Raw genomic sequence first — 57,671 nt, forward strand, 5'->3', positions numbered from 1 at the left:
TCCCTATCCGGGGTCAGGTATCTCGGGGGAACTTCATGGCCTATCTGCGCTGGCGCCGGTTCACGGAACTGATATCCCTGGACCGTCCGTGGCTGGGCGAGCTGTTCATGCGTAAGCGGAACAAGCCGATCGTCGCCGCGCCGGTCGAGAAGTGGGACGCCGAGTATCAGGACGGCGTCTATGACCGTCTGAACCGCTCGGACCAGCGTCACCATCACCGCCTGCTGGCCGCCGTGATCGCCGACCGCTGGCCCAATCCGCGCGTGCTGGAGATCGGGGCGGGCGAGGGGGTGTTCTACGAGGCGCTGCGCGCCCACCGGCCGGCGCGCTATGTCGGCGTCGACTTCTCCAAGCCCGCCATCGATCGCGGCGAGACCCGCTTGGCGCCCGAGATCGCCATCGGCGAGGTCAAGATGCTGCTGGGCGACGGCCGCACCTTCGAGACTGACGAGACCTTCGACGTCGTGGTGTTTTCCGAGTGCATCGAGCACCTGGGCGAGGTCGAGGACCTGGTGGCCCACTACGCTCCCAACCTGAAGCCCGGTGGCGCGGTCGGCCTGACCATGTGGCTGGCGCTCAAGCCCCTGCGGCTGTGGCATCGCCTGAAAGCCATGGGCGAGGTGCTGGACGAGGCGGTGATCAACACCCCGTGGGGCGGCGGCTGGCTGATCGCTCTGGTGCGTCCCAAGGCCGACTGACCGGCTGGATTATCCAATTTCCGATTTTGGCTAGACCAATTTTCGGCGCGCGCTATATCCGGGAGCAAGAGACTTCTGGGAGGAAGCACGATGCTGGCGATCCTGGCTTTTGTGGCGGGCGTTGCGTCCGAGCCGCTGACGCTTCCGACCGCGATCGACCTGGCCAAGGCCGCGATCGACGCCTGCGCCGCCAAGGGCGCGCACGTCTCGGCCGCCGTGGTCGACGCCAAGGGCAACCCGCTGGTCGTCCTGCGCGATGAGCAAAGCCCCAAACCGCCGATCGCCGCGCCGCGCAAAGCCAACGCCGCAGTCGTCTTCGACCAGCCCGGTAGCATCATGGAGCCGCGGGAGAAGACCGACCCCGAGTTCGCCGCCAAGATCAAGGCTGAACCGGACCGCCTGAACCCGCACGCTGGCTCGCTGCCGCTGCATGTGGGGACCATGGTCGTCGGTGGCCTGGCGATCGCCGACACCACGCACGAAGGCGCCGATGCTTGCGCCCGCGCGGCCCTGGCCAAGTTCCCGCAATTCCACTGATCAGCAGAGCGTTCCCGATGATGAAGACCCTGGTCCTCGCTTCCGTCCTCGCCTTGTCGATGGGGGCGGCGCAAGCGCAAGAACACGGCCCCGCCACGCCGCTGGCCAAGCCCGACGCCGAGGGCCAGAAGCCCCGCGCGGCCGTCACCCTGGCTCCTTATCGCTTCAACGATATCCTGTGGGAAAACGACCGCACGGCTCACCGGATCTACAGCCGCGACCTGGAGAAGGCCGAGCCGCCGTCGACCTCGGGCATCGACGCCTGGGGCAAGAGCGAGCGCTGGCCCTATATGGACCGCCAGCTGCGCACCGGCGACCAGCACGCCAACCATGGCGAGGGCCTGGACTTCTACGACGTCGGCACCGGCCGTGGCGCGGGCGGGTTGGGGATCTGGCAGGACAACAAGCTGTGGACCTCGCGCAACTGGGCCAATTGGAAGGTGATCAAGAACGGGCCCGACGTGGCCTCGTTCAGCGTCGACTACGCCCCGTGGCCAGTCGATGTGGATCGCAAGGTCTGGGAGACGCGGACCTTCACCCTGCCGATGGGCACCAACTTCACGCGGATGGTCTCGACCATCAGCTCCGACAAGCCCGGCCCGCTGGTGGTCGGCATCGGCATCACCAAGCGCAAGCGCGCCAGCGGTACGGGCGTGTTCAAGAAGGACCTGGCCCCGGGCCGCGTGACGTTCTGGGAGCCGGCCGATCCGGAAAAGGGCTCGATGGCCATCGCCCTGATGGTGGACCCCGCCTCGGTCGTCGAGGTGCGCCAGGACTTCGACAACTACCTCGTCCTGATCAAGGTCGAGGCCGGCAAGCCGTTCGTCTACTACATGGGCGCGGCCTGGGATAAGGGCCTGGACTTCCATACGGCGGCCGAGTGGGACGCCTATGTCACGGCCCAGAAGCCGGACTTTGATCCCAAGCACTAGTCCAGACAAAATCCGCCCCGAGGCTGGGAGGGAAAGCCTCGGGGCGGTTCGTGGTCGTCCGCCTTGGGGGAGGGCGCGGACGACCTAGCTACGGCTGTTGGGGATCAGCCGTGCAGCTTGAGGGCCGTTTCGGCGATCTTGCGACCTTGGTAACGGGCGCCGACCAGCTCGTTCTCGCTGGGCTGACGCGAGCCGTCGCCGCCGGCGATGGTGGTGGCGCCGTAGGGGCTGCCGCCGGTGATTTCATCCAGCGTCATCTGACCGGCGTGGCCGTAGTCCATACCGACGATCACCATGCCAAAGTGCAGCAGGTTGGTGATGATCGAGAACAGCGTGGTCTCCTGGCCGCCGTGCTGGGTGGCGGTCGAAGTGAAAGCCCCGCCGACCTTGCCGTGCAGCGCGCCGCGAGCCCACAGGCCGCCGGCCTGGTCGAGGAACGCGGCCATCTGCGAGCTCATGCGGCCAAAGCGCGTGCCCGTGCCGACGATGATGGCGTCGTAGTCGGCGAGATCCGCGATGGCGGCCACCGGGGCGTCCTGGTCGAGCTTGAAGTGGGCGTTCTTGGCGACGTCTAGCGGCGCGGTTTCCGGCACGCGCTTGATGTCGACCTGGGCGCCGGCTTCGCGGGCTCCTTCGGCCACGGCCTTGGCCATGGTCTCGATATGGCCGTACGACGAGTAGTAGAGGACGAGAACCTTGGCCATGGCGGCCTCCATGAGGAATGTCGATTGGGGTAAGTCGGCGCGAGGATTTCAGTTTCCTCGCGCCGTTTCTTGAAGGAACCGGTGACGCTTAGGCCGCGTCGACCAGCACCAGTTCGGCGTCTTCCAGGGCCGTGATGATGATCACGTCCTCGTTCTTGATGCCGGCGCCGTCACGGGCGTTCAGCTTGACGCCGTTGACTTCGACGACCCCGACGGCCGGGACCAGGTAACCGCTACGACCCTTGCCCAGGGCGTAGGTGGTGCTCTCGCCAGCCTTCAGCGTCGCGCCCAGAACGCGGGCGTCGGTGCGGATCGGCAAGGCGTCGGTGTCATCGGCGAAGCCCGAAGCCAGGGTCACGAACTTGCCCGAGCGGTCGCCCTTGGGGAACGGCTTGGCGCCCCACGAGGGAGCCGCGCCGAAGGTCTTGGGTTCGATCCAGATCTGGAAGATCCGGGTCGTTTCCGGCTCGAGGTTGTACTCCGAGTGACGGATGCCGGTGCCCGCGCTCATCACCTGGACGTCGCCGGCCTCGGTGCGGCCCTTGTTGCCCAGGTTGTCCTGGTGGGTGATCGCGCCGTCGCGGACATAGGTGATGATTTCCATGTCGCTGTGCGGGTGCGGCGGGAAGCCGGTGTTCGGAGCGATTTCGTCGTCGTTCCAGACCCGCAGCGCGCCCCAGTTCATGTTGCTGGGATCGTAGTAGCTGGCGAACGAGAAGTGGTGCTTAGCATTCAGCCAACCGTGGTCGGCGCCGCCAAGATTATCGAACGGCTTATGGACGATCATGGCTCTAAACCTTTCTGTACCCTCTGGAGTGCGCCGCGTCGGCGCGTCCTGTTGAGGAGAAGATAGGCTTCTGCGCAGGATCCGAAATGGAAACTGTTGAAACTCATTGTTTCCAAAACTAAGCTATCGCGATGTCCAAGCTTCCCGACCTCGAAGGCCTCGCCGTATTCGCCAAGGTGGTGGAGCTGCGCTCGTTCGCCGCCGCCGCCGATGACCTGGCCATGTCCAAGGCCACGGTCTCCAAGGCCGTCACCCGGCTGGAAGAACGCCTGGGCGCGCGCCTCTTTAACCGCACCTCGCGGCGCCTCGCCCTGACCGACGCCGGCCAGTCCTTGGTCGAGCGCGCGACCCGCGTCCTGGCTGAAGCCCAGCAGGCCGAGGAGGAGGCCTCCAACCAGTCCTCGGCCCCGCGTGGGCTGGTGCGGATGGCCGTGCCAATGTCGCTGGGCATCACCAGCCTGGCGCCGGTGCTGCCGGGCTTCTTTGAGCAGTATCCGGACGTCTCGATCGACCTGCACCTGTCGGACGCCACCATCGACCTGGTCGGCATGGGCTTCGATCTGGCCCTGCGGGTCGCGTCCTTGCCGGACAGCTCACTGGTCGCCCGCCGCCTGCGGGCGGTGAAGCGCCATGTCGTGGCCTCGCCGGCCTATTGGGACCAGCATGGCCGTCCGAGCCACCCGGCCAGCCTGGCCGAGCATCGCGGCCTGACCTACGGCCACCAGTCCGCGCCCGAGACCTGGCGTTTCCAGAAGGGCGGCGAGGAGGCTTCGGTGCGGCCCCGGTCGGTGATCCGCGCCAACAACGGCGACGTGCTGGTGCCGTCGCTGATCGCCGGCGTCGGCGTGGCGGTGCTGCCGGACTTCATCGTCGGCGCGGCCGTCGCCGATGGCCGCCTGGAGGAGGTGCTGGTCGACTGGGTCGCCGCGCCGATCGCCCTGCACCTGGTCATGCCACCCGGCGGACCCCGGCCGACGCGGGTCGAGGCCCTGGCCAACTATCTGGCCAAGGCGCTGGGGCGCTGACTACTTCACGCGCTTGAAGGTCAGGCTCTGGTCCGGCGGGCCGGGCACGCCGTCGACATCCTGCTCGACCTTCAGCGTGTCGATGTCCGCCAGCCAGACCTTCATCGACTGCTTGCGGCCGGTCTTGTTGCTGGTGACGGCGCTGATGCCGCGCGGGCCGTCGCGATGGACGCTGATCATCACGATCTGGGTGTTGACCACGGCCTTGGTCGGCGTGCCGTCCAGCGGGGCGTCGGCGAACTGGATGGCGGCCAGGCCCTCGGCGTCTTCCTCGATCAGGGTCCAGGCCAGGCTCTTGCCGTCGTCCTTGGTGACGTCGACCTCGGCGGCCAGCGGCGCTGGGCCGGTCAGGGCCTCGTTGAAGGTCGAGGCCTTGAGGTCGATCGTCCAGCGGCCGGCCGCGCCCAAGGGGCCGTTCTGGGCCAGGGCCGGGGTCGCCATCAGAGCAGCGACAACAAAGAAGGGAAGGGCGGTGCGGGTCATGAAGCGCCTCCGTACGGGACCGCCATCAGACGCCCGCCAAGCCTTGGCCGTCTAGAAGCTTTCTTACAGGCTTTCCACCTGGGCCGGCGTAAAGGCTCCGACCTGCATCGGCGTCATGGCCGCCAGGTTGGTGGTCGACAGATAGTCCAGCTGGTTGATCGTCAGGCCGGGGATCTGGGCCGGTAGGATGTAGCCGATCTGGGTCGTGGTCAGGCCCGCGATCACCGAGGTCGACAGCGAGCCCAGCTGGGTGGCGGTCAGGCCCTGGACCTGGGTGGCGTTGAACTGGCCGAAAGCGGCCGAGGACAGGCTGCGCAGCTGGAAGGCCGAGAAGCCCTTCATCGCCGAGGGCGACAACGCGCCGATCTGCTCGAACGCCATGGCCCCCAGGTTCGTCACCGAGAACGCCACGATCTGCGACGCGGTGAGGGCCGAGACCTGGGTCGTGGTGAACTCGCCGATGTCGGTCGTCGAAAGGGCGCCCAGCTGGGTCGGGCTGAGGCCGGCCACCTGGCTGCTGCTCAGCGCCTGGAAGGCCGTGACGTCCATCCCGGCGATGCGGCTGGCCGCCAGGCCGCCGATCTGGGTCCCCGACAGCGCATAGACCTGCGAGGTCGAGAACTCGGCGTAGTCGGCGTCGGTCAGTCCGCCCATCTGGGTGGCGCTCAGCCCGGCCAACTGGGTCGAGGTCAGGGCCGAGACCTGGTCCTGGCTCAGGCTGTTGAAGTTGCTCGTCGACAGCGCCCCCATCTGGGTGGCGGTCAGGGTGGCGATCTGGCCCGTGGCGAACTTGCCGAAGTCGTACTCCGACATGCCGGCGATCTGGGTGGTCGTGATCGCGGCCTGCTGGCTGGCGGTCAGGGCCTGGACTTGGTCGTTGTCCAGGCTGTTGAAGCTGGTCGTGCTCAGGGCCGCGAACTGGGTGGGGCTGAGGGCCGCTACCTGGGTGTGTGTGAAGCGCAGGAAGTCGTCATGCGACAGCGCGGCGATCTGGGTCGTGGTCACGCTGGCCAGCTGGGTAGCGCTGAAGCTCTGGACCCGATCCCAGCTGATGGCGCTGAAAGCCGTCGTCGACAGGCCGGCGATCTGGCTGGGGCGCAGTTGCTGGATCTGCTCGGCGGTGAACTCGCCCATGTCGGCGGCCGTCAGGGCGCCCACCTGGGTGGCCGTCAGGGCCGACAGCTGGGTCCCGGTCAGCGCCTGCACCTGATCCCAGCCCAGGCTGTTGAAGCTGGACGTGCTCAGCGCCGCCAGCTGCGAGGTGGTCAGTACCCTCATCTGGGTAGGCGAGAGGGCCGACAGGCCGGTCTGGCCTAGCCCGCTGATCTGGGTGGGGCTGAGGCCGCTGAGCTGCGTCGAGGCCAGGTTCTGGATCTGCACGTCGCGGAAGGCGTTCAGCTGCGTCGGCGTCAGGGCCGCCATCTGCGTGGTCTTCAGCAGCGCGATCTGCGAGGTCGCCAGCTCGGCGATCTTGGTCTCGGACAGGCCGCTGATCTGGGTCGTGCTCAGCGCCGCGACTTGCGTGGTGTTCAGGGCCTCGATCTGGCCCTGGCGCAGGGTGTTCAACTGGTCGTTGGTCAGGGCGGCCACCTGGGTCGCCGCGAACAGCTTCACCTGGTCGGGCGTGAACAGGCCCAGCGTCGTTTCCGACAGGCTGCGGATCCGCGTGGTGTTCAGCGACGCCACCTGGGTGGCGGTCAGGCCTTCGACCTGGAACTGGCTGAGGCTGTTCAGCAGGTCGGTGGTCAGGGCGGCGAACTGGCTGGCGGCGAAGCCGCTGACCTGGTCCGCCGAGAACTCGGCCAGATCGCTGTCGCTCAGCTGGCTGATCTGGGTGGTGGTGATCGCCGCCAGCTGGGTCTGGTCCAGGCGGCCGATCTGGAACGCCGACAGTCCGCCAAAGCCCTCGGCGCTGAGCCCGGCCAGTTGGGTGGCGCTGAAGCTCTCGACCAGGCCGTCGGAGAAGGCGGAGGTCTGCGTCCCGCTCAGCCCGCCCAGGCGCGTCGGCGTCAGCAGGTTGAGCTTGGTGTCCAGATTGGCGATCTGGGTTGGCGAAAGCGCCTGCAGCTGGGTCGCCGTCATGCCGCTGACCTGGGTGGCGTTCAGCGAGGCGATACGCGTGCCTTCGAACGACTGGACCAGATCGCTGGAAAGCCCTGACAGCTGGGTCGAGGTCAGGGCCTCGAATTGTTCGCGCGACAGCTCGCCCAGGTCGGTGGCGTCGAACGCGGCCAGCTGGGTGGCGGTCAGCTTCGACGTCTGCGTCAGGTTCAGGTTCGAGACCTGCACCGCGTCCAGATTCTTGAAATGGGTGGCGTCCAGTCCGCCGACCTGGGTGGCGGTCAGCACCTGCAGCCGCTCGGTGTCCAGCTTGGCCAACTGGGTCGAGGTCAGGGCGTTCAGCTGGTTGCCGCTGAAGGCCGCCAGCTGCTCGGCGTCGAAGATCAGGGTCTGTGAGAAGGCGGGGATCTGGGTGGCCGTCAGGCCCTTCACCGCCGTGTTCGAGATCGCCGAGACCTGGGTGGCGCTCAGCGCGCCGACCGAGTCCTGGGACAGAGCGCCGACCTGGGTTCCGCTCAGCGTCTCCAGCTTGGTGGCCGACAGGCTTTGGACAGTCGTGACCGACAGCGCGGCCATCTGGGCGGCGGAGAGGTACGAAATCGGCACTGGATTCGTTGCCCCACAAGGTCGCGACGCGAATCGATCGCGTTAACCATACGGGAAAGCCGCCAGCACGACCATGCGGCGAACTGGCTGCTTTCTAGCTCGCGCGCATGGTCCAGAGATCGAGGTCCGCCTCGCGGCCGATCAGGGCCAGGCCCGAGGCGATGGACTCGAACTCGCCGCCGCTCTCGATCTTCTCGGCGCCGAAGCGACGCAGGAAGATTTCGCGCACGGCCGGCACGAACGAGCTGCCACCGGTCAGGAAGACGCGGTCGACGCCGGCCTCGGTCAGGTTGGCGCGTTCCAGCGCCTGGCCCACGGCCGTCTCGATGGCGGTCAGTTCCGGGGAGATCCAGCCTTCGAAGTCCGTGCGCTGGACGTGCTTCTCGATCTCCACCGAACCGGCGGCGAAGTGGAAGGTCGCTTCCGTCTGGGCCGACAGCGCCTCCTTCAGCGCCGAGACCGACTTGTAGAGGGCGTAGCCGTGGTTGCCGTCCAGCACCTCGATCAGGGCGGCGATCTTCTCGGGCTCCAGGGCCGTGCGCTCCAGGGCGCGGATGTCGCGCATGTCCTTGGATGCGCGCAGCAGGGCCAACTGGTCCCAGCGGGCGAAGGCGGCGTAGTAGCGCTGTGGGATCGGCAAGGCGTTGGAGAACGACTTGTACTCCGAACCCTTACCCAGCTCGGGCGAGACCAGCTGGTCGATGATCCGATAATCGAAGGCGTCGCCAGCGATGCCGACGCCCGAGCGCGACAGCGGCGTCGAGCGCAGCGTGCCGTCGGCGTCACGCTCGAACCGCACCAGCGAGAAGTCGGACGTACCGCCGCCGAAGTCGGCGACCAGCACGGTGGCGTCCTGCTTCAGCTGTCGCGCGAAGAAGAACGCCGCGCCGACCGGCTCGTAGGCGTAGCGGATGTCTTCGAAGCCCAGGCGCTTGAAGGCCTCTTCATAGCGGGTCAGGGCCAGGGCCTCGTTCGGCGAACTGCCGGCGAAGGTCACCGGGCGGCCAACGATGATACGCGGGGGCAGGGCGTCCAGCTGGGCGCCGGCGTGCTCCTTCAGGCGCAGCAGGAAGGCGGCCAGCAGGTCCTCGAACAGGTAGCGCTTGTTCAGGATCCGCGTCTCGGTGAAGGCCTGCGAGGCGGCGAAGGTCTTGAACGACTGGATGAACCGCGTTTCCAGCGGATCTTCCAGATAGGACTCGATGGCCCAGGGGCCGGCTTCGACCACGCGCTCGTTGGCCGCGCCGCCGACGCCTTGGACGCTGTGGAAGCTCAGCGCCGAGCGGAAAGCGAACAGGTCGCGGTTGTCGATCGAAAAGCGGACCAGGCGCGCATTGTCGTCGCCGTGCGTCAGCGAGACGACGGTATTGGTGGTGCCGAAGTCGACGCCAATGGTCGGCGCGAGCGGTGCCGTCATGGGATGGCTCGATATGGTCGGAACGGGGAGGGGCGTGCGTCGTAGCGCCTCCCCGAAGAAGGTCAAGCGTGATGACCCGTTTAAGCGCTCATTTACGGTCGGCGCCCGATGGTCAGGCCAATTGAACGGTGCTGTCGATTCGGCTGACACCGGTGTCGCCGGAAGCGCGAAAACTCATGGGACGCCGTGTTGTGGCGTCCAGTGTATTTGGGGGAACGCTGTGAAGCTCGACGATCTGAAGGTCTCTTCGAAGGTTCTGCTGCCGGCCCTGGTGCTGGCCGTCGCCACCGTGGCCTGCGCCGGCCTGGGCGTATGGCAGCAGAAGCGCGCCGACGCGGCGACTGAAGTGCTGGTCAAGCACCGCTCGCCGGCCGAGGTGCAGTCGGCCCGTTTCCTGCGCCGGATCAGCATGATGGGCTACGCGGCCCACCGTACGGCGACCTATGAAGGTCTCTCTGAGCAGGCCGCCTCCGCTTCCAAGGAGCTGGACAAGGTCTATGCCGAGGGCGCGGAAAGCCTCGACAAGATCACCGCCGCCGATCCCAAGACCGCCGACTATACGGCCGGCATGAAGACCAAGCTGGACGCGGCCTATGCCGACGCCCGCTCGGCCGCCGACCTGGCTTTGAAGAACGACGACGCCGGCGCGGTCAGCGGCCTGGCCAAGGTCGATCCGGCCATCGACGCCATGGCCAAGGAAGGCAAGGCCTGGGGCGACGTCTACAACAAGGAGACGGCGGCCATGGTCGCCAGCGCCAGCAAGTCGGCCGCCGCCGGCTCGTGGCTGACCCTGCTGTTTGGCCTGGGCGCGGCCGCCTGCGGCATGGGCTTCGCGCTCTATATCGGCTCGGTGAAGATCTCGCGCCCGGTGCGCTCGCTGTCGCGCAGCATGACCGACCTGGCCGCCGGCCAGCTGAACGTCGAGGTGGTCGGCGCCGGTCGCAAGGACGAGGTCGGGCTGATGGCCCGCGCCGTCCAGGTGTTCAAGGACAATGCCGTGGCCCTGCGCTCGTCGGAAGCCGAGCAGGCCCGGATCTCGGCCGCCAGCGAAAGCGAGCGGACCCGCAACGAGCAGGTCTCGTCGGCCGCCGCCCGCGAACAGGCCTTCGTCATGGACAGCCTGGCCTCCGCCTTGTCGCGCCTGTCGAACGGCGACCTGACCGTGCGCATCAACGACGCCTTCCCGGCGGGCTACGAAGCCATCCGCAACGATTTCAACGGCGCCATCGTCCAGCTGGACGAGGCCATGAGCGGCATCGTCGGCGTGGTCGGCGCGGTCGGCTCCAGCGCCGACGAGATCGCCGCCGCCGCCGACAACACCGCCCGCCGCAGCGAGCAGCAGGCCGCCAGCCTGGAAGAGACCGCCGCGGCCCTCGACGAGATCACCGCCACCGTCCGTCGCGCCTCGCAGGGCGCCGGCGAGGCCAGCCGCGTGGTCACCTCGACCCGTTCGGACGCCGAGAAGTCCGGCAATGTCGTGCGCGGCGCCGTGGCGGCCATGACCGGCATCGAGCAGTCCTCGGCCAAGATCGGCAACATCGTCGGCGTGATCGACGAGATCGCCTTCCAGACCAACCTGCTGGCCCTGAACGCGGGCGTCGAAGCCGCGCGCGCCGGCGAAAGCGGCAAGGGCTTCGCGGTCGTCGCCCAGGAAGTGCGGGCCCTGGCCCAACGCTCGGCCGAGGCGGCCAAGGAGATCAAGGGCCTGATCAGCGCCTCGACGGCCCAGGTCGACGAAGGCGTGCGCCTGGTCGGCCAGACCGGCGAGGCCCTGGACGGCATCGTGCTGAAGGTCGGCGAGATCGACGCCCTGGTGTCGGAACTGGCCGGCTCGGCCCAAGAACAGGCCCGCGGCCTCAACGAGGTCAACACCGCCGTCAACCAAATGGACCAGGGCGTGCAGCAGAACGCCGCCATGGTCGAGCAGGCTACCGCTGTCAGCCACTCGCTGAAGAACGACATCGGCGGGCTGGTGCAGATGGTCGGCCGCTTCAAGGTCAGCCAGGCGGCCCAGCGCCCGCAGGTCGCCTCGCGTCCGGGCTATCGCCGCGCGAGCTGATTGACTTCCTCGGCCTGCTCCGGTCGAAGAGGCCGGAGCAAGTAGCGGGAAGACCTTGGAAAATTTCGACGTCCTGGTGATCGGCGCGGGCGCGGCCGGCATGATGTGCGCCATCGAGGCCGGCAAGCGCGGGCGCTCGGTGCTGGTGATCGACCACGCCAAGGCCCCCGGCGAGAAGATCCGCATCAGCGGCGGCGGCCGGTGCAACTTCACCAACACCGGCGCGTCGATCCATAACTTCCTGTCGGCCAACCCGAAGTTCGCCCTGTCGGCCTTGCGCCGCTATCGGCCCAAGGACTTCATCGCCCTGGTTGAGCGGTACGGCATCGCCTACCACGAAAAGACCCTGGGGCAGCTCTTCTGCGACGGCTCGGCCATGCAGATCATCACCATGCTGCTGACCGAGATGAAGGCCGCCGGCGTCCAGCTGCGGCTGGAGACCGGTGTCGAGAAGGTCGCCAAGGCCGAGGCTGGCTTCGAGGTCTCGCTGTCGTCCGGCAAGGTCCAATGCGCCTCGCTGGTCGTGGCCAGCGGCGGCAAGTCGATCCCGAAGATGGGCGCGACGGGCCTGGGCTACGACATCGCCAAGCAGTTCGGGCTGAACATCATCGAGACCCGTCCGGCCCTGGTGCCGCTGACCTTCGAGGCCGGCATGCTGGCGCGGCTCATCCCGCTGTCGGGCGTGGCGCTGGACGCCGTTGTCGCCCACGGCAAGACCAAGTTCCGCGAAGGCATGCTGTTCACCCACCGGGGTCTCTCGGGCCCCTCGATCCTGCAGATCTCGTCCTACTGGCGCGAGGGCGACGAGATCCGGGTCGACATGGCGCCCGGCGTCGACGCCCTGGCGGCGCTAAAAGCCGCCCGCACGGCCACCCCGCGCCAGGCGGTGGCGACGGTGCTGTCGACCCTGATCCCCAAGCGTGTCGCGCAGCTGATCGCGGACGAGGTCGCGCCGGGCAAGGGCAACATCGCCGACTGCTCGGACAAGGTGCTGGTTCCGCTGGCCGCGGCGGTCAACGCCTGGACCTTCAAGCCCGTGGGCTCGGAAGGCTATCGTACGGCCGAAGTGACGCTGGGCGGGGTCGACACCGACGAACTGGACTCGCGCACCCTGGAGGCCAAGGCCGTGCCGGGGCTCTTCTTCATCGGCGAGGTGGTCGACGTCACCGGCTGGCTGGGCGGTTATAACTTCCAGTGGGCCTGGGCGTCCGGCTGGTCGGCGGGGCAAGAGGCCTAAGAAAAAAGCCCCTCCGGTGAGGGAGGGGCTCTTCGTCTAACTATTTCTTCTTGAACGGCTTACCGGCCGGCTTGCCGCCGGGCTTGGCGTCGAAGCTCTTGGCCTTGAAGGGCTTGGGGCCCTTGAACGGCTTGCCGGGACCGGCGTCGTCGCGCTTGCCGGCATAGGGCTTCGAATACGGCTTGGGGCCAGCGGCGTTGTCGGCGAAGGCCTTCTTGAAAGGCTTCTTCGGACCGTCGCCGTCCGCACGCGGGGCGCGCGGCTTGAACTCGCGCGGGGCGTCGGCGCCGGCTTCGTGGCGCGGCTTGAAGGCGCGCTTGGGGGCACCTTCCGAGTCCTGCGGCGAGTACGGACGCGGGGCCTCATCACGCGGCTTGAAGTCACGCGGCGCATCGTTGTCACGCGGCGCGCGGCGCGGCTTGTAGTCGGCCTTGGGCTCTTCGCCACGGCCGTACGGCTTGGCGTTGCTGACACCGTCGTCGCCATAGCTGGACGGACGCGGCGTGTGATCGCGCGAGCCCGGCGCGTTGGCGCGGGGGCTGTAGGGACGATCTTCACGCGGCGGGCGCGGCTTGAACTCGCGCGGGCCATCGTTGTCGCCGCGCGGCGGACGCGGGGTGAATTCACGACGCGGACCGGCTTCACGGGCGGCCGGGGCCGCCGTCGGGGTAATCGTGACGTCTTCGCGCACCGTCTGCTGGACCGCAGCGCCGAACTTCACGGCCGCTTCGGCCGAGATCTCGAACTTGGTGTCGTAGTCGAAGATCCGGATCGACCCGATGTCCTTCTTGGTGATGTGGCCCAGACGGCAGATCAGCGGGATCAGCCACTTGGGGTCGGCGTTGTTGCGGCGGCCGGTGTTGAGGCGGAACCACTCCGAACCGTCCATGCTGACGCGTTCCGGGCGATCACCGAAGTCGCGCTCGCCGCCAAACTCTCGAGGTTCACGCGGCTCGCGGCTGCGCGGACCCGGATCAGCGCCGTGGCGCGGGTCGTCATAGATCTCTTCCGGAGCGGGCAGCTTGGCGCGGCGGGCGCGGATCAGGGCCGAGGCCAGCTCTTCCGGCGTGCGCTTTTCCAGCATGGCGGCGACCAGGCCGGCGTCATCCTCGTTGGCGGCTTCGGAGAAGATCGGATCGTCCAGCAGGCGCTCGGTGTCCTTGACGCGGATCTCGTCGGCCGTCGGGGCGCCGCCCCACTGGCCTTCGACGCCGGCGGCCATCAGCAGTTGCTCGGCCTTGCGACGGCGGGTGTAGGGGACGACCAGGGCGCTGACGCCCTTCTTGCCCGCGCGGCCGGTGCGGCCCGAACGGTGAAGAAGCGTCGCCTTGTTGACCGGCAGTTCGGCGTGGATGACCAGGCCGAGGTCCGGCAGGTCGAGACCGCGCGCGGCGACGTCGGTGGCGACGCAGACGCGGGCGTGGCCGTCGCGCAGGGCTTGCAGGGCGTCGGCGCGTTCGCGCTGGCTCAGCTCACCTGACAGGCCGACGACGTCGAAGCCGCGCTCGCGCAGCTTGGAGTGCAGCGAGCGGACGCTCTCACGGGTGTTGGCGAACACCAGCGCGCCGGGGCTTTCGAAATAGCGCAGCAGGTTGACGACCGCGTGCTCGACCTCGTTCGGCGCGACGCGGACGGCGCGGTATTCGATGTCGCGGTGCGGCTCGTTGCGGCCGATCGTATCGATGCGGATGGCGTCGTTCTGATAGCTCTTGGCCAGCTGCACGATCTCGCGCGCCAGGGTGGCCGAGAACAGCAGGGTGCGGCGCTCGGCCGGGGCAGCGTCGAGGATGAATTCCAGGTCCTCGCGGAAGCCCATGTCGAGCATCTCGTCGGCCTCGTCGAGGACGGCGACCTTCAGCTCCGACAGGTCCAGGTGACCGCGCTCGATGTGGTCGCGCAGGCGGCCCGGAGTGCCGACGACGATATGGGCGCCGTAGTTCAGGGCGCGCTGCTCGCGGCGAGCGTCCATGCCGCCGACGCAGTTGACCACCACGGCTTTCGCCTCGGCGTACAGCCAAGTCAGCTCACGATTGACCTGGATGGCCAGTTCGCGGGTCGGGGCGATGACCAGGCACAGCGGCGCGGCGGCGCGGCCGAAGATCTCTTCTTCGCCCAGCAGGGTGGGGGCGGCGGCCAGGCCGAAAGCGACGGTCTTGCCCGAGCCGGTCTGGGCGCTGACCAGCAGGTCGCGGCCTTCGGCGTCGGCTTCCAGCACGGCGGCCTGGACGGGGGTGGGCTCGAGATAACCTTGAGCGGCAAGAGCCCGCTCAAGAGCGGGGTGGGAGGCGGGGAAGGGCATTTCGGTCCAGTTCATTTGCGGCCGCGCACACAAAAACGCGCGGCTCGCGCCAATGACCAAATCGGGCCCCTGAAGCCTGTAACGCTTCCCTCGGACCGCTTATTGGTCGAATTCCAACGAAAATAGCCCCCTCCGCGACGGAAGGGGGCTCACGAGAAGCCTTATGCGCTTGTTGCAGTGCAAAAGGCAAGCGCAATGACGGATTTGTTTCAGTTCACGGTCGCCAGCGCCTGGTCGATCGCCTGGACGATCCGCTCCGGGGTCTCCGCGCCCACCACGGCGACCTTGCCGGCGAAGATGGCGAACGGCACGCCGGTCACGCCGCCCTGGACGGCCATGGCGTGTTCGCGGGCCACGGCCTCCTTGTCGGCGCCTTCGGAGAGCAGTTGCAGCACCACCGTCCGCTCCATGCCCGCCGCCTCGGCGATGTCGGCCAGCACGATCGGGTCGCCGATGTCGAGGCCCTGCTCGAAATAGGCCTTGAACAGGGCTTCGACGACCTGGTCCTGCACGCCGGCCGTCAGGGCCCAGCGGATCAGGCGATGGGCGGCGTTGGTGTTGGGCGACAGGGCGATGGCTTCGAAGTTGAAGGCGATGCCTTCCTCGGCGCCGCCCTCGACCAGGGCCGCATGCACGGCCTTCAGCTTGTCGGGGTCCTTGAACTTGTTGGCCATGTAGGCCTTGCGGTCGACGCCTTCCTCAGGAAGCGTCGGGTCCAGCTGATAGGGCCGCCAGATCAGCTGAGCCTCGATATCGGGACGCAGGGCCACGGCCGACTTCAGGCGTCGCCAGCCCAGATAGCACCAGGGGCAGACCACGTCGGCGACGACGTCGATGAGCAGTTGCTGGGCCATGGCGCACTCCTACGAACGATGTCCGCTACAGGACGTGTTCCATATAGGGGCTGCCGTTACGGCGCCCAAGCCGTAAGCTTAACCGGCGTCGCGCTTCAGGGCGCTGGCCGCCGCGCGTTCCAGGGCCTTGACCGCGCCTTCGCCGCGCTGGACCTCGGCCACGCCGATGTCGAACTCGCAGACGAACGGCGGGCGGTCCTCGCCGGCGTCGAAGGCGGTGCAGCCGATGACGGCGGCGATCCGTTCGGCGGCGGCGCGGGCGGCGTTCTGGTTGGTCGCCGGCAGGGCCAGGGCGAAGACCTCGGTGGCCAGGCGGGCCGGGGTGTCCTCGACGCGTACCAGACGGCCGACCATCGAGCCGATCTGCGGGATGGCGCGGTCCAGCCAGCCGTTCTGGCGAGCCCAGACGGTGTCGGGCTTGTCGGCCACGCGCAGTACGCAGATCGACAGCGGCCGGGCGCGATCGGCGGCGGCCTTGGCCAGGCGCGCCAGGTGGGCGGCGAACAGGTCGCGGGTGAAGAGGCCGGTGGCGGCGTCCATCAGGCCCGAGCTGCGGGCCTTTTCCAGCGCGCCGCGGATCGACTCGCCACGGCGGAAGCTGCGGGCCAGCTCCATGACGCGCATGGCGGTCTCGGTCTCGGGCGTCTCGGGCGAGGCCACGTCGGACACGCCGCGATGGAACGCCTCGGACATGGTCACATAGCTCTCGGCCTTCAGGTACAGCAGGGCCGGGATGTGGAAGAGGCGGGTGTTGCGGCGCATGCCGGCCGCGATCGACAGGGCTTCCTGCTGGCTGTCGCCGGCCCACAGGACGACCGAGTCGAAGGCCCGCTCATGCAGGTAATCGAAGGCCGTATAGGCGGTGAAGGCGCCGACCACTTCCGCGCCACTGCTCTGCAGGGCGTTGGCCAGGGCCAGGAACTGCGGGGCCGGCTCGCCGACGGCCAGGATGCGGAAGGGAACTTCCGAGTTCTCGGGCAGGTCCAGGCGACGGCCGCGCTCGCCGAAGGTCTCGAGGCGCAGCTCGAACTCTTCCTCGGCGATGGCGGTGCGCACCAGGCTTTCCAGGCGCAGGGCGGCCTGGGACGGGTGCAGCGGCGGCGACAGGGTCAGGTCGAAGGCCTGGTTGCGATAGTCGCCGTCCGGATCGCCGATGGCGATGACCGGCAGGCGGCGCGGGGCGACGGCGGCCTTGAGCCGGCGGGCCAGGGTCTGGGTCTCGGGACCGGCGCTGGCCAGGTCGACGATGACGGCTTCGATCGGCAGGTCGCCCAACGCGGCCAGGGCGGCATAGGGACCGCGAGCGGTGATCGTGCGCCAGCCCAGCCGGTCCAGCCCTTCGGCCAGCGGTCCGGCGCGAACATCGTCGCGCGCCACGATCAGGATCCGGGCGTCAACCGCCAAACCAGCCTCCGGCCAAACGCTCGCATGCCCGGTCACCACACGACCGCCGAGATTCGACGCTGCAACATAGCAGAGGCTTTGTGCGGTCAAAGGTACGGAACGCCGCAGGCGGGGGATGAATCCGTAAGGGCTTGCCTGACCGAACGTCAGGGTCGTTCTAGTGCTCGCAACCGGCCGCGTTCGAAGTGCCGAAAGGGAGAAGATCATGGGCCAGGGGCCGCTTTCGGGGCTGAAGATCGTCGAGTTCGCCGGCATCGGTCCGGGACCGTTCTGCGGCATGCTGCTGTCGGACCTGGGCGCGGACGTCGTGCGGATCGACCGCAAGGGGCAGGGCAGGGGCTCGCCGGCCGACGTCACGGCCCGGGGCCGGCGCTCGGTGGCGCTGGACCTGAAGCACCCCGAGGCGATCGAGACCTGCCTGAAGCTGCTGGAACAGGCCGACGGCCTGATCGAGGGCTTCCGGCCGGGGGTCATGGAGCGGCTGGGCCTGGGGCCGGACGTCGCCTTGGCCCGCAATCCCAAGCTGGTCTACGGCCGCATGACCGGCTGGGGGCAGACGGGGCCCTACGCCAAGGCCGCCGGCCACGACATGAACTACATCGCCATCACCGGAGCGCTGGACGCCATCGGCACCTCGGACAAGCCGGTGCCGCCGCTGAACCTGGTCGGGGATTTCGGGGGCGGGGCGCTCTATCTGGCGTTCGGTCTGCTGGCCGGGGTGATCCATGCGCGGTCGTGCGGCCAGGGCCAGGTGATCGACTGCGCCATGAGCGACGGCGCGGCCTCGCTGATGGCCATGTTCTACGGCTTCAAGGCCGGCGGCATGTGGAACGAGGGGCGGCGAACCAACCTGCTGGATGGCGGGGCGCACTTCTACGACACCTACGAGTGCGCCGACGGCAAGTGGATCTCGATCGGCTCGATCGAGCCGCAGTTCTACCTGCTGCTGCTGGAGAAGACCGGGATTACCGACCCGCAGTTCCAGCACCAGATGAGCCGCGAGGAGTGGCCGGAGCTGCGCCAGAAGCTGGCGGCCGTGATCAAACAGAAGAACCGCGACGACTGGTGCGCGATCATGGACGCCACCGACGTCTGCTTCGCCCCGGTCCTCTCCATGGACGAGGCGCCCCGGCACGCCCACAACGCCGCCCGCGAGACCTTCGTCGAGGTGGCCGGGGTCATGCAGCCCGCGCCCGCGCCGCGGTTTTCGGCCACGCCGGGCGTCATCCAGGGGCCGCCGCCCAAGATCGGCGCGAACAACGACGACGCCCTGGCCGACTGGGGTTTCTCGGCCGAGGCGATCGCCGGCTTGAAAGAAAATGGCGCCCTCTGAGACCTGACGGGTTCGTTCAGATTGGGTTCAGGCGGCGGGTCATAACTTGCGGGTGTCGACCGGTCGCTGCGCCATCCGTCCCTCGATGTGGCGATCGGTTCACAGGACTATCCTGCGGAGACGCGTCGCTTTTCCCAAGCGGCGCGTCTTTGACTCTGGGACCTCGCATCGCCATGGTCCGCCGGATGCAAGACCCGCAGCATCATATTCGCTGGCGCGACCTCGACCTCGATCCGATCCATTGGGCCCGCGAAATCCTGCGTGTGCTGGGGCTGGCTTTGTCGCGCCTGTGGGGCCGCGATGTCATGCTGTACGTGGGCGGCGTCTCGTTTTTCGCCCTGCTGGCGGTGTTCCCGGGCCTGGCGATTCTGATCGGCCTCTACAGCTTCTTCCTGACGCCCGTCAGCGCCGCGCATCAGGCCAACCGATTGGCCGAACTGATTCCTTCCGGCGCGCGCTCGATGTTCCAGGACGAGTTCTCACGCCTGGCCCATGCGCCCGGCCAGACCATTTCCCTGCAGAGCGCCGTCGTGCTGATCGTCGGCGCCTATGCCGCCCATCGCGGCTTCAAGGCGCTGCTGGCGGGGCTGTCGTTCATCCACGACGAAGAAGACCAGCGCGGCTTTGTCGGCTTCAACCTGATGGCGCTGTTCGTGCTGATCGCGGCGTTTGGCCTGCTGTTCGTGATGTCGGGCATTTTTCTGACGTTGCGCCTGTTAGGCACGGCCCTGGACCTGCGGCCGCTGGCCGGCGTGTCGTGGATCCAGTCGGAATGGACCTGGGCCAGCTTCGGCATCGTGGTCGGCATGAGCCTGGTCTATCGCTACGCCATGTCGCGCGAGGCGGTCGGCTGGCGGGCCTCGATCTCGGGCGGCGTCGCGGCGGCGGCCCTGTGCGTGTTCATGTCCTGGGCCAGCGCCTTCTATGTCGAGAAGATCGTCCACCTGGGCGCGACCTATGGCTCGATCTCGGCCGTGATCATCTTTCTGATCTGGCTGTCGTGGAGCGTGAACGCGATCTTCTTCGGCGGCGCCCTGGCGACCGAGGTCGAGATCGCCTTGGATGAGCGGCCGCGAGCCCTGTTGGAAGGTCCGCGGGCGATCCCGCTTAAGGCGCCTTCCGAATACGAAAACGGATGACGCCGCCGTCCTGGTCGGCGACGTCCAGGACCTGAGCGCCGATCTGACCGGCGAAGTGGGGCACGTCGATCCGGGCCATCGGGTCGGTGGCCAGCAGAACCAGCTCGGCGCCCGGCGCGGCGGCCTCGTGGGCCTTGCGCAGCTTCAGGGTCGGGACAGGGCAGTGATGGCCGCGCGCGTCGACCAGAATGGGCTCAGACATCGAACACGCCTTCGGCCTCGGCGGCCGGCAGGATGCGATACTGGCCCGGTTCCAGGTCGGCGGGCAGGACAAGGCCGCCGATCCGCTCGCGGTGCAGCGTGACCACGTGATTGCCGACGGCGGCGAACATGCGGCGCACCTGATGATAACGGCCTTCGGTGATCGTCAGCCGTGCGGTCTTGGGGTCGACGACGTCAAGCTTGGCCGGCAGCAGCGGCTTTTCTTCACCGTCCAGCATCAGCGTCCCGGCGGCGAAGATGTCGCCTTCCGTACTAGCCAGCGGCCGATCAAGCGTCGCCAGGTAGGTCTTCGGCACATGGCGCTTGGGCGAGATCACCCGGTGCAGGAAGTCGCCGTCGTCGGTGATCAGGATCAGGCCGCTGGTGTCCTTGTCGAGCCGGCCGACCGTGGACAGCCCCGGATCCCGGATCTGCCAGCGACGGGGCAGCAGGTCATAGATCTTCTGGCCGTCTTCCTTGTGCGAGCAGGTCACGCCCAGCGGCTTGTGCATCAGCAGCACCAGCGGCGCCGGCGGATCGACCGCGACGCCGCGAATGGTCATGCGCTCGGGCAGGGTGGCGTCGACCGCGATGCGGGCGCCGGCGTCCTTCAGGACCTTGCCGTCCAGGACGACCTTGCCGGCGGCGACCAGGGCCTGGACGTCCTTGCGGCTGCCATAGCCCAGATTGGCCAGCAGCCGGTCCAGCCGAGCCATGAGGGCCTTGGCCATTACTTGCGGGCCTCGAAGACCTTGTACCCGCCGCCTTCTCCGACCAGGCGGACCTTGGCGAAGCTCTCGCCCAGGATCGCTTCGTACGGCAGGTGGCGATTGGCGACGATCCACAGGGTCCCGCCCTTGCGCAACGCGGCCGCGGCCGAGGTGATGAAGGCCTGGCCCAGCGTCTTGTCCTCGCCGCCGCCCTCGTGGAACGGCGGGTTGCTGACGATGAAGTCCAGGTCCTTCAGCTCGATCTGGCGCACGTCGCCCCAGACGAACTCGGCGCGCGGATCGGTGACATTGCGCTTGGAGACCTCGACGGCCCGATGGTCCAGCTCGACCAGGGTCAGCTTGGTCACTTTGGGCGAGGCCAGGACGTTCAAGGCCAGGATGCCGATACCCGACCCGAAGTCGGCGCCGACGCCGGCGAATGGCGGCAGGACCTGCAGCAGGGCGTTGGTGCCGGCGTCCAGGCGATCCCAGCTGAACACGCCGGGCTGGGTCCAGAGGCCGTCATCGCTGATCCGGCGCGGCGCGCCCGAGGCCAGCGCTTCCTTCAGGCCGGTAATCTCGGCCGGCCGGACGACGAGACAGATGCGGTTATGACGCCGGGCGCTCTCGCCGACCTCGCAGCCCAGGGCCTGGAGTTCCTTCTTCAACCGCAGACCGCCACGATCCTTCGGCGCGAAGGCCGTCAGGCGGCCGCCGGGCGCCAGAACTCTCAACGCTTGGGCGAGGACAAATCGTCGCTCCACCGCGCCGGCCGGGGCGCGAACGGTCACGGCGGTAAAGGATTCGTCCGCGATCGAGGCCAGATCCGTCGATCCGACGATGAACGGCGACAGCTGAACGGCGTCCGGCGCGGACGGCGCCAGGTCGTGATCGGCCTGGCCATAGAGCGCGGTGGAGATCGCCGACATGCTTGTCCTGAAAGGGTTTTTTGAGATTCAGAGGTCTGGCGGGCAGGGTGGGATTCGAACCCACGGTAGACTTTCACCTACGGCGGTTTTCAAGACCGCTGCCTTAAACCACTCGGCCACCTGCCCGGAGCAGGCGGCTATATCAGCGCGATCCGCCCTTAACCAGACTTCAAAACAAACGAGTGACGATGTGAGCTCGGAAGGGGTGTGGACCCGTCTGGACACTTGAGCGGAATGAACCAGCGTATCCAACAGGCTTGGCGGACCTTGCGCACTCTCGGCCTCATGGCCGTGGCGGCGGCGAGCCTGGCGGCCTGCGCGACGCCCAAGTACGAGACCGGCAAGTCCGGTTTCACGGCCACGGCCCGCAACGACACCACGCGAGGCTCGGCGCCGCGCGCGGGCTCGACGGTGGGCAAGGACGGCAAGGCGCTGCGGGGCACCGAGAAGCCCTATCAGATCAATGGCATCTGGTACTATCCGAAGGCCGATCCGGACTACAACGTCGTGGGCGTCGGCTCGTGGTACGGCGATCAGTTCCACAACCGCCGCACCGCCAACGGCGAACTCTTCGACATGAACATCCCGTCGGCGGCTCACAAGACGCTGCCGCTGCCCAGCCTGGTCGAGGTGACCAACCTGGATACCGGCCAGAAGATGATCGTGCGGGTCAACGACCGCGGGCCGTTCGTCGGTGATCGTGTCATCGACCTGTCCAAGGCCGCCGCCCAGCAGCTGGGCTACTATCGCCAGGGCGTGGCCCGCGTGCGGGTGAAATATGTCGGCCCGGCGTCCAAGAGCGTGTTCGATCCGCAGCGTCAGTACGCCCGCGCTTCGACCCCGCCGCCGGCGCCGGTGCGAACCGGTCCGCGCAGCTTCGACGACATCAAAGAGCCGCCGCAGCGCGTCCAGGTCCTGCCGTCACGCGCCGAGCCGGACTGGGCCCAGACCAGCGCGCCGATCATGCAGTCGGCCCCGCAGATCAATCCGCCCGATCGCGTCTATGCCGCGGCCAAGTCGGCCTATCGTGTGCAGGCCGGCTCGTTCTCCAGCCGCGAGAACGCCGAAAAGGCCGTGCGCCAGCTCTCGGGGACCGGACAGGCCGCGATCGACACCATCGAGCGCGCCAACGGCACGCTCTATCGCGTCACCGTGACCGCCGGCCAGGACGAGGGCTCAGCCTGGAGCCTGCGCGATCGCGTGGAGTCGCTGGGCTATCAGGGCGCGACCGTTCTTCGGCCCTAGACACAGCTCGGAAACCGGTCGAATGAGGCCGGGTGACCCAGGGTTCTTTCATCAGTTTCGAAGGCGGGGAGGGGGCTGGAAAGTCCACCCAGATCCGCCGCCTGGCCGAGCGGCTGCAAGCGGCCGGCCATGACGTCGTCGTCACTCGCGAACCGGGCGGCAGCCCCGGCGCCGAGGCCATTCGCGAGCTGCTGGTCAACGGCGCGGCCGACCGCTGGTCGCCGGTCACCGAGACTCTTCTGATGTACGCCGCTCGCCGCGACCACGTGGAGCGGGTGATCCGCCCGGCGCTGGCGCAGGGCAAGGTCGTGCTGTGCGACCGCTTCGCCGATTCCACCCGGGCCTACCAAGGCGCGGGCGGCGACGCGCCGGCCAGCCTGATTGCCTCGCTGGAAGAGCATGTGCTGAACGGCACGATCCCGGTGCTGACCCTGATCCTGGATCTGCCGGCCGAGGTCGGCCTGCAACGCGCCGAGGCGCGGGGCGGCGCCGCTCGCTTCGAGTCCAAGGGCATCGAGTTTCACCAGCGCCTGCGCGCCGGCTATCTGGAGATCGCTCGCCAGGAGCCTGAGCGCTGCGTCGTCGTCAACGCCGACGCCACGCTTGACGATGTCACCGCCGCCATCGCCGAGGCGGTCGCCCAGCGACTGGATCTTTAGGCGATGCCGGCCCATCCGCGCGACGTCTACCAGCTGGACGGCCAGTCCGCCGCCGAGGCCGCGTTCCTCGACGCCCTGGAACGCGGCCGACTGCACCATGCCTGGCTGCTGACCGGTCCCGAGGGCGTGGGCAAGGCGACCCTGGCCTACCGCATGGCGCGGCGCCTGCTGGGCGCGCGGCCCGAGCCCGGCCTGGGCCTGCTGGGCGCGGCGCCGTCCGACGTGGTCAGCCGCCAGGTCGCCGCTCGCTCGCATCCCGACCTGATGGTGCTGGAGCGCCTGACCGACGACGGCAAGGCTCGCAAGTCGATCCCGGTCGACGAGGCGCGGCAACTGCCGGAGTTCTTCTCCACGACGCCGGCCATCTCGCCGTATCGCGTGGCGATCATCGACGCCGCCGACGACCTGAACGTCAACGCCGCCAACGCCGTGCTGAAGACGCTGGAGGAGCCGCCGGCGCGCGGGGTGATCCTGTTGATCAGCCATGCGCCGGGCAAGCTGCTGCCGACCATTCGCTCGCGCTGTCGTCGCCTGGCCGTGCCGGCTCCAGGCGTTCCGGCCGCCGCCGAGATGGTCGAACGCATGGCCGACGTCTCCGGCCGCGACGCCGAACGTCTGGCCCGCATGGCCCACGGCGCGCCGGGCAAGGCGCTGCAACTGGCCGCCGCCAAGGCCATCGAGATGGACGACGCGGCCAACGACATCCTGCGCACCTTGCCCAAGATCGACGAAGGCGCGCTGCTGGCCATGGCCGACACCTTCCGAGGCGCGGAGGGCATGGCGCGCTTCGAGCTCCTGATGGATCGCCTGGCCGATCAGGTGCGGATCTTCGCCACCCAGGTGGCCGCCGACGGCAAGCAATCGCCAGGCCTGGACCGCTGGGCGGCGGCCTGGGAGCGTCTGTCCAACGTCTCCGGCGAGGTCGAGGCGGTGAACCTGGATCGCGCCGACGCCTTCTGGAGCGTCATCTCGGACTTGCGCGCGGCGGCCAAGACGGCGATTTGAGCGGCATGCTCATCGACAGCCACGTGAATCTGCACGCGCCCCAGTTCGCCGAGGACAAGGACGCCGTCATCGCCCGCGCCCGAGAGGCCGGCATCGCCCTGATGGTCACCATCTGTGACAAGGTCTCGTCCTTCGAGGCCGTGCACGCCATCGCCATGGCCGAGCCGGACATCTGGTGCACGGTCGGCACCCATCCGCACGAGTCCAAGGAAGACCCGGACCTGACCGCCGCGCGCCTGGTCGAGCTGGCCCAGCGCCCGCGCGTCATCGGCATCGGCGAGTGCGGCCTGGATTTCCACTACGATCTGTCGCCGCGCGATGTGCAGGCCAAGGTGTTCCGCCAGCACTGTGTCGCCGCGCGCGAGAGCGGCCTGCCGCTGGTGCTGCATACCCGCGAGGCCGACGAGGTCATGGGCCAGATCCTCGAGGAGGAGCACGCGGCCGGGGCCTTCAAGATCCTAATGCACTGCTACACCAGCGGCGCCGAGCTGGCCGCGCGGGCCGCCGCCTTGGGCGCCTGGTTCTCGGTGTCGGGCATCGCGACCTTCAAGCAGGCCGAGGATGTGCGGGCGGTGATCCGCGACATGCCGGCCGACCGGATTATCGTCGAGACCGACTGCCCGTACCTGGCCCCGGTGCCGATGCGCGGTCGCCGCAACGAGCCGTCATATCTGCCCCATATCTACGACAAGCTGGCCGAGATTCGCGGCTGGAGCCGGGCCGACACCGAACAGCGGACCGAGGACGCCTTCTTCAACCTGTTCGACCGGATCCCTCGTCCATGACCGGACCGCTGGAGTTCACGATCCTGGGCTCCGGCTCGTCCGGCGGCGTCCCGCGCGCCGACGGCAATTGGGGCGATTGTGATCCGGCGGAGCCCAAGAACCACCGCTCGCGCTGCTCGATGCTCGTCCGGCGGCTGGGGCAGGGGCCCCAGCACGAGACCACGGTCGTCGTCGACACCTCGCCGGATCTACGCCTGCAGACCGCCCACGCTGGCGTGAAGCGGGTCGACGCGGCGCTGTTCACCCACGATCACGCCGACCAAGCTCACGGCATCGACGACCTGCGGCCGTTCTTTCTCAATCAGCGCCAGCGCATCCCGACCTGGATGGACCAGGCCACGCACGACGGCCTGCTGACCCGTTTCGAGTACATCTTCAAGACGCGCGGCGGCTATCCGGCGATCCTGGAACCGCGCCTCATTCCGCCACTGGGCGAGGACTTCGCCATCGATGGGCCCAGCGGGTCGATCCCGGTCCATACCTTCGACGTCGACCATGGCGAGATCCGCGCCGTTGGCTATCGTTTCGGCGGCGTGGCCTATACGCCGGACGTGCGGGCGATCCCCGACGGCAGTTGGGCGGATCTGGCAGACCTCGACGTCTGGATCGTCGACGCCCTGCGCTGGACGCCGCATCCGACCCACGCCCACGTGGAATTGGCCCTGGAATGGATCGCCAAGGCCAAGCCCAAGCGCGCCATCCTGACCAACCTGCACATCGACCTGGACTACAACGCCCTGACGGCCAGACTACCGCCCGGCGTCGAGGCGGCCTATGATGGTCTGCGCTTTACGCTTTAGGTCGAGTGAGCGACGGAAAGTCGCCGGCCGATCGTCATGACAAGGAGCCTGCAGGAGAGGCGAATGTTCGCCTTGATCGCAAGTTCGCCCAAGTTTGTCTAAAACCTGGCTGTACGTAACAGCGCTGAAATAAGCTCGTCCAACAACACCGTCATAGGGACGCGGTAGAGTCACTTTCCCGTGCGTCACTGACAGACCTCACATGGCTGAAACCGTCACCATTTCCCGAGAAGTCTTCCAGCGCCTGCGATCGCGGCTGCCCGCCGTGACGCGCGAGCACCTGTTCGACTGCTACGCGATCAGCGAGACGACCTGGACCAAGCTGCGCGACGGCAAGCCGGTGAAGCGCTCCACGCTGGACCGGATCATGATCAAGCTGGCCAAGCTGGACGCCCGCGTCGCCGCTTAAGCCAGGGTTGGCCATAGCCAACCCTAATTCTTAGCTTCGGAGCGCTTCTGGGCGAAACCGCTCACACTTTCGCCGGCGCGCTCCGCCCGATCTTTATGCCGCCCTTATGTGGCGGCTCAGCTTCGACATAGAGCCCTTACGCTCCAAAATGGTCTGTGGCCTCCAACACCAAAGGAGGCCGTTATGGCTGATCTTCTCTACGGGGCGCTGGCCTTGGGCCTGTTCGCCCTGTTCGGCGCATTCGTCGCCGCGCTGAGGCGCGTGTGACCATGCTCGTGAACCTGCTGTGGGCGGCCGGGGCCATCGTGGTCGCCGGCTACATGGTCGCCGCGATGATGCGACCCGACAAGTTCTGACGGATTTCCTCAAATGAACTGGCAAGGATGGGCGGAGATCGCCCTGACCCTGAGCCTGGCGGTCACCATCGGTTGGCCGCTGGGCGTTTTCATGTCGCGCGTCTGGAATGGCGAGCGGACGTTCCTCGACCCGGTGATGCGTCCCGTCGAGGCCCTTTTCTACACCGCCTGCGGCGTTGATCCGAAGAAGAGCCAGAGCTGGCACGTCTATGCCCTGGCGCTGCTGGCCTTTAACCTGGTCGGCTTCATCATCACCTACGCCGTCCTGCGCCTGCAGGGCGTGCTGCCGATGAACCCGCAGGGCTTCCCCGGCCTGTCGGGGCATCTGTCGTTCAACACGGCGATCAGCTTCGTCACCAATACCAACTGGCAGAGCTATGCGGGCGAGACGACCATGTCGACGCTCAGCCAGATGGTCGTGCTGACCGTGCAGAACTTCGTCTCGGCCGCCACTGGCGCGACCGTGGCCGCGGCCCTGGCGCGCGCCTTCCTGGCCAATCGCGGCGAGGGCGTCGGCAACTTCTGGGCCGACCTGATCCGCACCACGCTCTATGTGCTGCTGCCGCTGTCCTTCGTGGTGGCCGTGCTGCTGGTTGCCTTGGGCCTGCCCCAGACCCTGGCCGCCGGCGTCACCGCCCACACCCTGGAAGGCGCCGATCAGAAGATCTCGCTCTACGCCGTGGCCTCTCAGGAAGCCATCAAGATGCTGGGCATCAACGGCGGCGGTATCTTCAACGCCAACTCGGCGCACCCGTTCGAGAACCCCACGCCGCTGACCAACCTGATCACGGCCGTCTCGATCAACGTGCTGGGCTGGGCCGCCTTCTTCGCCTTCGGCCGCATGGTCATGGCCAAGAAGGACGTCCGCGCCCTCGTGATCGCCGCCTTCGTGCTGCTTTTCGCCGGCGCGGCGGGCATCTACGCCACCGAGACGCAACCTTCGCCGGCCCAAGTCGCCGCCAAGGTCGACACGACGGTCAACATGGAAGGCAAGGAGGTCCGCTTCGGCGCGCCCGCCACCGCCGCCTGGGCCGCCATGACCACCGGCGCCTCGAACGGCTCGGTCAACGGCATGCACTCCAGCCTGATGCCCCTGGGCGGCGGCATCGCGATGTTCCTGATGCAACTGGGCGAGATCCTGCCGGGCGGTATCGGGTCGGGCATCGCCATTATGGTCGTCATGGCTCTGCTGTCGGTGTTCGTCGCCGGCCTGATGGTCGGCCGCACGCCCGAGTACCTGGGCAAGAAGATCGAGGCCCGCGAGATCCAGTTCTCGATCCTGGCCGTGATCGTCATCCCGCTGTCGATGCTGGGTTTCTCGGCGCTGGCCGCCGTGCTGCCCGAGGCGCTGAAGGGCCTGATGCACGCCGGGCCGCACGGGCTGTCGGAGATCCTCTACGCCTACGTCTCCGGCACGGCCAACAACGGCTCGGCCTTCGCCGGCCTGACCGCCAACGCGCCGTGGTGGAACGTCACCCTGGCGCTGGCCATGGCCATGGGCCGCTTCCTGCCGATCGTGGCCGTCCTGGCCATCGCCGGCGCCCTGGCCGCCAAGCCCAAGCTGGCTCCCACCGCCGGCACGCTGCCGACCGATGGCGGCCTGTTCGTCGGCCTCCTGGTCGGGGTGATCCTGATCCTGGGCGGCCTGCAATTCTTCCCCGCGATGGCGCTGGGACCGATCGTCGAGCACTTCCAGGTGCTCGGCGCGGTCGCGGCCCTTCGCTGAACGGTGACATCATGAGCGCCATCAATATCCGCGCCGGCGGTCTTTCCGGCCCTGTCCTGGCCCGCGCGGCCAAGGACAGCTTCCTCAAGCTCGATCCGCGCAAGCTGACGGGCAATCCGGTGATCTTCGCCACCTGGATCGTGGCCCTGCTGTCGACCGTCTCGGCGGTCGCGGCGGTGGCCAACCACCAGGCGGCGGGCTTCGCCATCCAGGTGTCGATCTGGCTGTGGGCCACGGTGCTGTTCGCCAACCTGGCCGAAAGCGTGGCCGAAGGGCGCGGCAAGGCGGCGGCCGACAGCCTGCGCGCCACCCGCGTGACCACCAAGGCCAAGCTGATCGTCGACGACAAGACCGGGACCTATGTCCCGACTCCGGCCCACAAGCTGGGTGTCGGCGAGGTGATCCTGGTCGAGGCCGGCGATGTGATCCCGACCGATGGCGAGATCATCGAGGGCATGGCCAGTGTCAACGAGGCGGCCATCACCGGCGAAAGCGCGCCGGTGATCCGCGAGAGCGGCGGCGACCGCTCGGCCGTCACCGGCGGCACCACGATCGTCTCCGACTGGCTGAAGATCCGCGTCACGGCCGAGGCGGGCAACACCTTCCTCGATCGCATGATCGCCATGGTCGAAGGCGCGGACCGTCGCAAGACGCCGAACGAGATCGCCCTGGCCGTGCTGCTGGCCGGCCTGACCCTGATCTTCCTGATCGCGGTCGTGACCCTGCTGGGCCTGGGCAAGTTCTCGGGCGTGGTGCTGGATCCGCTGGTGCTGGGCGCGCTGTTCATCACGCTCATTCCGACGACCATCGGCGGCCTCCTGTCGGCCGTCGGCATCGCCGGCATGGACCGCCTGCTGAAGGTCAACGTCCTGGCCACCTCGGGCCGCGCCGTGGAAGCGGCCGGCGACGTCGACACCCTGCTGCTGGACAAGACCGGCACCATCACCTTCGGCAACCGCATGGCCACCGAAGTGATCCCGGCCCCCGGCGTGCGTCCGGAAGCGGCGATGCGCGCGGCCCTGATGGCCTCGCTGGCCGACGAGACCCCGGAAGGTCGCTCGATCATCGAGCTGGCTCGCAATCAGGGCCTGATCGTCGAGGCTCCGGCCGGCGCCACGGCGATCCCGTTCACCGCCCAAACCCGTCAGTCGGGCCTGGACCACGACAGTCGCTCTTGGCGCAAGGGCGCGGTGGACGCCGTCTATCGCTCGCTGGCGCTGGAGCCCAAGAGCGTCGCGGTCGAGCTGACCGGCGCCGTGGATCGTATCGCCCGCTCGGGCGGCACGCCGCTGGCGGTCAGCGAGGACGGCGTTCTGGTGGGCGTCATCCACCTGAAGGACGTGGTCAAGCCGGGCGTCAAGGAACGCTTCGCCGACCTGCGCCGCATGGGCCTGCGCACGGTGATGATCACCGGCGACAACCCGGTGACCGCCGCCGCCATCGCCTCCGAGGCTGGCGTCGACGACTTCCTGGCCGAAGCGACTCCCGAGGACAAGCTGCGCTTGATCCGGGAAGAGCAGGGCAAGGGCCGCCTGGTGGCCATGTGCGGCGACGGCGCCAATGACGCGCCCGCGCTGGCTCAGGCCGACGTCGGCGTCGCCATGCAGACCGGCGCTCAGGCGGCCCGCGAGGCCGGCAACATGGTCGACCTGGACAGCGACCCGACCAAGGTCATCGAGATCGTCGAGGTCGGCAAGCAGATGCTGATCACCCGCGGCGCCCTGACGACCTTCTCGATCGCCAACGACGTGGCCAAGTACTTCGCCATCATCCCGGCGATGTTCGTGGTCTCGTTGCCGGCCCTGGGCGCGCTGAACGTCATGCACCTGCACAGCCCGCAGAGCGCGATCCTGTCGGCGGTGATCTTCAACGCCCTGGTGATCGTGGCCCTGATCCCGCTGGCCCTGAAGGGCGTGAAGTACCGCGCCATCGGCGCCGGCAAGCTCCTGTCGCGCAACCTGACGCTCTACGGCATCGGCGGCCTGCTGGCGCCGTTCGTGGGCATCAAGCTGATCGACATGATCGTCTCGGCCCTGGGGCTGGCCTGATGCTCCGCCCGATCGCCAGGGACTTCCTCTTCGGCGCCGTGGCGATCGGGCTCGTCTTCCTGGCGGCCTATTCCGCCGAACTCTTCCTCTGAAAGACCTCCAATGACTTCCCGCATTTTCGCCGCTGTCTCGGTTCTGGCTCTGTCGGCTGGCATCGCCCAGGCCCAAGAAGGGCCGAAGCTGAGCTACAATCTCGGTGTGGCCTCGGACTACGTGTTCCGTGGCGTGTCCCAGACCCAGGAGGACCCGCAGCTGTTCGGCGGCGTCGACCTTACTGCCGGCAAGTTCTACGCCGGGACCTGGGCCTCGAATGTCGATTTCGGCGACAAGACCGACGCCGAGGTCGACCTCTATGCCGGCTACAAGCCCACCGTCGGCGCCGTCTCGCTGGATCTTGGCGTGATCTATTACGGCTATCTCGGCGCGCCCAAGGGCGCCGACTACGGCAATGTCGAGTTCAAGGCCGCCGGTTCGGTGCCGGCCGGCAAGGGCGCCCTGGGCGCGGCGGTGTTCTACAGCCCCGACAGCTTCGGCGCCGCCGATGAAGCCGTCTACTACGAGCTGAACGGCAGCTATCCGATCGTCGACAAGTTGTCAGTCTCGGCCGCCGTTGGCCGCCAGACCTATGAAGGCTCGGGCGACTACACGACCTGGAACGTCGGCGCGGCCTACGCCCTGACCGACAAGCTGTCGCTCGACCTGCGCTATCACGACACCGACGAACATGGCTTCGGCAAGACTTACGGCGCACGCGCCGTGGCGTCGCTGAAGGCCGTGTTCTAAGAAAGGAGCACAAAGCCATGCTTTCGCATCTTCGTCCCGCTCTGGTCTCGATGGGCCTCTTCACCGCGCTGCTGGGCGTGGCCTATCCGCTGGCCGTCACCGGCGTCGCCCAGGCGGCGTTCCCGGCCCAGGCCGGCGGCAGCCTGGTCCGCGACGACAGCGGTAAGGTCGTCGGCTCGGCCCTGATCGGCCAGGTCTTCGCCAAGCCGGAATATTTCCACGGCCGTCCGTCGGCCGCCGGTAACGGCTATGACGCCGGCGCGTCCAGCGGCTCGAACATGGGTCCGCTGAACGAGAAGCTGATCGAGCGCGAGAAGACCGACGCCGCCAGCCTGCGGGCCGAGAACCCCGGCGCGGCCATCCCGGCCGACGCCGTGACCACCTCGGGCTCGGGCCTGGATCCGGACATCTCGCCGGCCAACGCCCGCTTCCAGGCGCCGCGCATCGCCAAGGCGCGCGCCGTGCCCGAGAAGGCCGTGCTGGCCACCATCGACCAGCATGTCGACCAGCCGCTGCTGGGCTTCATCGGCCAGCCGCGCGTCAATGTGCTGGCGCTGAACCGGGCGCTGGACGCTCGTTTCCCGAAAGGCGGATAGTTGCCGGCCGACGAACCGAAAAGGCCCGACCCAGAGGCGCTCCTGGCCGCCGCCAACAAGGCGCGCCGGGGGCGCCTCAAGGTGTTTCTGGGCATGGCCCCAGGCGTGGGCAAGACCTACGAGATGCTGCGCGCCGCGCGCCGTCGCAAGGCCGAGGGCGTCGACGTCCTGATCGGCGTCGTCGAGACCCACGGCCGCCGCGAGACCGAGAGCCTGCTGCGTGGCATGGAGGTCCTGCCGCGCAAGCCGATCGAGCATCGCGGCCGTGTCCAGATGGAGTTCGACATCGACGCGGCGCTCGAGCGCAAGCCCAAGATCCTGCTGGTCGATGAGTACGCCCACTCCAACGCCATCGGCTCGCGTCATCCCAAGCGTTGGCAGGATGTCGAGGAACTGCTGGCCGCCGGCGTCGACGTCTGGACCACCCTGAACGTCCAGCACCTGGAGAGCCTGGTCGACGTCATCCAGCGCATCACCGGCGTGCGCCAGCGCGAGACCGTGCCCGACAGCGCCCTGTCGCGCGCCGACGCCATCGAGCTGGTCGACATCACGCCCGAAGAGCTGCGCGAGCGGATGGCGGCCGGCAAGGTCTATGTGCCCGAGACCGCGCGGCTGGCCTCGGAGAACTTCTTCAAGGTCGAGAACCTGACGGCCCTGCGCGAGCTGGCCTTGCGTCGCGCGGCCCAGACCGTCGACGACCAGCTGGTCGCCGCCATGCGCGAGAAAGGCGTCGAGGGGCCCTGGGCGGCGGGCGAGCGGATCCTGGTGCTGGTCAGCGGCGACGCCATGGCCGGGGCCCTGGTCCGCGCCGGTCGGCGGCTGTCGGACATGATGATGGACGCACCCTGGATCGTCGCCCACGTCGAGCGCACCGACCGGCCAGCGGCCGGGGAGGGCAGCGCGGCCCGCCTGCGCGAGGCCTATCGCCTGGCTGAACAGCTGGGCGGCACGACCGTCGCCCTGACCGGCGGCGACATCGTCGCGACCGTGATGGCCTATGCCCGGCGCGGCAACGTCACCCAGATCGTCATCGGCAAGTCGGTCGAGAGCCGCTGGCGTGAGATCCTCGGCCGTTCGCTGGCCGCCGCCCTGCTGCGCGAGGCGCGAGGCGTGGCCGTGCACGTGGTCACCGAAGCCGCCCCTGAGCGCGAGCCCAAGCCGGTGCGGCCGCTCAGCCTGGGACGCTGGCAGGGCTACGCCGTCGGCGCGCTGTTTGTCGCCGCCGCGACCCTGGCCGCCTGGGGCCTGGACGTCGCCTTCGACCGCGTCGATCTGGGGATGATCTTCTTGGCCGCCGTGCTGGCCGCCGGGGTGCTGCATGGCCTGAGGCCGGCCCTGGCGGCGGCGACCGTGGCGTTCTTCGTCTACAACTACCTGTTCCTGGCGCCGCGCTACAGTCTGGCGATCGGCGCGCCGACGGACTTCATCACGCTGGTGGTGTTCTGGGCCGTGGCCTTGGCGTCCGGCGGCCTGGCCGGCCGGGTTCGCGACCAGGCCCTGGGCTCGCAGCGCCGCGCCGCCGCCGTCGCCACCTTGCTGGCCGCCAGTCGGACCTTGTCGGCCGCGACCGGCCGCGATGCCGTCGCCCGAGCGCTCGCCGAGCAGGTCGCGGCTGCAGCCGGTGGACGATCGCTGGTCCTGCTGCCGCAGGGCGAGGAGATCGCGCCCGTCGCCGGTTCACCCAGCCTGGAACCGCTGGACGCCGCCCAGATGGCCGCCGCGCGCTGGGCCTGGGAGAAGGGCGAGGCGGCCGGCTTCGGCACCGGCACGCTTCCCCAGGCCAGGTGGACCTTCTGGCCGCTGGAAGGCGTGCGCGCTCGCACCGGCGTGGCCGGGGTCGAGGCCGGCGCCGCGCCGCCTGGCTCCGACCATGAACGCCTGGTCCTGGCCTTGCTGGAGCAGGGCGCCGTGGCCCTGGAGCGTTCGCAGCTGGCCACCGAGGCGCTGGAGACCGAGACCCTGCGCCGCGCCGATCGCTTCCGTTCGGCCCTGATGAACTCCGTCAGCCATGACCTGCGCACGCCGCTGTCGACGGTGCTGGGCGCCTCGACCACGCTGCTGGACTACGGCGACAAGATGCAGAAGGCCGTGCGCCTAGACCTGCTGCTCAGCATCCGCGAAGAGGCTGAACGCCTCAGTCGTTACGTCGCCAACCTGCTGGACATGACCCGGCTGGAAGGCGGCGGCCTGAAGCTGCGCAGCGACTGGACCGACGTCCGCGACGTGCTGAACGCCGCCGCCGAGCGGGTCACCCGCCGCCTGGGCGAGCGGACGCTGACACGCGACTATCCGGCGACCCTGACCCTGGTCCAGGCGGACGCCAGCCTTCTCGAGCAAGTCGTTGTGAACATTCTGGAAAACGCCATCACCTACAGCGGCGACGGCAGCCGGATCGAGCTGGCGGTCTATGAGGATCGCGGCAATGTCGTGATCAGCGTCGAGGACGAGGGCAGGGGCGTTCCGCCGGCCGAGCTGGAGCGGATCTTCGACAAGTTCCGCCGCATGGAAGAACCCAGCGATCGCCACCAGGGCGCGGGCTTAGGCCTGGCCATCGCCAAGGGTTTTGTCGACGCCATGGGCGGCCGCATCGCCGCCGTCAGCCCGATCCATGACGGGCGCGGCACCCGCATGCTGATCAGCCTGCCCAAGGCGATCGCCACGCCGCGGGATCTGCTATGAGCGCTTCCATGAGCGCCGGACGCCACCGCATCCTCGTCATCGACGACGAGCCGCAGATCCATCGTTTCCTGGGCCCGGCCCTGGACGCCGCCGGCTACGAGCCGTTGCGCGCCGACAGCGGCCAGGAGGGCCTGCGCGGCATCGCCCTGTGGTCGCCCGACGCCGTGGTGCTGGACCTGGGTTTGCCCGACATGGACGGCAAGGACGTGCTGGAGAAGGCGCGCGCCTTCTATGACGGCCCCATCCTGATCCTGTCGGCCCGCGATCGCGAGATCGAGAAGATCCAGGCGCTGGATCGCGGGGCCAACGACTATGTCGAAAAGCCTTTCGGCGTCGGCGAGTTGCTGGCCCGCCTTCGCGCCGCCCTGCGCCAGACCGGACGCGCCCAGGCGCCCAGCGGTCCCATCCGCGCCGGCGAGGTCGAGATCGACCTGGAAAAGCGCCGCGTCACCCGCGCCGGCGAGGCGGTGAAGCTGTCGCCGCGTGAATACGATGTCCTGACCCGCCTGGCCCTGGGCCACGGCAAGGTGCTGACGCACAAGGAGCTGCTGACGGCGGTCTGGGGTCCGGCGCACGCCCAGGACACCCAGTACCTGCGGGTCTTCATCGGCCAGCTGCGCCAGAAGCTGGAGGCCGATCCGGCCACGCCCAGGATGCTGCAGACCGAGCCTGGCATCGGCTATCGCTTTGTCGGCGACGACGAGGCTTAAGGCGTCCAGCCCAGGCGTCGGCTGACGACCGTCGCGGCGTCGGCGACCTGGCGTCCGGCGGCGTCCATCTGCTCGGCGGACATGTACTGCTGAGCGCTGGACAGACTGAGCGCGGCGATCACCTCGCCGCTGGCGTCGCGGACGGGCGCGGCCACGCAACAGATGCGTTCGCCGTCCTCGCCGATGTGGCGGGCGAAGCCTTCGGCGATCAGGGCGTCCTGGCTCTCGGCCGGGAAACTGGCGCGCCAAATGGCCGACGACGCGTCCATCAGCAAAGCTCGCCCCAGAGCCGTGGCGTCGACGCGGTTGCGGTCGCCCAGCTGGTGACGAACGGCCAGAAGCCGGCGGCTGGGCGCGCGGCCGACATAGACGATGTGGTCGCCGTCGCGGATGGCGAGATTCGTCGCGTCACCGGTCTCGAGACTCAATGCGTCCAGCGTCGGCTGAGCGATGGCGATCAGGTCGGCGCTCTCGTGCGCCATGGCGCCCAGGGTGAGGATGCGAGGGCCGAGCTGGTATCCCTTGCGCGGATCGTGCCGAAGCAGGCCGCGATCAACCAGCGCCGAGGCCAGGCGGTAGGCGGTGCTGCGGGTCAGGCCGAGGCGCGTGGTGATGTCGACCAGGCTGATCGGACCCGTGCTGACGGCGTCCAGGATATCCAGCGCCCGCATCAGCGAGCGGCTGACATCCGTGCGTTCCCCCAAGGGAAGCGACGGAGAGAGCGGGATCGACGGTGACAGGGTCATCTTGATGATCTTGCGCGGACGGACGCTCGCCTTCCCGGGCTGGGGAGGGCGAGCGTCCTTACCCACTAGAACTTGGCGCGCACCCCGAAGAAGAAGCGCGAACCGAAGGTCTCGTTGCCGATCCGGCGGACGGCGTTGTTGTTCTCGATCCGGACCTCGTCGGTCAGGTTCACGCCTTCGACGAAGAAGGTGATGTGCTCATTGAGGTTGTAGCTGGCCGAGGCGTCCAGCGAGCCATAGGCCTCGTTGAACTCCGGCAGGCTGCCGCGGCCGACGGCCGTGATCAGCCACGCGTCACGCCAGTTGTACGAGGCGCGGGCGCTGAACTTCTCGTTCTCGTAGTAGAGCGAGACGTTGTAGCTCTTCCGCGACAGGCCCGGGAACGGCAGGATCTCGCCGGTCAGCAGGTTGGTGCCCTTGAAGCCCTCGTCCTTCTGGTAGGTGTAGTTGGCCAGGACCCCGAAGCCCTTGAACGGCGCCGGCAGGAAGTCGAACGAATACTGGCCGCCGATTTCCAGGCCGTTGATGTTGACCTGGTCCGTGCCGTTGACCGGACGGGTGATGTTGTAGGTCGTGCCGTCGATGGTTTCCGGCGCGGCCTGGTTGATGATGAACGACGAGATCTCCTTCCGGAAATAGGTCGCCGAGATGAAGCTGTCGCGGCTGAAGTACCACTCCAGGCCCGCGTCATAGGCGGTGGCTTCGAACGGCTGCAGGTCCGGGTTGCCGCGCGACCCGGTCAGGCCGACGACGTCGATGCTGCGGCGCAGGGCCAGTTGGCTGGGCGCGGCGCGGGCCATCACCTTGCTGGCGGCGGCGCGGCCGATCAGCGTGTTGGGGATGAACTCGAAGCGCAGGTTCAGCGACGGCAGGGTCTTGGTGTAGCCGCCCTCCTGCGAGCCCTTGACGAAGTTGACCGGAGCGCCGCCGCCGGGACCGGTGGTGCGGTTGTAGCCGGTCGAGACCGTCTTGGTGTCGACCACGCGCACGCCCAGGGTGCCGCTGATCGGCACCGGCAGGCTGCTGAAGTCGAAGGCGGCCTGGACATAGGCGCTCTTGGTCTTTTCCTCGACCGACCAGGTGTCGAGGAAGGCCTGGAAGCTGCCCGGGCCACCGGCCTTCTCGGCGGTGTTCGGGTTCGGATTGACGCCATAGACGTCGTTCTGCAGGCCGGCCGCCGCCAGGGTGGCGTTGTAGGTGGCCAGGGTGTTGTCGTTCCAGTAGCGGACGCCGCCGTCGTAACCCAGGTCGCCGGTCTTGAAGAACGGGATGCTGTTGGTCACCGAGTTGGTGTTGACGATGCCTTCAATGGTCGCGCACGAGGTCGCCACCGCGACGGCCGCGGCGCTGCTGGTGTCGGCGCGGCAGTTCAGGCGGGTGGTGCGCTGGTACAGGATCTGGTCGGTCTTGAACTGACGGGCCTGCACGCCGCCCTTGATCTGGGTCAGCCACGAGTCCGTCGGCTTGTAGGTGACGTTGAACTGCTCGGCGGTCTCTTCGGAGGTGTTGTTACGCGGGTTGAACACCGCGTCCAGGCGGTTGACGCCCTGGCCCGTCGTGACGTCCAGGCCCGGGAACGAGAAGTTCGGGGCGCGCTGGCTGCCGGTGTAGTCGATGATCGCGCGCGGCACGCCAAAGACGGTGGCGGTCGAGTTGATCTCGTTGTTCTGGACCTCGGCGTTGGAGTAGTCGAGGCGGGCGTCGAACACCCAGTTGTCCAGCTTCCACTCACCGCCCAGGGCCGTGGTGTACTGGGTGCGCGTCAGGTCGCCCAGGATGTTGCGATAGGCCAGGTCCATCGGGAAGGCGGCGCTGCTGGTCAGCTCGATGTGGTTGACCGTGTTGTCGCTGCCCAGAGTCGTCTTGCTGTAGTCGATCAGGCCGCCCGAGGCGCCCAGCTGCAAGAGCGTGCTGTTCACCTTTTCGGTGGCCGTGGCGTAGGTGCCGTCCAGATAGGCCTTGAAGTTGTCGTTCGGACGCCATTCCAGGACACCGTTCAGCGCTTTGCGCTTGGTGACGCGGCGGTCGATGATCAGGCGCGGGATTTCCGGCACCCAGTCCAGCGTGCCGTCGTTGTTGATATCGGTGCTGCGCCCGGGCGTCGCGCCCGTGCCAGTGGCCGTGGCCGCGCGGCGAATCCAGCCCGTGGTGCGGGCGTTGTTGCTGTTGAGGTGACGGTTCTCCCAGGTGCCCGACAGCAGGACGCCCAGGGTGTCATTCAGGAAGGTCTTGGCGCCGATCAGCGCGAACTTCGGATCGTATTCCTTGGCCAGGTTCGAATAGACGCCCTGGACCGAGCCGGCGATGAAGGGCTCCTTGCTGTCGAACGGACGGCGGGTGATCACCCGCACGGTGCCGCCGATGCCGCCTTCGGCCATGTCGGCGGTCGGCGACTTGACGACGTCCAGGCGCGAGACGAACTCGACGGGGATGTCGCGGAAGTCGACGGCGCGGTCGCTGCCGCCCACGGTCAGGGACAGGGCCGACGAGCCGTTGATCTCGACGCGGTTCAGGCCCGGATCGGCGCCGCGGATGCTGACGCCGCGGCCTTCGCCGTCCTGGCGGCTGATCTGCACGCCGGTGACCCGTTGCAGGGCTTCGGACAGGTTCTTGTCGGGGAAGTCGCCGATGTCCTCGGCCGAGATGGTATCGACCACCTGCAGCGAGTTGCGCTTGACGTCCATGGCGCTGCGCAGGCTGGCGCGGATGCCGGTGACGACGATCTCGTCGACGACGTCGGAAGATGGGGCGGGGGCAGGGGCTGTTTGGGCGGCGGCAGCGCCGGCGACCGAGGACAGCAGGACAGTCGCGACCGCAAGGCGCGAGGCGCCCGACCGCCATTGCGTACGCAGAGACGTCTTCATGGTTTTCCTCTCCATTGTGCGAACCCACCGTTGCTCAGCACCCCTGAGGTCGGCAGTCTCATATTTTGGTATTCGATCCCGAATATGGGGAAGATACCGTCATTTCTCTGTTCGTGTCGAGAGGGGCGCAGTGTTTCAGCGCCGAAACCGGGTCGGCGGCCGGGGCTGCATGAACCATGCGGAGACCCGTGGAACCGGGCCGCAGTTCAAATAGAAATTTCCCCATGGCCCCCTACGATGCCCAAGCTGTGCTGAGTTTTAAGGACGCCATCGATGTCGGCTGGAAATCTCGCGGAACCGAATCTGCAACGCCGTCGACTGATGTTTTCGGCGGCGGCCCTGGCGCTGATTCCAGGTCTTCCCGCGATGGCGGCTACCGACGAGGCGGCGCGACTCACCACGATTTTCGATGCGCTGCATGTCGAGGGCCTGGCGCGGTCGCCGGAGCGGATCGTCAGCCTGGGCCTGGATCGCCAGCCGCAGTACGCCGGCGCCAAGTCGCAGCTGTCGGACCGCTCTTTGGCCGCCGCAGATCGGGCGCGGGCCGATCTGGCGAATGACGTACGGCGGCTGAAGTCGATCGATCGCGCCAAGCTCTCGGGTGCGGCCCGTAATGCCTACGACACCGTGCTGTTCGACCGGGAGGTCTCGCTGGAGGGCGCCAAGCGCTTTGCCTATGGCGCGGTCGGTGATCCCAACCCGTACGTGATCTCGCAGAATGCCGGCGTCTATCGCGGCGTGCCCGAGGGCTTGAGCAACGCCCAGATCGAGACGGCCGACGACGCCGAGGCGTGGCTGTCGCGCCTGAACGCCTTCGGGACGGCGCTGGACCAGGACACCGAACGTTTCCGCTATGACGCGGGCCTGGGCGTGCTGCCGCCCGACTTCCTGTTCGACAAGACCATCGCCAGCTTGGGGGCGCTTGCCGCCGAGAACCCGGACACCTCACCGCTGGCGGCCGGCCTGGCCAAGAAGACCGCAGACAAGGGTTTGAGCGGCGACTGGAGCACCCGCGCCAAGGCGGTGCTGGCCCAGACCGTTCAGCCCGCCCTCAATCGCCAGCTCGAGGCGCTGAAAGCCGCTCGCCCCAACGCCGTGCACGAGGCCGGTGTCCGCCGCCTGCCGGACGGCGGCGCCTATTACGACTGGGCGATCCTCTCCAACACCACGGCGCGGATCACCGCCGACGAGGTCCACCGCCTGGGCCTGGCCCAGATGGAGGAAGCCACCGCCCGCGCCGACGAACTACTGAAAAGCCAGGGCCTGACCCAAGGCGCAGTCGGCGCCCGCATCGGCGCCCTGAACGTCGATCCGCGCTTCCTCTATCCGGAAACGGACGAGGGTAGGGCGCGGCTGATGGAGCGGGTGAAGAGCCTGATCGCGGCGATGGACGCCCAGATGCCCCGGATGTTCGGCCGTTTCCCCAAGCGGGCCGTGCAGGTGCGAGCCACGCCCGCCGCGCAGGAGGCCGGCGCGCCGGGCGCCTACTACTCGGCCGGATCGGCTGATGGCGCGCGGCCCGGCTACTACAACATCAACATGCGGCTGGTCGGCGCCAGTCCCGACTGGCAGCTGCCGACTATCACCTTCCACGAGGCCAATCCGGGCCACCATCACCAGATCTCGATCGCGCGGGAGTCCGCCGGCGACGTCCATCCGATCCTGCGCGACATGGGCTTCACGGCCTATAGCGAGGGCTGGGCGCTCTATGCCGAGCAGCTGGGCGACGAGCTGGGCCTCTATGCCAACGATCCGTTCGGCAAGGTCGGCTACTATCGCTCGATGATGTTCCGCGCCGCTCGCCTGGTGGTCGACAGCGGCATCCACGCCAAGGGCTGGTCGCGCGAGCAGGCCATCGCCTATCTGGTCGACAATGTCGGCATGAGCCAGCGCGGCATGACCAGCGAGGTCGATCGTTATTGCAGCTGGCCGGGTCAGGCCTGCGCCTACAAGATCGGCCACGCCAAGTGGACCACCTTGCGCGAACGCACCCGCAAGGCGCTGGGCGACCGCTTCGATATCAAGGCTTTCCACGACGCGACCCTGGCCGCCGGCGCCATGCCGCTGGACGTGCTGGACCGGTTCGTCGCCGATTGGGCCAAGGCTCAGAAGGCTTAGCGCCCCCGGCGGCGGGGCGCCCGCAGGATCAGGCCGGGCAGATCGTCGCCGAACAACGGCTTGATGTTCATCATCTCGACGGCGTCGATCTTGGGCCGCTGACGCAGGTCGCGCGCCCACTGGGCGGCCTCGCGCCAGTCGTGGTGATAGGTCGACAGCCGGTAGTCGAAGTCGCCGATGACCCGCTGAGCGCCGGCGACGCACGCATCGGCGATCAGGTCGTTCTCGAAGGCCTCGATGTCGGCAGGCGTGGCGTCGACCAGGCGCACCCAGGTCGTCGACTGCTGGTCCACGCCGCGCGCGACAGGGTCATGCAGGGTGACCAGTTGGGCGATGCCCAGCGAGCGCAGGATCGACAGGCGCTGGGACATCACGAAGCGGCTGATGTTCAGATCACGCATGATCTGCTCGATCGAGCCCTTGGTGGCGAGGGCGGCCTGGTAGAGCTCGCGCATATGCGGCTGGGACGAGCGCTCGAGGGCGTCGACCTGATTGCTCTTCACGGGTTTTGCTAGCGCCATCGTGTTCGTCGCGGCGTCCATCCGCGCTCCCTGATGAGCGCAAATTTAGCCGTGATGGGGCGGCATTTTAATTCGTATGCACCGCTGCTTGGCTTCTGGATGAATAGTCTATCCAGGCGCGACGATTGATGTGCTTAAGCCTGCCGGATGGCGTGCAGGGCCAGGCGCAGGCGCTCGAGGTTGCGGTCCAGCGTCGCCGGATCCGATCCGAAACCCAGGCGGATGTGACCGGCGAGGCCGAAGAACTCACCCGGCGCGACCAGCAGGCCGTGACGGATCCACAGTTGCTTGGCCAGCGCCAGGGTGTCGTCGACGCCCACGACCTTGGGAAAGGCCATGCAGCCGAACTCGGGCAGTTCGCCCTCCAGCAAACCCTCGGCGACCATCGTCCGCAGGTGGCGCTCGGCGATGGGCCGGGTCGCGGCCAGGACGCGTTTCCAGTGCAGGTCGAAGACGTCGGGCGCCTCCAGCACGTGGGCCGCCACGGTGTGGGCCAGCTTGGACACGCCGATGTCGCCCTCGGGCGAGCGGGCCCGGATGCGGGCGATCAGGTCGGGCGCGGCGCAGATCCAGCCGAACTTCAGGGCGAACAGGCCAAAGACCTTTGTCAGGCTGGAGACCGTCACCAGGTTCAGCGCCAGGGTCGCAGCGGCGCGCTCGACGGCGGGCCGGGCGAAATCGGCATAGACCTCGTCGACGATCACCTGGGCCCCGACCGTCGCGGCCAGGGCGGCGATCCGCTGCAGGTCGGCGGCCGGCGTCAGTGCGCCGGAGGGATTATGCAGGCTGGTCAGGACGATAGCGCGGGTGTCGGATCGGATCTTGGCGGCCAGGTCGACCAGGTCGACGGCGAAGTCCGGGGCCGAGCGCTGGAAGGTCTCGACCCGCGCGCGGCGCTCGTCGGCCACCTGGGCCAACAGGTCAAAGCCGGGGCTCTCGATCAGGACGTGGTCGCCGTCCTTGACCAGGACCTTGAGCACCAGGTCGAGCGCGCTGGTCGCGCCGGTCGTCGTCAGGATCTGGTCTTCCACGACGCCATAGCGCCGGGCCAGGGCCTGGATGGCGAAGCGATTGCCGCCCGCGAACACGCTGACATAGCGCGGCGACACCGACAGTGAGAAGGCGTCGCGAACGACGTCGACCAGCTCGGGCAGGGGCTCGCGGATGGTGCTCTCGAACAGCGCCGCGATCCTGGGATCGGCCGCGCGCAGGCGCATGCCCTCGCGCACCCAGTCCGCATAGGTCGTGGCCGAGAACAGGCGATCGGCCTGGGCGCGACGGGCGTCGGTCTCGGAGGGAGTGCTGGCGTCCAAGGTGGCGATCTGAGGTTACGCTATGAAGAGATCTCCCAGCCTAGGCCGACCGACCGGAATTTCTTTGCGACCTGATCGGCCGTCGGCGGCAAATTCGTCGCCCCTATGCGCCGCGTGACTGCGCCGTGAATAACTTATGTCAGGCGCTTTGGAGGCGTCCGCGCGATTGCAAAGATATTGTGGCGTTCGGCGACTAGTCTGAACGGGTCGAGGGAGATCAAAGTCTTATGAAAACCGCCGCCGCCCGCGCGCTCGCCGTCACGCTCCTGCTGGGTTCGCCCGCCCTGGCCTTCGCCGCCGACGCGCCCAAGCCGTCAGCCACCGCGTCGGCCCTGCAGGTCGCGGTCTCCAAGCACACCGGCGTCTTCAACGGTCAGAAGGTGGCCTACACCGCCACGGTCGCCGAGTATCTGGTCGACGGCGCCGACGGCAAGCCGGGCGCGAAGATCGTCACCATCGCCTATGCGCGCGACGTCAAGGACGCGGCCAAGCGGCCGGTGATGTTCGTCTATAACGGCGGCCCCGGCGCCTCTTCGTCGCCGCTGCATTTCGCGGCCCTGGGCCCGGTGCGCAAGGCCGCTGCGGATGCGCCCAAGGACGGGCCGCAGATCCGCGACAACCCGTTCAGCCCGCTGGACGCCTTCGACCTGGTGTTCATCGACCCGGTCGGTACGGGCTTTAGCCGGCCGTTCCCGGACACCGATCCCAAGGCCTTCTATTCGCGCGCCGGCGACGCCCAGGCGGTCGGCTCGGCCATCAAGCAATGGCTGAAGGCCAACAAGCGCGAGGCCTCGCCGCGCTATATGACCGGCGAGAGCTACGGCACCACCCGGGCGGCGATGATCCTGAAGGTCGTGCCCGATCTGAAGTTTGACGGCGTGGCCCTGGTCGCCCTGGTCGGCGACACCGCCGGCCGCGAGATGCCGTACGTGGCGGCCCTGCCGACCATGGCCGCCGGCGCCTGGTACCACAACCGCGTCGACCGCAAGGGCCGCACGGTCCAGCAGACCTTCGACGAGGCCCTGGCCTTCGCGCGCGGCGACTACGTCACCGCCCTGATCCAGGGCGCCAGCCTGCCGGCCGCCGAGCGCCGCCGCGTGGCCGAGCGCATGTCGCAGCTGATCGGCCTGCCGGCGGACCTGATCGAGGCCAAGAACCTACGCCTGACCAAGAACGACTACATGTTCAACCTGCTGAAGGATCAGACCCTGCGCACGGGCCTGCTGGACGTGCGCGTCACCGCGCCGCTGGAACCTGGCCAGGACGGGGCGATCGACGATCCGGCCCTGGGTGTCGTGCCCAAGCGCGCGCCGGGCGCCCCCGCCGGTCCGCCCCCGTCGCCGGCCGCCATCGGGGTGATCCCCAACGCGGTGCTGGGCGGCTACATCAAGGACAGCCTGAAGTTCAAGACCGACGAGCCGTACTACGCCCTGAACTTCAAGGTGAACGCGGCCTGGAACTTCGACGACCGCAAGGACGTCAATCCGGCCATCGCCGCGGCGATGAACGCCGATCCAAGCCTGCGGCTGTTCTGGGCGGGCGGGGTCTATGACCTGACGACCCCGGCCTATGCGGCGCGCTACACGCTGGACCAGGTCGGCATCCCGTCGGACCGGCTGACGGCGATCTATTTCGACGGCCCGCACGGCGTCTATGACGGCGACGACAACCTCGCCAAGTTCACCGCCGCTCTGAAGGCCTTCGTGGCGGCGGGACGGTAAAGGCTAACGCCTCGCCGATCAGGTCGGCGAGGCGGGCAGGGCGCTCAGCAGGCGGTCGATATCGTTGGCGTCGTTGAAGGCGGCCAGCGACACCCGGAAGCGGTTGGCCGAGACGGTGATCGTCACATTGGCCTTCTTCAGCGGCTCGCTCAGCTTGGCGCGGGCGTCCTTCAAGGCGAAGGCGACCAGCTGGGTGCGGTTGCCCAACGGCGTCAGCGGCTCGTAGCCACGGCGGCGCAGCTCGGTCTGGACCATGTCGGCCAGCGGCTGGCGATGGGCCTGCAGGCGCTCGACGCCCACCGCCTTGATCCACGGCAGCGAGTAGGAGAGGTGGACGATCCCCGTCCACGAGGTGGTGCCCATGGCGAAGCGGCCGTGGGCGGTGTCGCCCGCCGTGATGTCGGCCACGGTCGCGCCCGGCGGGTCGTACGGATAGACGTGCGGCTGGAAGCCGGTGACCTGCTCGTAACCCCACCAGGGGCGCGGGATCTTCTCCTGGATTTCCTTGCGCACGTACAGGAAGCCCAGGCCGAAATCGCCCATCAGCCACTTGTAGGAAGAGCAGGCGGCGAAATCGACGCCGCTGGCGCGCAGGTCGACCGGCACGACGCCGGCGGCGTGGACGATGTCGGCATAGACATAGGCGCCGTGGGCGTGGGCCAGGTCGCAGACGGCCTTCAGGTCATGTTCGAAACCGTTGACGGTCGAGACCAGGCTGATCGAGACCAGCTTGGTCTTGTCGTTGATGGCCGCGGCCATCTCGGCCATGTCGATGCGGCCGTCCTTGGTCATGCGCAGGGTGACGACGTCGACCCCGGCCTTGCCCAGTTCGCCATAGGTATAGAACGAGCCGAAGAAGTGCAGGGCGTCGGTGACGATGCGGCCGCCGGCGCGGGGGAAGTCCAGCGCCTTCAGCACCAGGTTCTCGCCCATGGTGGTGGACTGGATGATGCACAGCTCGTCGGGCGTGGCGCCGACCAGTTCGGCGAAGGTCTGGACGACCGTGCGCTCCTTACGGCTGACGCTGTAGTCGGGCAGCGAGCCGTCGCGGGTCTTGTAGCGCAGGTACTCTTCCAGCGCGGCCTTGGCGCCGAGCGGCATCGGGTGGGTCGAGCCGGCGTCCAGATAGGTCATCGGCATCTTGGCGAAGGCGCTCTTGGCCGGCAGGGCGATCGTCTCGGCCGGCGCGATCGGGGCCTGGCCCGTGGCCTGTGCAGCCTTGGCCAGGCCGGGCGAGAGGGCGGCGGCCGCGACGAGGGCGCGTCGGGTGAAGCTCACAGGCGTCTCCTTGAACAGAGCTCGACGCTAGCCGAGGCCGGCGGAATAGTCCGTTCGTTGTGGTCCGTCGTCCGCGCGGCGGTTGAATAGACTATCTCGCACCGTCGCGACGGACGCATCGCCCATGCGCGTCAGCGGAAGCCGCGCACCACCAGCGGGACGGCCGTTGTGCTCTTGGTCTCGGTCAGGGTGACGATCGAGCGGACATCCACAACGCCGGGCAGCTTCAGCAGCACCTGGAAGATGAAGTCCTGGTACCACTTCACGTCGGGGGCCAGGATCTTGACCATGCAGTCCATCTCGCCAAACACCGTCCAGCACTCCAGGATCTCCGGGGTGTTGCGGATGGCGCGATGGAATTTCTCGCGGTCCTCGTCGTTCAGGGTGGTCATCTTCACCTGGGCGAAGATCTGCATCGCGAAGCCCAGCTTCTCGTGGTCGACGATGGCCACCACCGACTTGATGTAGCCCTCTTCGCGCAGCCGCTGGATCCGCCGCCAGCAGGGCGACTGGGACAGGCCGACGCGCTCGGCCAGCTCGGATGACGACAGGGACGCGTCGCGCTGCATGACCTCGAGAATCTTCAGGTCGATGGCGTCGGGCGTGAACGACATAGGCTATCCTCCGCTTTCTTTGTTTTTGCATCATGCATGTGCCGGTCGCGCCATATGTGCAAGCCTTAGCTGGCGAAGGGCATGCCGTTGGCGCCTAGCGACTGAGCCGCGGCGCCTGTTCGTCGAGCGCTTTGCCGGCGAATGGATCACGTTGTTCGTCGAGTGAAGCCCGCATGGCCTATGCGTCACGGGCGATCCGGCGCATGAAATCACAAAGATCAGTCGGGCCGGCGGCGATACAATGCGCGCCGGGAGAGAGTCGTCGAAGCATGGGCAAGGCAACGGGATTGGTCGTCTTTGACGTTGCGGCGGTGCGCGAGCGCCTGACCGTGGGCGTGGCGATCCCCGTGGTCCGCGAGGCCATGATCGCCCTATCCAGCGACCGCGTTCGCCAGCTGCTGCGCAGCTTTATCGCCGTGGGCGAGGGCAAGACCTTTGCGATCATGCCGGCGGCCCTGCTGGACGCCGAGGTGTTCGGGGCCAAGCTGGTCTCGGTGTTCGCCGACGGGCAGGGGCGCAAGGCGCATGAAGGCGTCGTGGTGCTGTTCGACGGCGTCAGCGGCGCGCCGGTCTGTGTCGCCGATGCGGGCGAGGTGACAGCGATCCGCACCGCCGCCGCCAGCGCCGTGGCGACCGACGCCCTGGCGAGGCCGAACGCTCAACGCCTGGCAATCCTCGGCACGGGCCGCCAGGCCGCAGCTCACATCGAAGCGATCTCGGCGGTGAGGGACCTGAAGTCCGTGATCGTCTGGGGTCGCGATCCAGAACGCACGCGCGCCTTCGCGGCCGAGCTGTCGGTCGAGGCCGCGCCGGACGTGGAGAGCGCCGTCGCGAACGCCGACATCGTCTGCACGGTGTCGACCGCCGCCGATCCCATCCTGAACGGCGCCTGGATCGCGCCGGGGACGCACGTCAACGTCGTCGGCTCCAGCGGCCCGATGGCCGCCGAGATCGATGGCGAACTGGTGCGCGCCAGCCGCTTCGTCGTCGACCATCGCGAGCACGTGCTGGTTCACGGCGGCGAGTTCTTGCGCGCCAAGGCCCAAGGCCTGGTCGGCGACGACCACATCGCCGGCGAGATCGGCGAGGTGCTGGCTGGCCGCGTCGCAGGACGCCAGTCGGTCGACCAGATCACCGTCTACAAGTCGCTAGGCCACGCCGCCCAGGATCTGGCGGTCGCGGCCTGGCTCTACAAAACCCGCTAGACCGGGGCGCCGCCCTGAACGAAGGCGCGGATGTCGTCGGTGAAGGCCTTCAGGCTGGGCAGGTTCGAATAGGCCATGTGCCCGCCGACATACTGCCGCTGATAGACCCGGTCGCGCGGGAAGCCATTGCTAGACACCAGATAACGCGCCGGACCGATCGTGGTGGTCAGGTCGTAGAGGCCAGTGCCGACCATCAGGCGGAACTTCGGATTGGCCGAGAAGGCCTTCCGTAGCTGGGCGGGGTAGTCGTAGTCCTGGAACGGACCCGCGCCGCCGCCGGTCGAGTTGTAGTTCCAGGCCCCGGCGCCGGGCGCGCTGTCGCGATACTCGCTCCACGTGACACCCAGGCTCTTGAGGTGCTCGACCACCATCGCCGGGATCGCCGAGGTGACCGCCAGGGCCGGATCGCCTGCGCGGGCGCCGGGGGCGGGAAGGGGCGCGGTGTAGCGGGCGTCATAGGTCCCGGTCATCAGGCCCTTGTCTTTCAGCAGCTCGCGGGCGAAGGCGACCTTGGTGATCGTCAGGTCGTGGGTCAGGTAGTAGTCGGCGCTGATGCCGGTCAGGGTCTGAAGCTTCTCGGCCACCCGGCGTTGCTCGGCGCCCGGCAGATAGCTGCCTTGGGCCAAGGCCACCAGATAGTCGCTCATCGCCCAGGCCTGGACCTTGTCGATGAAGGCCGCCGGCGACAGGCCGCCGGTGTCGACCTTGCCGTGATAGGCGGCGATCGAGGCCATCTGGGACAGGTTCGTCGCGTACGAGACGATGTTGCGGGTGCGCTGGCTGGTCTCGATCATGTTGGCCGCCTGGCCGAACAGGAAGACGCCCTCCAGCGGCATGACGCCCGACAGCTTGCCGGCCATCACGGTGGCGCGGATCGTGCCGTAGCTTTCGCCCAGCACGTATTTCGGCGAGGCCTCGCGGCCGTTGGCCTTGCTCCAGGCGACCACCAGGTCGGCGATCGACTGGGCGTCGCCTTCGACGCTGTAGAAGCGCTCCTTCGAACCCGCCTGGCCGATGCGCGAGAAACCGGTCTCGGCCGGGTCGACGAACACCAGGTCGGCGACGTCCAGCACGGTGAAGGCGTTGTCGACCAGCTGCGGCGGCGGCTGGGGCGCGGTGATGTCTTGGGCGATGACCACGCGGCGCGGGCCCAGGGCCGCCATGTGCAGGGTCGCCGACGAGCTGCTGGGACCGCCGTTGAACACGAAGAGCACCGGCCGCTTGGCGTCGGCCTTGGCCGCGACGTACGCGGTCGTCACCAGGGTGAGGGTCACCGCGCCCTTGTCGTCGGTCAGCACTGTCTCGCCGACCGTGGCGACATAGTCGACCGTCTTGCCATTGAAGACGCCGCGACGCTTGGCGACGAACGGACCGCCGGCTCGCGCCTCTTGCGCCAGGGCAGGGGCCGCCGCCAGGGCGCCGGCGCCGAGGACAGCGCCCGTCAGCAGGGCGCGCTTGGTCAAGGAAGTCATGGCGTTCCGGGTCTCCAGCTCGATGACATGAGCCTAGCCGTGCGATGTCGGATTATCTTTGCATTGTGATGTCGGCGAACCGCCGCCCGTGTCGAACCTATGCAAGGCCTGCGGGTCACGCAGATGGATGATGCGCGGATAGGCTCGTGCGCGCCTGACGTTTGCGCGTCGAAGGCTGGACCGGTTCATCGCGACCTCCGGCAATAAATATCCAAAACCGCGGCCAAGCCCGACTAAGTCCTCCGTGGGCGGCGCCGTCCGCCGCAAGTTCGAATAGTTGATGCGAAGGGCTGCCCCTATGCTGACGACCTGAAATTTTCGGAGCGTCCAAGACCTCATGACAGGCCCCGCATCCGCCCCTTCGCCGGCCTTGAAGCACGGCGTCGGCCTGCTCGATCTGGTCATGCTGGGCGCGGGCACCGCCATCGGCGCGGCGATCTTCTCGGTGCTGGGTCCGGCCAGCCAGGTCGGCGGCGCCGGCATCCTGATCGCGGCGGGTCTGGCGGCGATCCCGATGATCGTCTTCGCCCTCGTTTATGCCTACATGGCCTCGGCCCTGCCCAAGACCGCCGCGTCCTATGAGTGGCAGCGCCTGCTGACCAAGCCGTGGATCGCCTTCGCCGTGGTGTGGATGCGGATCCTGAGCAACGCCGTCGTGATGATCGTGCTGGGCCGAGTGCTGGTCAGCTACCTCTCGATGGTGATCGAGGTCCCGGCCGCGCCGACCATGCTGGGCCTGTTCGCCCTGATCTTCGCGCTGAACTTCGTCGGGGTGAAGGTCGCGGCCAAGGCGCAGACGGCGATGATGCTGCTGCTCTTGGCAGTGTTCGCGATCTTCGTGGCCTCTGGCGCGCATAGCTTGAAGCCGCACCTGTTCGTCGAGGCCGTGGCCGGCGGCTGGACCCCGATCCTGGCGGCGCTGCCGCTGATGATCCAGCTGTTCTTAGGGATTGAGACCGCGACCGAGGTCGGCGAGGAGGTGCGCGATCCCAAGCGGACCGTGCCGCTGGGCCTGGCCTTGGCCCTGGCCTTGACCGTGGTCGTCTATGTCTCCATCGCCTTCACGGCGCTGAGCCTGGCCGGCGTCGACACGCTGGCGTCGAGCAAGGCGCCGCTGCTGGCCGCCGCCGAGGTGTCGCTGGGCGGTTGGGCCAAGCCCCTGATCGTCGGCGCCGCGCTGCTGGCCCTGACCAAGTCGATGAACGCCATCTTCCTGGTCTTCACCCGGTTCCTATACGCCATGGGCCGCTCGGGCGTGCTGCCGGCCAAGCTGGGCGAGGTGCATCCGCGTTTCGGCACGCCGCACTGGGCGACCATCACCGCCTTCGCCCTGACGGCGGCCTGCGTGCTGCTGCCGTCCAGCCTGTTGTTCCTGCTGCTGGCCATCAACATTCCGACGATGATGAAGTACGCCGCCTCGTGCCTGGCCGCCTTCAACATGGCCACCAAGCATCCGGAGCTTCACGCCGAGGCGCGGCTGCGCTTCAGCAAACGCGCGGTGCAGGTGCTGGCCGTGGTCGGCCTTCTGGTCGCTGTCGCGATCGCCGCCCTGGGCCTGGGCACTGACTGGCGGCCCTATGTGCTGCTGGGCGGCTGGTTGGCGGTTGGCATGATCTACTATGCCGTGACGCTGGGCCGTCGCGCCGGCCAAGAGGCCTCGGCATGAAGATGGAGATCGGCCGTCCGCTCGGCGTCGCCCGCCGCGCCGACTTCGCGCCCATGTCCAGGATCCACCTGGACGCGGCCTACATGCACCCGATGAGCCTTGGCGCGCGCCAGGCCCTGGATCGCTATGCCGAGTACCGCATGGGCTCGTCGTCTGGCGAAGGCCATGACGACGGCGCGATCCGCGAGCAGGTCCAGCGGATGTTCGCGACCCTGATCGGCGCCAAGCCGGCCGAGATCGCCTTCGTGCCCAGCACCATGGCCGGTGAGAACGCCGTGCTGTCGGCCCTGGGCCTCAGCGGCGGGAAGGGCAGGGTGGTCACCGACGCCCTGCATTTCACCGGCTCGCTATACCTGTACGAACGCCTGGCCGAACACGGCCTGGACGTCGAGGTGGTGCCCGCCCGCGACGGCCGCATCGAGCTGGCCGACCTGGCGGCGGCGCTGGAGAAGCCCACGGACCTCGTCGCCCTGTCGTCGGTGTCCAACTACAACGGCTTCCGCCACGACCTGGAGGCGGTCTGCGAACTGGCCCATGCGCGCGGCGCTCTGGTCTATGCCGACATCATCCAGGCGGCCGGGGCCGTGCCGTTCGACGTGAAGGCGTCCGGCGTCGATTTCTGCGCCTGCGCCACCTACAAATGGCTGATGGGCGACTTCGGCGTGGGCTTCCTCTACGCCCGCGGCGACCGCCTGGATCGGCTGGACCCAACCGCCTTCGGCTATCGTCAGGTCAGCGAGATGATCGCCCAGCCCATGGCCGATCCGCCCGTGCTATGGCGCGCTCGGCCCGACGCCACCGGCGCCTTCGGCATGGGGACCATGGCCAGCGGCGCGGTGGCCCAGCTGCACCACTCGCTGGACGACCTGCTGCGCATCGGCGTCGAGGCGCTGGCCCGTCACCGCGAGACCCTGTTGACACCGCTGCGCGAGCGTCTGGTCGCCAAGGGCTGCCGGATCCTGACGCCGCATGAAACGGGTTCGCCGCTGCTGGCCTTCGTGCCGCCCGGCCTCGACACGGTCGGGGCGCGGCTGGAGGCGGCGGGGATCTTCGCGTCGGTCTATGAGGACCGCGTGCGGGTGGCCCCGACCTTGTTCAACGATCTCGACGACATCGGCGCTCTGGTCGCGGCTCTGTTCGCCTAGGCGCTCAAAACACACCGGGGGAGGACTAAACAATGCGCCATTTCATGATGATGGGCGTTGCGGCGCTGGCGTTGAGCGCCGGCATGGCCCATGCGGCCGAGCAGGGGCCTCCGCCCAAGCTGTCCGTACGCCTGACCCCGCACGCGCTGGGCGGGCCGCAGAGCTACATGGCCGTGCAGGAGACCCTGCAAGCGCCCGCCCTGGCCGTCGGCGACACCCTAGTCCACCTGCCGATCAAGCTGGTCGGCATCCCCGGCTCGCAACTGCTGGGCGCCGGCCTGACCGCGCGTGACGCTTCCGGTCCGATCGCCCTGACCCAGGTCGACGAGCCGCCGACACCGCAGGGCGGCTATCGCGGCTGGAAGGTCTCGCGCGCCACGGTCGGCGACGTCGTGGTCGAGTACCAGGCCGCGCCGCGCCAGATCACCGCCGCCACCAATAACGGCCCGCTGTTCGACCTGCGCGAGGAGAGCGGCGGCTTCGCCGGGGCCGGCGTGACCTTCATGGCCGTGCCGCCGGGGAATAAACCCTACCGCATCACCCTGGACTGGGATCTCTCCGCCGCGCCCGAGGGCTCGCGCGGGGTATCGTCGCTGGGCGAAGGCCATGTCGAGACCATGGGACCGTCCGAGCGCCTGGCCTTCTCGTTCTACGCGGCCGGCCCGCTGCAAGGCATCGGCGGCGGCAAGAGCGACTTTGGCCTCTTCTGGCTGAGCCCGCCGCCGTTCTCGGCCGAGACCCTGGGTCAGCGCATCCAGACCCTGCACGGCGCCATGGCCAAGTTCTTCGGTGACAAGAACGGCGTCTATCGCGTCTTCATGCGCCAGAACCCCTATGCCGGCACCGGCGGCACGGCGCTGCCGCAGTCGTTCATGTTCGGCTACCGCCCTAGCGACAAACCGACGATCGAGGCGCTGCAGAGCCTGCTGTCGCACGAGATGGCCCACAACTGGCCGTCCATGCAGGGCGAGCACGGCGCCACGGCCTGGTACAGCGAAGGCACGGCCGAGTTCTACTCGATGATGCTGTCGTACCGCTCGGGCGTGCTGTCGCTGGACGACTTCGCCAAGTCGCTGAACGACAAGACGACGGCCTACTACACCAACCCGTATCTGCGCCTGAGCAACACCGAGGCGGCTAAGATCTTCTGGAGCGATCCGACCGCCCAGACCGTGCCGTATGGCCGGGGCGTGATCTATCTGATCGATGTCGACGCCAAGATCCGCGCCCGCTCGAACGGCCAGCGCAGCCTGGATGACATCGTCAAGGAACTCTATCGCCGCGAGAGCACCAGCGAGCCCTATACGATCGAGGCTTGGCTGGACCTGGTCGGCAAGGAGATCGGCGCCGACGAGGCCAAGGCCGGTTACGAGGCCATGGCGCGAGGCGATATCCTGAAGCCGGGCGATCGCTTCGCGGGCTGCCTGACGCCGACCGCCAAGACCTACAAGGTCTTTGAACTCGGCTTCGATCGCGCCTCGTTCAGCAGCGAAGGGCGGCTTGTGAAGGGCCTCAAGGCCGGCACGACCGCCGACCAGGCCGGCATCCGCGACGGCGACCAGATCGTCACCGAGGACGGCATGCTGCAGGCGCGGGCCGACGAGACCAAGGTCCTGACCTTGACGCTTAAGCGCGATGGCGTGACCCGCACGCTGACCTACACGCCGCGCGGCGCCTCGGTCGACGGCGTCACCTGGGTCAAGACTCCCGGCGCGACCACGCAAACCTGCCGCTTCTAGGTCCTCGACATAGACGATGCGAGGAGGCCGCCAGGCTCGCATAATCCATGTATGTCGATGACGCGACGGTTCGAAGAACGAAAAGATAAACTGTCCCCCTTGGCCTAGCTTTCATCTGTGGCGACGACCTGGCGGGCTGGAAACGGACCCGCCGGGCGATCCAGCCAGCGCAGCTTGGGGAAGCGCGCGTTGTGAAACCAAGATTGGGGGTACCATGCGAAAGTCTTCGATCCGCGGCCGTCTGCTCGCCACGACCATCATCGGCGGCGCGGCTCTGGCCGGCGGCTTCACGCCCGTCCGGGCCCACGCCCAAGAAGCGGCCGAGATGGTCACCGAGGTCGTCGTCACCGGCTCGCGCATCCGTCGCGCCGAGACGACCACGCCGGCCCCGGTCACGGTGATCGGCCAGGAAGCCATCGTCGAGCGCGGCTATGTCCAGGCCGGCGAGGCCCTGAACCAGATCTCGTCGGTCGCTCCGACCTACGGCCAGGCTTCGGGCAGCGGCGCGGCCGCCGGCTCGGGCCAGCAGTTCCCCAACCTGTTCAACATGGGCGCGGGTCGCACCCTGACCCTGATCAACGGTCGCCGCACGGTGACCTCGTCCAGCGGCCTGGGTGACCGGGTCGTCGACACCAGCATCATCCCGGTCGGCCTGATCGAGCGCGTGGACGTGGTCCAGGCCGGCGGCGCGGCCGTCTACGGCTCGGACGCCATCGCCGGCGTGGTCAACTACGTCCTGAAGCGCAACTTCGAAGGCGTCGAGCTGGACGCCCAGTACGGCATCTCCTCGCGCAGCGACAACAAGAAGCCGGCCCTGCGCGCCACTTTCGGCAAGAACTACGCCGACGGCCGCGGCAACGTGGCGGTAAACCTGGAATGGTCCAAGACCGACCCGCTGTTCGACCGCGATCGCCCGCTGACCAATCTGGGCCGCGTGACCTATACGAACCCGGCCAATACCAGCCAGACCGACGGCATCCCGGCGCTGGCCCCGGCGCTGAACGCCACCTTCTACTCGTACACCAACAACGGCGTGATCTTCACGACACCGGCGCCGGTGCCGACCTTCATCCTGCGCTCGGGCGGCGCGACCCAGCAGTTCAACGCGGCCGGCACCGGTCTGCAGAACTACAATCTGGGCACCTTCCTGCAGGTGCCGTTCGCCAGCGGCGGCGACGGCTTCCCGTACCAAGACCTGGCGACGCTGCGCACCGGTGTGGAGCGCAAGAACGCCAACGCCATCTACCACTATGACTTCAGCGACCACCTGAAGGTGTCGGGCGAGTTCCTGTACTCCAACACCGTCGGCCGCGACCCCTATGGCACGATCGCCAGCAACACGGTGCTGAACACCCCCGCCAGCGGCGCGGGCTACATCACCTTCTTCGCGACCAACCCGTATCTCAGCACCGAAGCCGTGAATTCGCTGAAGGCGGCCAGCCCGTCGTTCGGCGCCGGCGCGCCGCTGTTCCTGTCCAAGTCGTGGTCGGACCTGCTGCCGACCCGCGAGACCCGCTACAACACCGACACCTACCGCGCCCTGCTGTCGCTGGAAGGCGACTTCAACCGCGCCGACCGCGACTTCTACTGGACCCTGTCGGCCAGCCACGGCGGCACCAAGGGCTCGCAGTCGGGCTGGGGCGTGAAGACCGCCGCGTTCAACAAGGCGATCAATGCGGTCAAGAACAGCGCAGGCAACATCGTCTGCGCCGTCAACGCCAACGCCAGCACCGCCGATGACGACCTGGCCTGCGCCCCGCTGAACATCTTCGGCTCGGGCAATGTCAGCAAGGAAGCGCGCGCCTACGTCACCACGCCGTCGGGCCAGGATTTCCGCAACACCCAGGACGACGTCCTGGCCACCCTGGGCGGCGACCTGTTCCAACTGCCGGCCGGCGTCGCCAAGTTCAGCGTCGCCTACGAGTATCGCGCCGAGTGGGCCCGCTTCAAACCGTTCGAGGGCAACCAACTGGGCCAGGTCGGCTCGGGCGCCATCAGCAAGGCGACCTCGGGCAAGTACCACACCAGCGAAGTGTCGGGCGAAGTCCTGGTGCCGATCCTGGGCGGCGACTTCAGCTTCCCCGGCGCCAAACGCCTGGAGTTCGACGGCTCGTACCGGATCGTCGACCACTCGATCACCGGGACCGAGAAGGTCTGGGGCGCGGGCCTGCAGTGGGAGGTCTTCGACGGCTTCAGCCTGCGTGGTTCGCGTAGCCGCAACTTCCGCGCGCCGACCCTGGATCAGCTGTTCGCGCCGCAACAGACGACCCTGGGCTCGATCACCCAGGATCCCTGCGACAGCGACCGCATCAACGCCGGCCCGTCGCCGGCCACCCGCCGCGCCAACTGCCAGGCCCTGTTCGCCGCCAATCCGGGCTACGGCCCGCTGGCGACCTTCCAGGACCCGTCGGAGAACTTCAACAACGCGCTGATCACCACCGGCGGCAATATCGACCTGAAGAACGAGGTCTCGGACACCACGACCATCGGTCTGGTCTTCCAGCCCAGCTTCATTCCGGGCCTGACCCTGATCGCCGACCGCGTGAAGATCGACCTGACCAACGGCCTGTCGGGCTTCACCCCGATGGACTTCCTGGCCACCTGCTACGACGCGACCTCGCCGTCGAAGGAGGTCTGCGGCACCTTCACCCGTGACGCCAGCGGCTATGTGACCACGGCGATCTCGACGACTTACAACGCCGGTCGCATCAGCTATCGCGGCGAGGTCTACAACATCAACTACCGCCTGCCGCTGAGCCGCCTGTTCCCGGACCACGACTACGGCACGCTGGAGCTGGGCCTCGAGGCGACCCACAACACCCGCTACGAGACCTCGGTGACCGGTTCGGACCTATCGCGCACCGACGGCACCATCGTGCTGCCCGACTGGCGCGGTCGTTTCGACATGCGCTACTCGCGCGGTCCGCTGAAGCTGTACTACTCGGTCGACTACATGCCCGAGGCCCTGACCGCCTGGGGCGCGACGATCGAGACCACGCCGACCCCCACGGTGGCGAAGAACATCCGCCACAACATCTCGGGCGCCTATGACTTCGGCAAGTACACCGTGCGCGCCGGCGTCACCGACCTGACCGACGAAATGACGTCCTTCCCGAACCGGGCCTATGGCGACATCATCGGCCGTCAGTTCTTCCTGGGGCTGAACGCGCGGTTCTAAGGACTATGAGGGCCTCCGTCTCGGCGGAGGCCCCTGTACTTTCGGTAGGAGGGCGAACGTCTTGCGTATCATCGACGGTTCGCAGGTGCGCCAGCACCTGACCTACGAGCGCTGCATCCCGCTGGTGCGCGAGGCGATGATCCGCTTCTCGGCCGGCCGGACCCAGCAGCTGCTGCGCTCGATCCTCGACCTGGGCGAAGGCCGCATGTTCGGCGTCATGCCGGGCGGGATGGGCGAGGGTGGTGTCTTCGGGGCCAAGCTGGTCAGCGTGTTTCCGCCCGACGGCTCGGCGCAGCACCGCTCGCACCAGGGCGTGGTCGTGCTGTTCGACGGCAAAACCGGCGCGCCGGTCTGCGTGGCCGACGCCAGCGAGATCACCGCCATCCGCACCGCCTGCGCCAGCGCCGTCGCCACCGACGCCCTGGCCTGCCCGGACGCCGAGGTTATGGCCATCCTGGGCACGGGCGAGCAGGCCCTGCATCACGCCCTGGCGATCAGCAAGGTTCGAGCGCTGAAGGCCGTCCGCATCTGGGGCCGCTCGACCGAACGCGCCAAGGCCCTGGCCCGCCAGGTGGCGGCCGAGACCGGTGTTGCCACGATCACCTGCCAAAGCGCCGAAGAGGCCGTCAGCGGGGCCGAGATCATCTGCACCGTCACCAGTGCTCGCGAGCCGATCCTGTTGGGCCGCTGGGTCAGTCCCGGCGTCCACGTCAACGTGGTCGGCTCCAGCTATGCCGGTCCGGTCGAGGTCGACAACGACTTGGTCGTCGCCTCGCGCTTCATCGCCGACAGCCGGGAAGGGGTCCTCAAGCAAGGAGCCGAGTTCCTGGCCGCCAAGGCCGCTGGCTTAGTCGACGACGACCACGTGGTCGGCG

General features: G+C 68.1%; 46 protein-coding genes and 1 tRNA gene (1 of these 47 cut by a window edge). 28 read left to right on the forward strand and 19 right to left on the reverse strand.

Annotated elements, in window-relative coordinates; genetic code table 11:
- Positions 1–35 precede the first annotated feature (35 nt).
- The 3 genes from AC07NF_RS07110 (at position 36) to AC07NF_RS07120 (ending at position 2,167) form a co-directional block, all read left to right on the forward strand.
- Positions 36–698: an SAM-dependent methyltransferase gene (locus tag AC07NF_RS07110; protein WP_494627794.1), complete on the forward strand. Its 663-nt coding sequence runs from the start codon at positions 36–38 to the stop codon at positions 696–698.
- 90 nt (positions 699–788) lie between these two features.
- Complete coding sequence (locus AC07NF_RS07115; RefSeq protein WP_494627792.1) at positions 789–1,235, forward strand: heme-binding protein; 447 nt, start codon at positions 789–791, stop codon at positions 1,233–1,235.
- Between the two features lie 17 nt (positions 1,236–1,252).
- Positions 1,253–2,167 (forward strand): DUF4861 family protein, encoded by a 915-nt coding sequence (locus AC07NF_RS07120; RefSeq protein WP_494627790.1) that lies wholly within the window; start codon positions 1,253–1,255, stop codon positions 2,165–2,167.
- Between the two features lie 104 nt (positions 2,168–2,271).
- Here AC07NF_RS07120 and wrbA read toward each other — a convergent pair whose 3' ends face one another.
- The gene (gene wrbA, locus AC07NF_RS07125) at positions 2,272–2,871 is read right to left on the reverse strand and encodes an NAD(P)H:quinone oxidoreductase (RefSeq protein WP_494627788.1); all 600 of its coding nucleotides are present in this window, start codon (positions 2,869–2,871) and stop codon (positions 2,272–2,274) included.
- 88 nt (positions 2,872–2,959) lie between these two features.
- Complete coding sequence (locus AC07NF_RS07130) at positions 2,960–3,658, reverse strand: pirin family protein (protein ID WP_494627786.1); 699 nt, start codon at positions 3,656–3,658, stop codon at positions 2,960–2,962.
- Positions 3,659–3,789: 131 nt separating this feature from the next.
- Here AC07NF_RS07130 and AC07NF_RS07135 point away from each other — a divergent pair, with 131 nt between their 5' ends.
- Complete coding sequence (locus AC07NF_RS07135) at positions 3,790–4,683, forward strand: LysR family transcriptional regulator (protein ID WP_494627784.1); 894 nt, start codon at positions 3,790–3,792, stop codon at positions 4,681–4,683.
- Here AC07NF_RS07135 and AC07NF_RS07140 read toward each other — a convergent pair whose 3' ends face one another.
- The 3 genes from AC07NF_RS07140 to AC07NF_RS07150 form a co-directional block, all read right to left on the reverse strand.
- Positions 4,684–5,166, reverse strand: coding sequence for a hypothetical protein (locus tag AC07NF_RS07140; protein ID WP_494627783.1), 483 nt, complete (start codon positions 5,164–5,166; stop codon positions 4,684–4,686).
- A gap of 63 nt (positions 5,167–5,229) precedes the next feature.
- Positions 5,230–7,833: a hypothetical protein gene (locus AC07NF_RS07145; protein ID WP_494627781.1), complete on the reverse strand. Its 2,604-nt coding sequence runs from the start codon at positions 7,831–7,833 to the stop codon at positions 5,230–5,232.
- Positions 7,834–7,927: 94 nt separating this feature from the next.
- Positions 7,928–9,250, reverse strand: a complete 1,323-nt coding sequence (locus tag AC07NF_RS07150; RefSeq protein ID WP_494627779.1) for an Hsp70 family protein — start codon at positions 9,248–9,250, stop codon at positions 7,928–7,930.
- Between the two features lie 688 nt (positions 9,251–9,938).
- Here AC07NF_RS07150 and AC07NF_RS07155 point away from each other — a divergent pair.
- Positions 9,939–11,309: a methyl-accepting chemotaxis protein gene (locus AC07NF_RS07155; protein WP_494628678.1), complete on the forward strand. Its 1,371-nt coding sequence runs from the start codon at positions 9,939–9,941 to the stop codon at positions 11,307–11,309.
- Between the two features lie 55 nt (positions 11,310–11,364).
- Positions 11,365–12,546: a BaiN/RdsA family NAD(P)/FAD-dependent oxidoreductase gene (locus AC07NF_RS07160; RefSeq protein ID WP_494627777.1), complete on the forward strand. Its 1,182-nt coding sequence runs from the start codon at positions 11,365–11,367 to the stop codon at positions 12,544–12,546.
- Between the two features lie 40 nt (positions 12,547–12,586).
- Here the strand turns inward: AC07NF_RS07160 and AC07NF_RS07165 are convergent, their stop codons facing one another.
- From AC07NF_RS07165 to AC07NF_RS07175, 3 genes are all read right to left on the reverse strand, one after another.
- Positions 12,587–14,845 carry a DEAD/DEAH box helicase gene (locus AC07NF_RS07165; RefSeq protein ID WP_494628677.1) on the reverse strand — a complete coding sequence of 753 codons (2,259 nt, stop codon included), beginning with the start codon at positions 14,843–14,845 and terminating at the stop codon, positions 12,587–12,589.
- A gap of 209 nt (positions 14,846–15,054) precedes the next feature.
- A complete protein-coding gene (locus AC07NF_RS07170) occupies positions 15,055–15,699 on the reverse strand; it encodes a DsbA family oxidoreductase (protein ID WP_494627775.1) in 645 nt (214 codons plus the stop codon).
- Positions 15,700–15,777: 78 nt separating this feature from the next.
- Positions 15,778–17,103, reverse strand: coding sequence for a diguanylate cyclase domain-containing protein (locus AC07NF_RS07175; RefSeq protein WP_494627773.1), 1,326 nt, complete (start codon positions 17,101–17,103; stop codon positions 15,778–15,780).
- A 205-nt stretch (positions 17,104–17,308) separates the two neighbouring features.
- On the opposite strand from AC07NF_RS07175, the gene AC07NF_RS07180 reads away from it, so the two are divergent.
- Positions 17,309–18,436, forward strand: coding sequence for a CaiB/BaiF CoA transferase family protein (locus AC07NF_RS07180; protein WP_494627771.1), 1,128 nt, complete (start codon positions 17,309–17,311; stop codon positions 18,434–18,436).
- Between the two features lie 173 nt (positions 18,437–18,609).
- Positions 18,610–19,575 (forward strand): YihY/virulence factor BrkB family protein, encoded by a 966-nt coding sequence (locus AC07NF_RS07185; protein ID WP_492811757.1) that lies wholly within the window; start codon positions 18,610–18,612, stop codon positions 19,573–19,575.
- Here the strand turns inward: AC07NF_RS07185 and AC07NF_RS07190 are convergent.
- From AC07NF_RS07190 to AC07NF_RS07205, 4 genes are all read right to left on the reverse strand, one after another.
- Positions 19,544–19,777 (reverse strand): sulfurtransferase TusA family protein, encoded by a 234-nt coding sequence (locus AC07NF_RS07190; protein ID WP_494627769.1) that lies wholly within the window; start codon positions 19,775–19,777, stop codon positions 19,544–19,546. The genes AC07NF_RS07185 and AC07NF_RS07190 overlap by 32 nt on opposite strands.
- Positions 19,770–20,507, reverse strand: coding sequence for a pseudouridine synthase (locus AC07NF_RS07195; protein WP_494627767.1), 738 nt, complete (start codon positions 20,505–20,507; stop codon positions 19,770–19,772). Before AC07NF_RS07195 ends, AC07NF_RS07190 begins: the two co-directional genes overlap by 8 nt.
- On the reverse strand, positions 20,507–21,415 hold the full coding sequence (locus AC07NF_RS07200) for a class I SAM-dependent methyltransferase (protein WP_494627765.1): 909 nt from the start codon (positions 21,413–21,415) through the stop codon (positions 20,507–20,509). Before AC07NF_RS07200 ends, AC07NF_RS07195 begins: the two co-directional genes overlap by 1 nt.
- 36 nt (positions 21,416–21,451) lie before the next feature.
- Positions 21,452–21,541: transfer RNA gene (locus AC07NF_RS07205), tRNA-Ser, on the reverse strand.
- Between the two features lie 108 nt (positions 21,542–21,649).
- Here AC07NF_RS07205 and AC07NF_RS07210 point away from each other — a divergent pair.
- The 12 genes from AC07NF_RS07210 to AC07NF_RS07265 all read left to right on the forward strand — a co-directional run bounded on the left by AC07NF_RS07210 (position 21,650) and on the right by AC07NF_RS07265 (position 35,216).
- A complete protein-coding gene (locus AC07NF_RS07210; protein WP_494627763.1) occupies positions 21,650–22,660 on the forward strand; it encodes a septal ring lytic transglycosylase RlpA family protein in 1,011 nt (336 codons plus the stop codon).
- Between the two features lie 32 nt (positions 22,661–22,692).
- Entirely contained in the window at positions 22,693–23,319 is a 627-nt protein-coding gene (gene tmk, locus AC07NF_RS07215; RefSeq protein WP_494627761.1) for a dTMP kinase, read from the forward strand.
- Between the two features lie 3 nt (positions 23,320–23,322).
- Positions 23,323–24,324, forward strand: a complete 1,002-nt coding sequence (locus AC07NF_RS07220) for a DNA polymerase III subunit delta' (RefSeq protein WP_494627760.1) — start codon at positions 23,323–23,325, stop codon at positions 24,322–24,324.
- Positions 24,321–25,109: a TatD family hydrolase gene (locus tag AC07NF_RS07225; protein ID WP_494627758.1), complete on the forward strand. Its 789-nt coding sequence runs from the start codon at positions 24,321–24,323 to the stop codon at positions 25,107–25,109. Before AC07NF_RS07220 ends, AC07NF_RS07225 begins: the two co-directional genes overlap by 4 nt.
- Positions 25,106–25,909, forward strand: a complete 804-nt coding sequence (locus AC07NF_RS07230) for an MBL fold metallo-hydrolase (protein WP_494627756.1) — start codon at positions 25,106–25,108, stop codon at positions 25,907–25,909. Before AC07NF_RS07225 ends, AC07NF_RS07230 begins: the two co-directional genes overlap by 4 nt.
- Before the next feature lie 202 nt (positions 25,910–26,111).
- Positions 26,112–26,318 carry a hypothetical protein gene (locus AC07NF_RS07235; RefSeq protein WP_295110465.1) on the forward strand — a complete coding sequence of 69 codons (207 nt, stop codon included), beginning with the start codon at positions 26,112–26,114 and terminating at the stop codon, positions 26,316–26,318.
- Positions 26,319–26,687: 369 nt separating this feature from the next.
- Entirely contained in the window at positions 26,688–28,400 is a 1,713-nt protein-coding gene (gene kdpA, locus AC07NF_RS07240; RefSeq protein WP_494627753.1) for a potassium-transporting ATPase subunit KdpA, read from the forward strand.
- Between the two features lie 11 nt (positions 28,401–28,411).
- Positions 28,412–30,448 (forward strand): potassium-transporting ATPase subunit KdpB, encoded by a 2,037-nt coding sequence (gene kdpB, locus AC07NF_RS07245; RefSeq protein ID WP_494627751.1) that lies wholly within the window; start codon positions 28,412–28,414, stop codon positions 30,446–30,448.
- A 102-nt stretch (positions 30,449–30,550) separates the two neighbouring features.
- On the forward strand, positions 30,551–31,231 hold the full coding sequence (locus AC07NF_RS07250; protein ID WP_494627749.1) for a TorF family putative porin: 681 nt from the start codon (positions 30,551–30,553) through the stop codon (positions 31,229–31,231).
- 17 nt (positions 31,232–31,248) lie between these two features.
- On the forward strand, positions 31,249–31,827 hold the full coding sequence (gene kdpC / locus AC07NF_RS07255) for a potassium-transporting ATPase subunit KdpC (RefSeq protein ID WP_494627747.1): 579 nt from the start codon (positions 31,249–31,251) through the stop codon (positions 31,825–31,827).
- Positions 31,828–34,506 (forward strand): ATP-binding protein, encoded by a 2,679-nt coding sequence (locus AC07NF_RS07260; protein ID WP_494627745.1) that lies wholly within the window; start codon positions 31,828–31,830, stop codon positions 34,504–34,506.
- Positions 34,507–34,514: 8 nt separating this feature from the next.
- Positions 34,515–35,216: a winged helix-turn-helix domain-containing protein gene (locus AC07NF_RS07265; protein ID WP_494627743.1), complete on the forward strand. Its 702-nt coding sequence runs from the start codon at positions 34,515–34,517 to the stop codon at positions 35,214–35,216.
- Here the strand turns inward: AC07NF_RS07265 and AC07NF_RS07270 are convergent.
- Both AC07NF_RS07270 and AC07NF_RS07275 read right to left on the reverse strand, forming a co-directional pair.
- Positions 35,213–35,962: an IclR family transcriptional regulator gene (locus AC07NF_RS07270; RefSeq protein WP_494655322.1), complete on the reverse strand. Its 750-nt coding sequence runs from the start codon at positions 35,960–35,962 to the stop codon at positions 35,213–35,215. The two genes, AC07NF_RS07265 and AC07NF_RS07270, sit on opposite strands and share 4 nt — an antisense overlap.
- A 65-nt stretch (positions 35,963–36,027) precedes the next feature.
- Positions 36,028–38,826: a TonB-dependent receptor gene (locus AC07NF_RS07275; RefSeq protein WP_494627739.1), complete on the reverse strand. Its 2,799-nt coding sequence runs from the start codon at positions 38,824–38,826 to the stop codon at positions 36,028–36,030.
- Between the two features lie 366 nt (positions 38,827–39,192).
- On the opposite strand from AC07NF_RS07275, the gene AC07NF_RS07280 reads away from it, so the two are divergent.
- Positions 39,193–40,944, forward strand: a complete 1,752-nt coding sequence (locus AC07NF_RS07280; protein WP_494627737.1) for a DUF885 domain-containing protein — start codon at positions 39,193–39,195, stop codon at positions 40,942–40,944.
- Here the strand turns inward: AC07NF_RS07280 and AC07NF_RS07285 are convergent.
- Together AC07NF_RS07285 and AC07NF_RS07290 are read right to left on the reverse strand one after the other, a co-directional pair.
- The gene (locus AC07NF_RS07285; RefSeq protein ID WP_492810660.1) at positions 40,941–41,486 is read right to left on the reverse strand and encodes a hypothetical protein; all 546 of its coding nucleotides are present in this window, start codon (positions 41,484–41,486) and stop codon (positions 40,941–40,943) included. The two genes, AC07NF_RS07280 and AC07NF_RS07285, sit on opposite strands and share 4 nt — an antisense overlap.
- A gap of 113 nt (positions 41,487–41,599) precedes the next feature.
- Positions 41,600–42,778 (reverse strand): pyridoxal phosphate-dependent aminotransferase, encoded by a 1,179-nt coding sequence (locus AC07NF_RS07290; RefSeq protein WP_494627735.1) that lies wholly within the window; start codon positions 42,776–42,778, stop codon positions 41,600–41,602.
- 227 nt (positions 42,779–43,005) lie between these two features.
- On the opposite strand from AC07NF_RS07290, the gene AC07NF_RS07295 reads away from it, so the two are divergent.
- Complete coding sequence (locus AC07NF_RS07295) at positions 43,006–44,499, forward strand: S10 family peptidase (RefSeq protein ID WP_494627733.1); 1,494 nt, start codon at positions 43,006–43,008, stop codon at positions 44,497–44,499.
- An 18-nt stretch (positions 44,500–44,517) separates the two neighbouring features.
- Here AC07NF_RS07295 and AC07NF_RS07300 read toward each other — a convergent pair whose 3' ends face one another.
- Both AC07NF_RS07300 and AC07NF_RS07305 read right to left on the reverse strand, forming a co-directional pair.
- A complete protein-coding gene (locus tag AC07NF_RS07300) occupies positions 44,518–45,777 on the reverse strand; it encodes an aminotransferase class V-fold PLP-dependent enzyme (RefSeq protein ID WP_494627731.1) in 1,260 nt (419 codons plus the stop codon).
- Between the two features lie 131 nt (positions 45,778–45,908).
- The gene (locus tag AC07NF_RS07305) at positions 45,909–46,391 is read right to left on the reverse strand and encodes an Lrp/AsnC family transcriptional regulator (RefSeq protein WP_454716097.1); all 483 of its coding nucleotides are present in this window, start codon (positions 46,389–46,391) and stop codon (positions 45,909–45,911) included.
- A gap of 269 nt (positions 46,392–46,660) precedes the next feature.
- Here AC07NF_RS07305 and AC07NF_RS07310 point away from each other — a divergent pair, with 269 nt between their 5' ends.
- Positions 46,661–47,596 carry an ornithine cyclodeaminase family protein gene (locus tag AC07NF_RS07310; protein WP_494627729.1) on the forward strand — a complete coding sequence of 312 codons (936 nt, stop codon included), beginning with the start codon at positions 46,661–46,663 and terminating at the stop codon, positions 47,594–47,596.
- Here the strand turns inward: AC07NF_RS07310 and AC07NF_RS07315 are convergent.
- A complete protein-coding gene (locus AC07NF_RS07315; RefSeq protein ID WP_494627727.1) occupies positions 47,593–49,068 on the reverse strand; it encodes a S10 family peptidase in 1,476 nt (491 codons plus the stop codon). The genes AC07NF_RS07310 and AC07NF_RS07315 overlap by 4 nt on opposite strands.
- A 337-nt stretch (positions 49,069–49,405) precedes the next feature.
- Between AC07NF_RS07315 and AC07NF_RS07320 the strand changes: the two genes are divergently transcribed.
- The 5 genes from AC07NF_RS07320 to AC07NF_RS07340 form a co-directional block, all read left to right on the forward strand.
- Positions 49,406–50,734 carry an APC family permease gene (locus AC07NF_RS07320; protein ID WP_494627725.1) on the forward strand — a complete coding sequence of 443 codons (1,329 nt, stop codon included), beginning with the start codon at positions 49,406–49,408 and terminating at the stop codon, positions 50,732–50,734.
- Positions 50,731–51,879, forward strand: coding sequence for an aminotransferase class V-fold PLP-dependent enzyme (locus AC07NF_RS07325; RefSeq protein ID WP_494627723.1), 1,149 nt, complete (start codon positions 50,731–50,733; stop codon positions 51,877–51,879). Before AC07NF_RS07320 ends, AC07NF_RS07325 begins: the two co-directional genes overlap by 4 nt.
- Before the next feature lie 32 nt (positions 51,880–51,911).
- Positions 51,912–53,618 carry a M61 metallopeptidase family protein gene (locus tag AC07NF_RS07330; RefSeq protein WP_494627721.1) on the forward strand — a complete coding sequence of 569 codons (1,707 nt, stop codon included), beginning with the start codon at positions 51,912–51,914 and terminating at the stop codon, positions 53,616–53,618.
- Positions 53,619–53,832: 214 nt separating this feature from the next.
- On the forward strand, positions 53,833–56,796 hold the full coding sequence (locus AC07NF_RS07335) for a TonB-dependent receptor domain-containing protein (RefSeq protein WP_494627719.1): 2,964 nt from the start codon (positions 53,833–53,835) through the stop codon (positions 56,794–56,796).
- A gap of 61 nt (positions 56,797–56,857) precedes the next feature.
- On the forward strand, positions 56,858–57,671 hold the 5' portion of the coding sequence (locus AC07NF_RS07340) for an ornithine cyclodeaminase family protein (protein ID WP_494627717.1). 128 nt of this gene lie beyond the right edge of the window; only the first 814 of its 942 coding nucleotides appear in the window; its start codon is at positions 56,858–56,860; the stop codon falls past the right edge of the window.

The organism is Caulobacter sp. GW821-FHT10A06 (genome assembly GCF_059415805.1).

Bases quoted from the DNA above. Each gene is read 5' to 3' on its own strand.
- AC07NF_RS07270 (WP_494655322.1), bottom strand. From the start codon at position 35,962: ATGACCCTGTCACCGTCGATCCCGCTCTCTCCGTCGCTTCCCTTGGGG.
- AC07NF_RS07170 (WP_494627775.1), bottom strand. From the start codon at position 15,699: ATGGCCCAGCAACTGCTCATCGACGTCGTCGCCGACGTGGTCTGCCCC.
- AC07NF_RS07190 (WP_494627769.1), bottom strand. From the start codon at position 19,777: ATGTCTGAGCCCATTCTGGTCGACGCGCGCGGCCATCACTGCCCTGTC.
- AC07NF_RS07195 (WP_494627767.1), bottom strand. From the start codon at position 20,507: ATGGCCAAGGCCCTCATGGCTCGGCTGGACCGGCTGCTGGCCAATCTG.
- kdpB (WP_494627751.1), top strand. From the start codon at position 28,412: ATGAGCGCCATCAATATCCGCGCCGGCGGTCTTTCCGGCCCTGTCCTG.
- AC07NF_RS07280 (WP_494627737.1), top strand. From the start codon at position 39,193: ATGGCGGCTACCGACGAGGCGGCGCGACTCACCACGATTTTCGATGCG.
- AC07NF_RS07335 (WP_494627719.1), top strand. From the start codon at position 53,833: ATGCGAAAGTCTTCGATCCGCGGCCGTCTGCTCGCCACGACCATCATC.
- wrbA (WP_494627788.1), bottom strand. From the start codon at position 2,871: ATGGCCAAGGTTCTCGTCCTCTACTACTCGTCGTACGGCCATATCGAG.
- AC07NF_RS07275 (WP_494627739.1), bottom strand. From the start codon at position 38,826: ATGAAGACGTCTCTGCGTACGCAATGGCGGTCGGGCGCCTCGCGCCTT.
- AC07NF_RS07210 (WP_494627763.1), top strand. From the start codon at position 21,650: ATGAACCAGCGTATCCAACAGGCTTGGCGGACCTTGCGCACTCTCGGC.
- AC07NF_RS07135 (WP_494627784.1), top strand. From the start codon at position 3,790: ATGTCCAAGCTTCCCGACCTCGAAGGCCTCGCCGTATTCGCCAAGGTG.
- AC07NF_RS07130 (WP_494627786.1), bottom strand. From the start codon at position 3,658: ATGATCGTCCATAAGCCGTTCGATAATCTTGGCGGCGCCGACCACGGT.
- kdpC (WP_494627747.1), top strand. From the start codon at position 31,249: ATGCTTTCGCATCTTCGTCCCGCTCTGGTCTCGATGGGCCTCTTCACC.
- AC07NF_RS07155 (WP_494628678.1), top strand. From the start codon at position 9,939: ATGGCCAAGGAAGGCAAGGCCTGGGGCGACGTCTACAACAAGGAGACG.
- AC07NF_RS07285 (WP_492810660.1), bottom strand. From the start codon at position 41,486: ATGGACGCCGCGACGAACACGATGGCGCTAGCAAAACCCGTGAAGAGC.
- AC07NF_RS07185 (WP_492811757.1), top strand. From the start codon at position 18,610: ATGGTCCGCCGGATGCAAGACCCGCAGCATCATATTCGCTGGCGCGAC.
- AC07NF_RS07120 (WP_494627790.1), top strand. From the start codon at position 1,253: ATGATGAAGACCCTGGTCCTCGCTTCCGTCCTCGCCTTGTCGATGGGG.
- AC07NF_RS07250 (WP_494627749.1), top strand. From the start codon at position 30,551: ATGACTTCCCGCATTTTCGCCGCTGTCTCGGTTCTGGCTCTGTCGGCT.
- AC07NF_RS07330 (WP_494627721.1), top strand. From the start codon at position 51,912: ATGCGCCATTTCATGATGATGGGCGTTGCGGCGCTGGCGTTGAGCGCC.
- AC07NF_RS07165 (WP_494628677.1), bottom strand. From the start codon at position 14,845: ATGCCCTTCCCCGCCTCCCACCCCGCTCTTGAGCGGGCTCTTGCCGCT.
- AC07NF_RS07320 (WP_494627725.1), top strand. From the start codon at position 49,406: ATGACAGGCCCCGCATCCGCCCCTTCGCCGGCCTTGAAGCACGGCGTC.
- AC07NF_RS07265 (WP_494627743.1), top strand. From the start codon at position 34,515: ATGAGCGCCGGACGCCACCGCATCCTCGTCATCGACGACGAGCCGCAG.
- kdpA (WP_494627753.1), top strand. From the start codon at position 26,688: ATGAACTGGCAAGGATGGGCGGAGATCGCCCTGACCCTGAGCCTGGCG.
- AC07NF_RS07150 (WP_494627779.1), bottom strand. From the start codon at position 9,250: ATGACGGCACCGCTCGCGCCGACCATTGGCGTCGACTTCGGCACCACC.
- AC07NF_RS07140 (WP_494627783.1), bottom strand. From the start codon at position 5,166: ATGACCCGCACCGCCCTTCCCTTCTTTGTTGTCGCTGCTCTGATGGCG.
- AC07NF_RS07325 (WP_494627723.1), top strand. From the start codon at position 50,731: ATGAAGATGGAGATCGGCCGTCCGCTCGGCGTCGCCCGCCGCGCCGAC.
- AC07NF_RS07310 (WP_494627729.1), top strand. From the start codon at position 46,661: ATGGGCAAGGCAACGGGATTGGTCGTCTTTGACGTTGCGGCGGTGCGC.
- AC07NF_RS07315 (WP_494627727.1), bottom strand. From the start codon at position 49,068: ATGACTTCCTTGACCAAGCGCGCCCTGCTGACGGGCGCTGTCCTCGGC.
- AC07NF_RS07110 (WP_494627794.1), top strand. From the start codon at position 36: ATGGCCTATCTGCGCTGGCGCCGGTTCACGGAACTGATATCCCTGGAC.
- AC07NF_RS07230 (WP_494627756.1), top strand. From the start codon at position 25,106: ATGACCGGACCGCTGGAGTTCACGATCCTGGGCTCCGGCTCGTCCGGC.
- AC07NF_RS07115 (WP_494627792.1), top strand. From the start codon at position 789: ATGCTGGCGATCCTGGCTTTTGTGGCGGGCGTTGCGTCCGAGCCGCTG.
- AC07NF_RS07295 (WP_494627733.1), top strand. From the start codon at position 43,006: ATGAAAACCGCCGCCGCCCGCGCGCTCGCCGTCACGCTCCTGCTGGGT.
- AC07NF_RS07235 (WP_295110465.1), top strand. From the start codon at position 26,112: ATGGCTGAAACCGTCACCATTTCCCGAGAAGTCTTCCAGCGCCTGCGA.
- AC07NF_RS07305 (WP_454716097.1), bottom strand. From the start codon at position 46,391: ATGTCGTTCACGCCCGACGCCATCGACCTGAAGATTCTCGAGGTCATG.
- AC07NF_RS07180 (WP_494627771.1), top strand. From the start codon at position 17,309: ATGGGCCAGGGGCCGCTTTCGGGGCTGAAGATCGTCGAGTTCGCCGGC.
- AC07NF_RS07200 (WP_494627765.1), bottom strand. From the start codon at position 21,415: ATGTCGGCGATCTCCACCGCGCTCTATGGCCAGGCCGATCACGACCTG.
- AC07NF_RS07220 (WP_494627760.1), top strand. From the start codon at position 23,323: ATGCCGGCCCATCCGCGCGACGTCTACCAGCTGGACGGCCAGTCCGCC.